Origin of the sequence: Mycobacterium sp. (assembly GCF_008709575.1) — a bacterium.
GTDB lineage: Bacteria > Actinomycetota > Actinomycetes > Mycobacteriales > Mycobacteriaceae > Mycobacterium.
On record NZ_VYIK01000011.1, the window covers coordinates 1 to 56,865 of the forward strand.

Genomic DNA, 56,865 nt, shown 5'->3' on the forward strand with positions numbered 1-56,865 from the left:
AGGTTACGCAGGCCGGTGGCCTTGGCTTGGCGGATGCGGTCTTCCACGCGGGCGTGTTGGCGATGCCGTAGTTCCAGCCCGGCGAGCTGGCCCGGAATCACCCCGTCGGCGGTGTCGGTGAGAAACCCGGTGAGCCGGTGCCCGTCGGAGTCGGTGAACGTTAGTTGCGCGCCTGGGTGCGGGCGTTCCTTACGCAGGATCAACCGGGTGCCGGGTGGCCATTTGGTCAAATCGACCAGCTCGGTGGCCTCGGCCACCCAAGCGCCCTCACGGATGCCGCCGTCGGTTTCGATGGCCGGATACCAGCTGTTGGTGGCAGTGAGCATCTCAGCGGCATCGCGGACCGGCGCGGTGATCGTGGCGCCCAAAGAAAACCCCACCCCTGCTGCGCGGCAGGCCGCCGCGAACCCGTAGGTGGCCCCGGCCGAATCCGAGCGGATCAACACCTTGGGGGCATCGGGGTTATCGGGGCCGGGCCGAAAGGCCACCGGCAGCGACGCCAGCGCCTGCTCGAGCACGCTGATGTGGTCGGCGGTGGTGTTGGACCCCGCGTTGCCGGCCCGCAGCAGCCCTGCCAGCGCCTCCCCGCCGGCGATGTCGGGTCGGTCCAAAAACACCAGCAGCGGGTGAAACCCGAAGGTCTTCTTCCAGGTCGCCGCGGCGTTTTCTTTGTTGTCGGAATGATCGACGCAGATGGTGGCATCCACATCCAGGTGCAGCCAGCCGTCATGGTCGGGGGCGGCGCCGGCGGCCCAGGCCTGCTCACGGGCGTGGGCACGGGCGGCCCGGATCCGCGGTAGGTGAGCGGCATCGATGCGCCCATCGACAAGTCGCCACAGCGTGGTCGTGGAGCCCACCGGCCCGAACGCCTGCTCGCGGTCGCCCCACAGTTGGCCGGCCCCATCCACGCAGTCCGCGCCGTCGGCGACCGCGGCCACCAGATCGGCGAACACATCACCGGGGGCATGAATCCACCGCCCCTTATAGGTGTCGGCCAACGCCGCGGTGACCTGCGCCGACAGCCCGGTCAGATCGGCAACCTCACGCAACATGCCCACACCGGCGTGCGACACCACACCATGACCGTCCGCCGAGACTTTCACCCGAGAGACCCCTGCGCTACCCTTCACCTAGAAAGTGCCTCCGCTTCGGAATGATGGACCCTAGATAAGTCTTATTATCCCTTGCAGGACAGGCACTTTCGCTAATTCAACAGCGTGTCACGCCAAGTTGCGTGCAAAACCGGGGCTAACAACACTTTCGCACGGAGTCGATGCCCCGTCGATGCCCCGTCGATGGCCTGTGCGCTCGCTTGGCCGATCTCACCCGCACCTTGACGGCGGTACGCCGACGTCTGGACCGCCTGCCCTTCGGGGTCGAAGCCAACCGCGAACAGATGGAACCCGATGGTGGTGACGAATCGGGACGCCAGCAGCCGGTCCAGTCGGGCGTCGATGTCGGCGATCGAGGCGGCCTGCGCGGGCGTCGATTGGCTGGGCAACGCCACCCGCACCTCCTGCGCGCCGTGCCGGGCTGGATGGCGTCCAGGGACGCACTGGCGCAGGCGACCGAACGCTTCGAGGAGGTCAAGGATAAGCGACACCGTCGCATCGGATGACGCGTTGCTGGCCGACGTCGAGGAGGCGATGCGCGACGTCGTCGACCTGGGACTGGTTTACGGGTTGAGCCCGAAGAGGGCGAGGAGGGCACCGTCGCGCTGATCGGCACCGGTCTGGTCGACGAGCTGCGGATCAACTGGGTGTGGAAGGCGCCGTGCGATCAAAAGCATCCGGCGGCTATGCGGCTTGGTGGGTGCCAGACGTCGAAGGTGATTCCCGGGGGGCGACACGCCGACGATCGTCGCCGTGTGCGCACAGTGAAACCGGTCCTCGTTGGCCGAGCGCTCAAAACGCCGTCTCGGGAAGGCGCATTATGTCGTCGTCGAGGGTCTCGAGGATGCCGCGCAAGACGGTCAGCCTCGGAAGCATGTTCTTGGCGAAGAATTCGGCGGTGGCGATCTTGCCTCGGTAGAACGACTCGGCGTGTGCCGGCCCGGTAGTCAGCGCGGCGCGCGCGATCTGCGCGTGCACCAGGAGCCGCCAACCGATGAGTAGGTCGCCGACCGCGAGCAGGAAGCGCACCGAGGCGAGTCCGACCTTGTAAATCTCCGTGGGCTGGCGCCCGGCGGCCATCAGGTACCCGGTCAGAGTTGCCGTCATCGACGTGACGTCGTCGAGTGCGGTGCGAAGCAATGCGGCACAGGGGCGTAGAGCGGCATCGCAGGTATCGACGGTGTGACTGATTCGGGACGTGACATGCTCGAGCGCCCCACCGCGGTCGCGGATTATCTTGCGGAAGAAGAAGTCCAGTGCCTGGATTGCCGTGGTGCCCTCGTAGAGCGAATCGATCCTGGCGTCGCGGATGTACTGCTCAATGGGATAATCGGTGAGAAAGCCCGAACCTCCCAGTGTTTGCAGCGATTCAGTCAGGATTTCGTAGGACCGCTCCGAGCTCACGCCCTTGACGACCGGCAACAACAGGTCGTTGACCCGACTCGCCATCTCGGCGTCGGCGCCGGATACTTGTTGTGCGACAGCGTCGTCCTGGTGTGCCGCGGCGTACAGATAGAGCGCCCGCAAGCCCTCAGCGTAGGCTTTCTGCGTGATCAGGCTCCGGCGCACATCCGGGTGGTGGATGATCGTGACGCGCTCCGCGGCCTTGTCGGACATCCGGGTCAGATCGACGCCCTGCACCCGCTGTTTTGCGAACGCCAGCGCGTTGAGATAGCCGGTGGACAACGTGGCCGCGGCTTTGACGCCGACCGTCATGCGCGCGTGCTCGATCACGGTGAACATCTGGGCGATGCCGTCGTGCACGTCGCCGACCAGATAACCGACGGCAGGAATCCCGTGGCCGCCGAAGGTCAACTCGCAGGTCGGAGAAGCCTTCAACCCCATCTTGTGTTCCAGGCCGGTAGCGAAAACCCCATTTCGGGAGCCCAGCTCGAAAGTGTGCGGGTCGAAAAGGTACTTGGGTACGTAAAACAGGCTCAACCCCTTGGTTCCCGGACCGGCGCCCTCGGGGCGGGCCAACACCAAATGGAAGATGTTCTCGGCGGTATCGCCGACGTCGCCGCCGGAGATGAACCTCTTGACGCCTTCGATGTGCCAGCTGCCGTCCGGTTGGGGGATCGCCCTGGTGCGGCCGGCCCCGACGTCGGAGCCGGCGTCGGCCTCGGTCAGCACCATGGTCGCCGACCAACCGCGTTCCAGGCCGATTGCTGCCCAACGCTTCTGCTCCTCGGTGCCTTCGAGGTACAGTGCGTTGGCCATCGCCGGACCGAGATCGTAGAAGAACGCAGCAGCCGGGTTGGCACCCAGCAGGATCTCGTTGATCGCCCAAGTCACCGGTGCCGGCGCAGACACCCCGCCGATCTCTTCGGCTAGCCCGATGCGCCACCATCCGGCGTCTTTGACTGCCTGTACCGATTTGGCCAATTCGGCAGACACCTCAATGGTGTGGCTAATCGGGTCGAACACCGGCGGGTTGCGATCGGCGTCGGCGAACGACTCAGCGAGTGGACCCTCGGCCAGGTGCGCGACCTCGTCGAGCATCGCGCAAACGGTGTCGGTGTCGAGATCGCGATAGCGCCCCGAATCCAGGATCGTGTCGATGTGCAAGACCTCGAACAAATTGAACCGGAGATCGCGGACATTGGCAATGTAGTGCCCCAACGGTTTTCCCTTCTCAGCCAAGCCTTGAACGCAGTGTGTCGGATAGGGAGCTGGATACGCAACCGTAACTTGGCGGTGCCGTGGGTAAATTCGTCAGCAGGCGCGTTGACCGTGTGGGTTCGCCGTGCCGGGTGCGTGGGGGCCAACTGCGGGCTCAGTGTTCGGTGACCGGGGCGCCGCGCCCATAACCTACGGTAACGAAACCGTAGGATACGTGGTCTGTGGTACGGCGAGAGCCGCTGCGCACCAGATTATCTCGTCTAAGAACGGCTCGTACATTACAGTTGTGCCATGTTCTGGTTGTGCAGAACTTGTGGTGTCGAGCATGCCAAACCCTCGAGGATCTGCGCGATCTGCGCTGATGACCGGCAATGGGTGCCCCGCGAGGGTCAGCAGTGGACGACGTTGGACGAGCTGGCGGCCGACGGAATGCGTTCGCAGGTCAGTGACATCGAGGAGGGGCTCGTCGCGATCGGCAGCTCGCCGGTGTTCGGAATCGGACAGCTGGGCAAACTGGTGTGCACCGACGGTGGCAACGTGCTGTGGGATCCCCCCGGCTTCCTCGACGATGCCGCAGTGACCGCGGTGGCCGAGCGCGGGCCGGTCGTCGCGATTGTCGCCAGTCATCCGCACATGTACGGCGCACAAGTCGAGTGGAGTCACCGACTGGGCGGCGTCCCGGTCTATGTCAATGCCGCCGATGCCGACTGGGTGATGCGCCCGGACCCGGTGATTCGGCAGTGGTCGGACACTGTGGAGCTGACTGCGTCGCTTCGTGTCGTCCGGGTCGGTGGTCACTTCCCCGGCAGTGCGGTCGCCTGCTGGGGCGACGGTGCGGACGGGCGTGGAGTGCTGCTGGCCGGTGATACCATCTTTCCTAATCCCGATCGGCGGACGGTCGGCTTTTTGCGCAGTTATCCCAACCGGCTTCCGCTGTCTGCGGCGGTGGTGCTGCGCATGGCCGACACCCTGGCGACGCTGGAGTTCGACCGCATCTATGGCCTGTTTACGAATTCCATCGACAGCGACGGCCGGGCGGTGGTCCAACGCTCGGCCGCCCGCCACGCCGCCTGGGTCCGTGGCGACTACGACCATTTGACGACCATTTGATGACCATTTGACGACCATTTGACGACCATTTGACGACCAGGTGACCTGATCGGCTGCGCGGGTGCGGCTCACGCGATGGTGTCGCGCGCGCCAAGGCGCAGATGCTCGATGTGGTAGACCGCCTCGTCGAGCAGCGCGGCGACGTGATTGTCGTAAAGCCGGTAGACGATGCTGCGCCCGCTGCGATCACCGGCGACCAGACCGAGGTTGCGCAGCAGCCGAAGTTGGTGGGAGACGGCGGGCTGCTCCATCCCGACCGCCGCCGAGAGGTCGGTCACCGAGCACGGCGATTGCCGCAGCCGGGTCAGGATGAGTAGACGGGTGGGCGACGCCAGCGCCTGCAGCGTCTCGGCGACTTTGCCGGCCGCAAGCGGGTCCAGTGTCGCCGGCGGTGTGCGGCCCTGCACTCCGTGTCCCATCGTCTTATTGAACCACGCGCGCCAAGCCTATTGATACATGTAGACCTCGACATGTATACACTCCGTGCCGTGACTTCCGCTCGTGACGCCACCCGGGTTCCGCAGCTTCGTCCCGGCCGTGTCGGCGAGGCGGTGTGGTCGGTGCCATCGGCGCGCTGGGCGACGGCCGCGCTGGCGCTCTTCCTGGCCGGCCTGGCCGCCGCGCTGGCCGGCGCGCCCGCCGCCGTATGGTGGGCGTTGTACCTGGCCTGCGGCCTCACCGGCGGCTGGGGCCCGGCACGGACCGGCATCGCTGCGCTCCGCGAGAAGACCCTCGACGTGGATCTTTTGATGATCGTCGCGGCGATCGGGGCGGCCGCGATCGGGCAGATCGTCGATGGCGCCCTGCTGATCGTCATCTTCGCCACTTCCGGTGCGCTCGAAGATCTGGCCACCAAACGCAGCGCGGACTCGGTCCGGGGGCTGCTGGACCTGACCCCCGATCAGGCCGTGGTCATCGACGCCGCGGGCCGCGAACGAACGGTGCGCGCCACCGAACTGGCCGTCGGTGACCGCGTGGTGGTGCGCCCGGGGGAGCGGATCGCCGCCGACGCCGCAGTGGTGGCCGGATGCTCCGAGGTCGACCAGTCCTCGATCACCGGCGAGCCGCTTCCGGTGCCCAAGACGCGCGGCGACGAGGTCTTCGCCGGCACCCTCAACGGTTCCGGTGCCCTGCAGGTAAAGGTCATCCGCGATTCGACGCAGACCGTGGTGGCCCGCATCGTCGCACTGGTGGCCCAGGCGTCGGCCACCAAGGCCACCACCCAGCTGTTCATCGAGCGGATCGAGCGCCGCTACTCGGTCGGGGTGGTGGCGGCCACACTGGTCCTGTTCGCCGTTCCACTGCTGCTCGGTGCGCCGTTGCAGGCAACGCTGTTGCGCGCGATGACGTTCATGATCGTGGCATCGCCGTGCGCGGTGGTGCTGGCCACCATGCCGCCGTTGCTGGCGACGATCGCCAACGCCGGCCGGCATGGTGTGCTGCTCAAATCCGCGGTCGTCGTCGAACAACTGGCGGACACCAGTGTCGTCGCTCTCGACAAGACCGGGACGCTGACCAGGGGCTTACCCCGGTTGACCGCCGTCACGCCGCACGCCGGTCCGGACCGCCTCGATGACGGCCGGCTTCTGCAACTGGCCGCCGCCGCCGAGCAACTCAGCGAACACCCGCTCGGTCGGGCCATTGTCGCGGCCGCCCACGATCGCGGCATCGCGCTCCCGGCGGCGGTGGGGTTTCGCGCGCTGCCCGGCCGCGGCGTGCGGGCCGTTGTCGAGCAGCGGCTCGTCGAGGTCGGCAGCCCGGACCGCTCGATCGCCGGCCAGGACGCCGACGCCACGGTTGTCACGGTGGCGCTGGACGGCACACCGGTCGGGACGCTGGCGCTGACCGACCAGATCCGCCCCGACGCCACGGACGCTGTTGCCGCCCTGACCGCACTGACCTGTGCGCCGCCGGTACTGCTGACCGGCGACAACGCCGGCGCCGCTGCTCGGGTTGCCGGCGAGACCGGAATCGTCGACGTGCGGGCCGGACTGCTGCCCGAGCAGAAAGTCAACGTGGTGCGCGAGCTGCAGGCCGACGGGCACCGGGTGCTGGTGGTCGGCGACGGGATCAACGACGCGCCGGCGATGGCGGCCGCCGCCACGTCGGTCGCGATGGGGGTGGCCGGCGCCGATCTCACGCTGCAGACCGCCGACGCTGTCACGGTCCGCGATGAGCTGCACAGCATCGCGACGATCATTGCGCTGGCCCGGCGGGCCCGGCGGGTCGTGATCGCCAATCTCCTCATCGCGACGATATTCATCGCCGTGCTGGTGATCTGGGACCTGTTCGGGCAGCTGCCGCTGCCGCTGGGGGTGGCCGGCCACGAAGGATCGACCGTGATCGTGGCGCTCAACGGCCTGCGGCTGCTAGCTCGCCGGGCCTGGCGTCGGGAACAGCAGAGCGGCTCGCGACGTTGGCCACAAGGTGACTACACGTGACCTGACCGCTGAACAATTCAACGACACCATCAACGACAACGAGATCGTGCTCGTCGACTTCTGGGCGTCCTGGTGCGGCCCGTGTCGGGCGTTTGCGCCGACGTTTGCCGCGTCGTCGGAAAAACATCCCGACATCGTCTACGCCAAGGTCGACACCGAAGCCGAGCAGCAGCTGGCTGCGGCCGCCCAGATCCGGTCCATCCCGACGCTGATGGCCTTCAAGAAAGGCAAGCTGGTGTTCAACCAGGCCGGCGCACTACCACCGGCCGCGTTGGAGGAGCTGGTGCAAAAGATCAAAGACTTCGACATCGACGCCGCGATCGCGGCGCAGGAGCGCGATCACAGCTGAGCGCAGGCGGGGCCTGATGGGCCTGGCTCCTCCTCAGATCGCTACGCGGTCTGCATCGTCGCCAGGCGGGGCCTGATGGGCCTGGCTCCTCCTCAGACCGCTACGCGGTCTGCATCGTCGCCAGGCGGGCAGGTTACCGTGCAACGGTGAGCATGGTCCTGCTAGACCGTCCGCGGCCGTCGGTCGCCTTGATCACCCTCAACCGGCCGGAGCGGATGAATTCCATGGCCTTCGACGTCATGGTGCCGCTCAGAGAGGTGCTGCGCCAGGTCAGCTACGACAACTCGGTACGGGTGGTCGTGCTGACCGGGGCGGGCCGCGGATTCTCGTCGGGCGCCGACCAGAAATCGGCGGGCCGGGTGCCGCACGTCGAGGGACTGACTCGGCCGACCTACGCGCTGCGCTCGATGGAGATTCTCGATGACGTCATCCTCGGGCTGCGGCGGTTGCATCAACCGGTGATCGCCGCGGTCAACGGCGCCGCGATCGGCGGAGGACTTTGCCTGGCATTGGCCGCCGACATCCGGGTGGCGTCGACCGAGGCGTATTTCCGGGCCGCCGGCATCAACAACGGCCTGACCGCCAGCGAATTGGGATTGAGCTATTTGCTGCCCCGGGCTATCGGGACCTCTCGGGCGTTTGAGCTCATGCTCACCGGACGCGACGTCGACGCCGAGGAGGCCGAACGGATCGGGCTGGTGTCGCGCCGGGTGCCCGGTGCCCAGCTACTGGAGACGTGTTACGAGATGGCCGAGCGCATCGCCGCGTTCTCCCGGCCGGGAATCGAGTTGACCAAACGCACACTGTGGAGTGGGCTGGAGGCCGCTAGCCTGGAAGGGCATATGCAGGCTGAGGGCTTAGGACAGCTGTTTGTTCGGCTGCTCACCGGCAATTTCGAAGAGGCGGTCGCCGCGCGTGCCGAAAAGCGGCCACCGGTGTTCACCGATGACACGTAACCAGGCTCCGGCGCGCGTTACCCAGGTCGAATTCCGCAGGGAGAGTGACTGTGATCACGGCAACGGACCTCGAGGTCCGCGCTGGCGCGCGCACGCTGCTGTGCGCTGACGGCCCGGCCTTGCGGGTACAGCCCGGCGACCGCATCGGTCTGGTCGGGCGTAACGGCGCCGGCAAGACCACGACGCTGCGCATCCTCGCCGGTGAAGGGGAGCCCTATGCCGGGTCGGTGATCCGCAGCGGCGAAATCGGTTATCTTCCGCAAGATCCCCGAGAGGGCGATCTCGACGTGGTCGCCCGTGACCGGGTGTTATCGGCGCGTGGCCTGGACACCTTGTTGACGGAACTGGAAAAGCAACAGGTGCTGATGGCCGAGATCGCCGACGACACCGACCGCGACCGTGCGATCCGCCGCTACGGCCAGCTCGAGGAGCGGTTCGCCGCGCTTGGCGGCTACGGCGCCGAAAGCGAGGCCGCTCGGATCTGCGCGAGCCTGGGCTTGCCCGAACGGGTGTTGACCCAACCGTTGCGCACACTGTCGGGTGGCCAGCGCCGGCGGGTGGAGCTGGCGCGCATCCTGTTCGCGGCCGCCGACGGTGGGGCCGGTGGGTCGGGATCGACCACCACGCTGCTGCTCGACGAGCCGACCAACCACCTCGATGCCGATTCGCTGGGGTGGCTGCGGGATTTCCTGCGGGCGCACACCGGCGGGCTCGTCCTGATCAGCCACAACGTCGACCTGCTGGCCGACGTCGTCAACCGGGTGTGGTTCCTCGACGCCACGCGTGGCGCGGTCGACGTCTACAACATGGATTGGCAGAAATACCTCGACGCCCGTGCGGTCGACGAGCAGCGCCGCCGTCGGGAGCGGGCGAACGCCGAACGCAAAGCCGCCGCGTTGCGTACCCAGGCTGCCAAGCTCGGCGCTAAAGCCACTAAAGCTGTTGCGGCGCAGAACATGTTGCGGCGTGCTGACCGGTTGATGGCTGAACTCGACGAGGATCGGGTGGTTGAGAAGGTGGCCCGGATCAGGTTTCCGAGTCCGGCCGCTTGCGGACGCACCCCGCTGGTGGCGAACGGGTTGACCAAGACTTACGGGTCGCTGGAAGTGTTCACCGGAGTCGACCTGGCCGTCGACCGCGGGTCACGGGTGGTGGTCCTCGGACTCAACGGTGCGGGCAAGACGACATTGCTGCGGCTGCTGGCGGGCGTGGAACGCCCCGACGCCGGAGTGTTGCAGTCCGGCCAGGGCTTGAAGATCGGCTATTTCGCCCAGGAGCACGACACCCTGGACAGCGCCGCGACGGTCTGGCAGAACATCCGCCACGCGGCGCCGGATTCCGGCGAGCAGGATTTGCGCGGTCTGCTCGGCGCGTTCATGTTCAGCGGTGCCCAGCTCGACCAGGTTGCCGGCACGTTGTCCGGCGGGGAGAAGACCAGATTGGCACTGGCCGGTCTGGTGGCCTCCACCGCGAACGTGCTGCTGCTCGATGAGCCCACCAACAATCTCGATCCCGCGTCGCGGGAGCAGGTGCTCGACGCGCTGCGCAGCTACACCGGCGCGGTGGTGCTGGTGACCCATGACCCCGGGGCGGCCGAGGCGCTCGATCCGCAGCGTGTCGTGGTGCTGCCCGACGGCACCGAAGACTATTGGTCGGAGGAGTATCGGGATCTCATCGAGTTGGCCTGACACCGGCTCTTCGGCCGGCACGATTTCGTCGAATCTGATCCCGTTCCGACGACGACTTCTTACGCTGGGTGCGTTGGGGAATCAGAGTGAACCGGGGAAACGCCCATGAGGAAGTCGACGAAGGCGCGCGAGGAATTGCTGCTCGAGCTGCGCAGGGCCTACGAACGAGGAGAAAGTATTCGTAAGCTGGTGGCTTCCACCGGCAGGTCGTACGGATCGATTCACAGTATGCTGCGCGAATCCGGCGCCGCGATGCGCGGCCGGGGCGGGCCCAACCACCGCACCCGGTCGAAGTAGCTGCCGATTCCGGCGAGTTTTAGCCGAATATCGTTGCGGCACTGCTAGCTCGGTCATACCGAGCCTTCGACCAGATTGAGCACGGCGTCCAGGAGCTGCGGGTCTGCACCGGCGGCCAGTCAGGCCACCAACCCGTCCAGAACCAGGTCCGGGTAGCACTGCAGCACCTGGGCGGGGACATCGCTGCGCACCCGGCCGGCTCGCGTTTGCCGGCGCAGCCGATCCGCCGTGGCCTCGGCCAGTTCTGCGCAGCGTTCTTGCCACCCCCGGCTGAATTCGGGATCGGTGCGCAGCTTGCGTGCGATGTCCAAACGTGTCGACAACCAACCGAATTGTTCGGGCGTCGCGAGCATGTTCCGCATCACCTGGATCAGACCCTCCCGGGATGCCGCCGCGGCCATCCGGGTGGCGTCTTCGCGGGCCAACTCGAAAAACAGCGTCTCCTTGTCGCGGAAATGGTGAAAGATCGCGCCCCGAGACAGCCCGATGGCCTGTTCCAGCCGACGTACCGTGGTCTTGTCATACCCGTACTCGGCCAAGCAGCGGCGGGCGCCGTCGAGGATCTGCCGGCGGCGGGCCGCCAGACGGCCCTGGCTGACCTTGGGCACCTCTACTCCGTCAGTGTGACTGCAACATGTTGCGCAACACGTAGTGCAAGATGCCGCCGTGACGGTAGTAGTCGGCTTCCCCGGGAGTGTCGATGCGCACCACCGCGTCGAACTCCACCGGAGCGCTCCCGGTCTTGGTGGCCTTGACGTGCACCGTCTGTGGCGTCTTGCCGTCGTTGAGCACCGCGATACCGGTGATGTCGAACACCTCGGTGCCGTCGAGACCCAATGTCGCGGCCGACGTGCCCGCCGGGAACTGCAGCGGGATCACTCCCATCCCGATCAAATTGGACCGGTGGATGCGCTCGAACGACTCGGCGATCACCGCGCGCACCCCCAGCAGCCGCGTGCCCTTGGCCGCCCAGTCCCGCGACGAACCCGAGCCGTACTCCTTGCCGCCCAACACCACGAGCGGAATATTGTGCGCTGCATAGTTTTGCGCTGCGTCGTAGATGAACGCCTGCGGCGCCTGCCCGTTTTCGTCGGACTGGGTGAAGTCGCGGGTGTACCCGCCGGAGACGTCATCGAGCAGTAGGTTGCGCAGCCGGATGTTGGCGAAGGTGCCCCGAATCATCACCTCGTGATTGCCGCGCCGCGAACCGAAGGAGTTGTAATCCGACCGGGCCACGCCGTGCTCGTCGAGGTATCGCGCCGCCGGAGTACCCGGCTTGATCGCTCCGGCGGGAGAGATGTGGTCGGTCGTCACCGAATCGCCGAGCAGAGCCAACACCCGGGCACCGGTGATGTCGCCGACCGGCTCGGGATCAACCGACATGCGATCGAAATACGGCGGTTTGCGCACATAGGTCGACTGCGGATCCCACTGGAAAGTACTGCCGCTGGGTGTAGCCAGGTTGCGCCAGCGCTCGTCGCCGGCGAACACATCGGCGTAATTCCTGGTGAACATTTCCTGGTTGATCGCCGAGGCGATGGTGTCGGAGACCTCCTGCTGCGACGGCCAGATGTCGCGCAAGAAGACGTCGTTGCCGTCGTGGTCTTTACCTAACGGCTGCGAGTCGAAATCGAAGTCCATGGTGCCGGCCAGCGCGTAGGCGATCACCAGAGGCGGCGACGCCAGGTAGTTCATCTTGACGTCCGGGTTGATCCGGCCCTCGAAGTTACGGTTGCCCGACAGCACCGCGGCGACCGAAAGGTCGTTGTCGTTGACTGCCCTGGAGATCTCTTCGGGCAGCGGGCCGGAGTTGCCGATGCACGTTGTGCAGCCATAGCCCACCAGGTAGAAGCCCAATTTTTCCAGATACGGCCACAGCCCGGCCTTTTCGTAGTAGTCGCTGACCACTTGGGAACCCGGGGCCATCGTCGTCTTCACCCACGGTTTAGATGTCAAGCCCTTTTCGACGGCGTTACGAGCGAGAAGTGCTGCCCCCAACATCACCTCGGGGTTGGAGGTATTGGTGCACGACGTGACGGCGGCGATCACTACCGCACCGTGGTCGAGCACAAACTCTCCGAGTTCGTCGGATGTGATCCGGACCGGTTTGCTGGGGCGGGTGTTGGAGTGTGGAGGCCCCGCGTGTACCGGGGCGCCGCCGTTGTCGTTAGAAGACAGCGATGCCGGGTCGCTGGCGGGAAAAGTCTCATCGACGGCCTCGTCGACCTTGGAGTACGTCGTCGTCTGCGGGGCGCCGCCGACGTAGTTCGGCAGTACCTCGCGGAAGGCGGACTTGGCTTGGGACAGTGGAATGCGGTCCTGTGGACGTTTGGGCCCGGCGATCGAAGGCACCACGTCGGAGAGGTTCAACTCGAGATATTCAGAAAACCGCGGCTCGTGGGCCGGGTCGTGCCACAGGCCTTGGTCCTTGGCGTAGGCCTCGACCAGCGCCACCTGCTCCGCGCTGCGCCCAGTAAATCGCAGGTAGCGGATAGTCTCTTCGTCGATCGGGAAAATCGCTGCAGTAGAACCAAATTCGGGGCTCATGTTGCCCAGTGTGGCGCGGTTGGCCAGCGGCACTCGGGCCACACCTTCGCCGTAGAACTCGACGAACTTGCCGACCACGCCGTGCTCGCGCAGCATCTCGGTGACCGTGAGTACGACGTCGGTGGCGGTGACCCCGGGTGCGATTTCACCGGTGAGTTTGAACCCGACCACCCGAGGTATGAGCATCGACACCGGCTGGCCGAGCATCGCCGCCTCCGCTTCGATGCCGCCGACGCCCCAACCCAGCACGCCCAGGCCGTTGACCATTGTGGTGTGTGAGTCGGTGCCCACGCAGGTGTCGGGGTATGCGGTGATTTTTCCGGCGCTTTCGCGTGCCATCACCACGCTCGCCAAGTATTCGATGTTGACCTGGTGGACGATACCGGTGCCGGGCGGCACCACCTTGAAGTCGGAGAATGCGTCCTGACCCCAGCGGAGGAACTGGTAGCGTTCGCCGTTGCGCTGGTATTCCAGTTCGACGTTGCGCCGGAATGCGTCGCTGCGGCCGAACAGGTCCGCGATCACGGAGTGGTCGATCACCAGGTCGGCCGGCGCCAGCGGGTTGACTTTGCCGGGGTCGCCGCCGAGGTCGGCGATGGCCTCGCGCATGGTGGCCAAATCGACGATGCACGGCACGCCGGTGAAGTCCTGCATCACCACCCGGGCCGGCGTGTACTGGATTTCGACCCGGGGCTCGGCCGCCGGGTCCCAGTTGGCGAGGGCCCGGATGTGGTCCGCGGTGATATTGCTGCCGTCCTCGTTGCGCAGCAGGTTCTCGGCGAGAATTTTAAGGCTGTAGGGAAGTTTCTCGGCGCCGGGAACTGCGTGCAGCCGATAGATCTGGTAGGTGTTGTCGCCGACCTGCAGCGTGTCGCGGGCTTCGAATGAATTCACCGAATTGCTGGTCACATCAACTCCCGGGATTTGGTTCACCCGTCGACGAGCGATCTCGACGGCGGGCGTCACTGTAGCAGTGCGGTTGTCCTGCATTCTTGAGGTATCCGAGACACCAGTCTCGTCGCGCCCGGCGATGCTGTCACCTGGCCAAGGCGCAGTCCGCGGGCCCGGCCCGCCCGCTGACGCGGTAGCGTCTTGCGGCGTGACCACCTGGAATGCGCCGCTGTACATTCCCGGCGAAATCTGCAGCACCGTCGGGGCCGACCCGTCCACCCCGCCCGATCAGTGCCTGGCGATGGTCCGGGCACAGGTCGACGCCGATTCGGTCAGCGCGCCACCGGCTGTGGCGTCGCAGCTGCGTCAGGTGGTCAACCAGGCCCGCGAGCGCGGCATCGACCTCAAGATCGTGGTGCTCGACCGCAACCCGCCCAACGACCCGCCGCTGCGCGACGTCGCGACAGTGATAGGTTCCGATCATCCCGACGCGACCGTGCTGGTGCTCAGCCCCTCGTTCGTCGGTTCCTACAGCAGCCATTTCCCCCGGTCCACCCTAGAGATCGGCGAAGACAACGCCAAGACCGGCAACCCGGTGGTCTCGGCGCAGAATTTCCTACACCAGCTGAGCACGCCGCAGTTCCCCTGGACCGCGCTCACCATCGTGCTGCTGATCGGGGTCGTGATAGCCGCAGTCGGCACCCGGATCTTGCAGCAGCGCGCCAAGCGCGCAGCAACGGCGGGTAAAACGGCGGGTAACGAGTCCGAAGCCTCGGTGCACCAGGCCGAATAGGCCCGAATAGGCCCGATTAGGCGGGGCGGCGCGTCAGCTAGCGCGGCCGTTGTGCGCTTTTCAGCGCTGCTGGCAAATGCGCCAAGTCACTGTTGAGTCACAATTCCTGCAATTACAGGCCTGTAGTTTGTGACTAAAGTTTCAGTAGAGTCGGATGTGGCTTACGGTGCTATTGATGCATATGTTTTAGAGCACGCCCTGGTGACAACTGGGGCCGATGCCGTCCGCGTTGAGCCAGAGGAGACCAATGAGACGCACCCGCCGCGGCTCACTTTCCCGGTTGGCGGCTGGTCTTGCGCTCGCCGCCAGGCCGGCCCGCCCGCTGGGGCCGGCTGCGATGGCGGTGGTCCTGCTGCTGGGCACGCCGGGACTGGCCGGTGCCGATCCCGCTGGCGGCACCGAGGAAATGGCCGGGTTGATCGCCGACGTGGCCCGGGCCGATCAACGGCTGCACGACCTCGGCGCCGAGATCGAGACCGAACAGGAAAGCGTCAACAAGGCCCTCGTCGACGTCGAGACCGCCCGCGACAACGTCGTGGCCGCCCAACACGAGGTCGAGGCCAGCCAACAGGCGGTCAGGCAAGCCAACGCCGCGATCGCCGCCGCCCAGCAGCGGTTCAACACCTTTGCGGCGGCCACTTACGTCAACGGTCCGTCGGAGGGCTACCTGATCGCGCGCGGTCCCGACGACATCATCGCGACCGCGACCGCGGGCCGGGCACTGGCCGTGAGTGCCCAGCGGGTACTGGACAACCTGCTGCGGGCCCGAACCGAGCAGGTGAACAGAGAGTCTGCGGCACGGCTGGCCAAGCAGCGCGCCGACAAGGCCGCCGCCGATGCGCAGTCCAGCCAGGACGCGGCGGTGGCCGCCCTCACCAACGCTGAGCACAAGTTCGCCGAACAACAGCAGGAAGTCAGCCGGTTGGCCGCCCAGCGCGACGCGGCCCGGGCCAGACTCGACGCCGCCCGCGCGTGGTCGACGCGGACGGGCGGGCACTCCGCCGGCCCGCGGGCGGCGTCGCCGCCGGGTGACCGGTGGGATCCCGCCGCGGCGGGGACGACCTCGCCCAAGCCGGACCCCAAGGGGTGGGACGGCGAGTGGGATCCCACCTTGCCGATGGTGCCCAGCGCCAACGTGCCCGGGGACCCGATCGCGATCATCAACACCGTCCTGGGGATCTCAGCGACCTCATCGCAGGTCACTGCCGCCATGGGGCACAAGTTCCTCCAGTCGGTAGGGCTCATCAAGCCCGATACCCCGGACCCCGGCATCACCAATGGCCGCATCCCGCGGGTGTATGGCCGCCAGGCCTCCGAATACGTGATCCGCCGCGGGCTGTCGCAGGTAGGGGTGCCCTACTCCTGGGGCGGGGGTAACGCCGCCGGCCCGAGCAAAGGCATCGGCTCCGGTTCGGGAACGGTCGGTTTCGACTGCTCAGGCCTGATTCTGTACTCGTTCGCCGGGGTGGGCATCAAGCTGCCGCACTACTCGGGTTCGCAATACAACCTCGGCCGCAAGATCCCGTCGGCGCAGATGCGCCGCGGGGACGTGATCTTCTACGGCCCGGGCGGCAGCCAGCACGTCACGCTCTACCTCGGCAACGGTCAGATGCTCGAAGCCCCCGACGTCGGCCAGCGGGTGAAAGTGTCGCCGGTTCGTACCAGCGGCATGACCCCCTACGTAGTCCGCTACATCGAATACTGACCGGGAAAGGATCCATGCGCCACCAGCGTTATCGCTTCTTCCGAGTCGCCTGGCCGTTACTGGTGGTGACCGGATGGCTGATCGGGCCGGCCCCGGCGGCCACCGCCGACGGCGGCGAGTGGGACCCGACACTGCCCGCCGTGGTCAGCGCGGGGGCTCCGGGCGACCCGGTCGCCATCGCCAACGCATCGCTGCAGGCCACCGCTCAGGCCACCCAAACCACGCTGGAGCTGGGCAAGAAATTCCTCGGCGGGTTGGGCCTCAACATCGGCGGCAACGACACCACCACGACGCCGAACCGGATCCCGCGGGTGTATGGCCGCCAGGCGGTCGAGTACGTGATCCGCCGCGGCATGTCGCAGATCGGGGTCCCCTATTCCTGGGGCGGCGGGACGCCCAACGGCCCAAGCCGCGGCGTGGGTTCGGGTGCGGACACCGTCGGCTACGACTGCTCGGGCTTCACCCGGTACGCCTTTGCGGGGGTCGGCGTGCTGATCCCGAAGTATTCCGGCGACCAGTACAACACCGGGCGGCACGTGCTGCCCGCGCAGGCCAAGCGCGGTGACCTGATCTTTTACGGCCCCGGGGGCAGCCAGCATGTGGCGATCTATCTCGGAAACGGCCAAATGCTCGAGGCGTCGGGCAGTGCGGGCAAGGTGACCGTCAGCCCGGTCCGAACTGCCGGGATGTCGCCATATCTGGCCCGGATCATCGAGTACTGACCTCCCGGGGCGCCCATTCGACGGAAGCGGAGCGGCCTGGAATAGTTGAACAAGGGCACGCCGCTGCCCCGCGACGTTCGTCGTGCGAGCAGTCGTGTCTGAGGACTGGAGGTTGTGTCGATGACATCAGCAGGTGGCGTCAGCGGGTACCCGGGTACCGGCGAACCGCGCCCGATGCCGGCGCACGCGGCGCCGTCGGGCAGTGGTAACGGGCTGGCTGCCGAGGTGCACACCTTGGAGCGGGCGATCTTCGAGGTCAAACGGATCATCGTCGGTCAGGACCAACTCGTTGAGCGCATGCTTGTCGGTCTGCTGTCCAAGGGCCACGTGCTGCTCGAAGGTGTGCCCGGAGTCGCCAAGACCCTGGCAGTGGAGACCTTCGCGCGGGTGGTCGGCGGGACGTTCGCCCGGATCCAGTTCACTCCCGACCTGGTGCCCACCGACATCATCGGCACCCGCATCTATCGGCAGGGCAAGGAAGAGTTCGACACCGAGCTCGGCCCGGTGGTGGTCAACTTCCTGCTGGCCGACGAGATCAACCGCGCCCCGGCCAAAGTGCAGTCGGCGCTGCTGGAGGTCATGCAGGAACGGCACGTGTCGATCGGCGGCAAGACGTTCCCGTTGCCCAGTCCGTTCCTGGTGATGGCGACGCAGAACCCGATCGAACACGAGGGCGTATACCCGCTGCCCGAGGCACAGCGGGACCGCTTCCTGTTCAAGATCAACGTCGGCTACCCCTCCCCGGAGGAGGAGCGGGAGATCATCTACCGGATGGGGGTCAAACCACCGGAGCCCAAGCAGATCCTGAGCACCGGCGATCTGCTGCGCCTGCAGGAGATCGCCGCCAACAACTTCGTCCATCACGCACTGGTCGACTACGTGGTCCGCGTCGTCACCGCCACGCGCACTCCCGAGCAGCTGGGCATGAACGACGTCAGGAGTTGGATCTCGTTCGGGGCATCACCGCGTGCCTCGCTGGGCATCATCGCCGCGGCCCGCTCGCTGGCGCTGGTACGCGGCCGTGACTACGTGATCCCGCAGGACGTCGTCGAGGTCATTCCCGACGTGCTGCGACACCGGTTGGTGTTGACCTACGACGCGCTCGCCGACGAAATCTCGCCGGAGATCGTCATCAACCGGGTCCTGCAGACCGTCGCACTGCCGCAAGTCAACGCTGTGCCCACCCAAGGGCATTCAGTGCCCCCGGTGATGCAGGCCGCGACGGCGGCCAGCGGTCGGTGACCCAGACCAACGGCGCCGGGGCCAAGCCCGCGGCTCTTCATCCGCCGTCGATGCAGCGTGGGCAGATCGAAGACCCGAAGCTGTCGGCGGCGCTGCGCACCCTGGAGTTGACCGTCAAGCGCAAGCTCGACGGCGTGCTGCACGGTGATTACCAGGGTTTGATCCCCGGGCCGGGTTCCGAGCCGGGGGAGTCGCGGCTCTATCAGCCCGGTGACGACGTGCGGCGGATGGACTGGGCGGTCACCGCGCGCACCACGCACCCGCATGTCCGGCAGATGATCGCCGACCGGGAACTGGAGACATGGATGGTGATCGACATGTCGGCCAGCCTGGATTTCGGCACCGCGGTCTGCGAGAAACGCGACCTGGCGGTGGCCGCCGCCGCGGCCATCACCTTCCTCAACAGCGGGGGCGGCAACCGGCTTGGCGCGCTGATCGCCACCGGGGCCCAGATGACCCGGGTGCCCGCCCGCTCCGGACGCCTGCATGAGCAAAAGCTGTTGCGCACCATCGCCACCACGCCGAAGGCGCCGGTCGGCGTGCGCGGCGACCTGGCGGTGGCCATCGACGCGTTGCGCCGCCCGCAACGCCGCCGCGGGATGGCCGTGATCATCAGCGACTTCCTCGGCCCGATCAACTGGGTGCGTCCGCTGCGCGCGATCGCGGCTCGCCACGAAGTGCTGGGCATCGAGGTGCTCGATCCTCGCGATGTCGAGTTGCCCGACGTCGGCGACGTCATTCTGCAAGATCCCGAGTCGGGGGTGACCCGCGAGTTCACCATCGATTCGCGGCTGCGTGACGACTTCGCCAAGGCCGCGGCCGCACATCGCGCCGAGGTGGCGCGCACCATCCGCGGATGCGGCGCGCCGCTGCTGTCCCTGCGCACCGATCGCGACTGGATCGCCGACATCGTCCGTTTCGTCGAGTCGCGCCGACGGGGCGCATTGGCGGGCAGCCAGTGAGCGGCGTTGCGGCGGCTTTCCACCCCACCACAGGTCCGTTATGACGGTGCCGGTGCTCGGGCCGATGACCCTGACCGGGTTCGCGCATCCGTGGTTTTTTCTGTTCCTGTTGGTGGTTCTCGGACTGGCCGCGCTCTACATCATCGCGCAGGTGGCCCGGCAGCGCCGGATGCTGCGATTCGCCAACATGGAACTGTTGGACAGCGTCGCGCCCAAGCGGCCCACCCGCTGGCGGCACCTGCCGGCGATCCTGCTGGTCGCGTCCATGGTGCTGTTGACCCTCGCGATGGCCGGCCCGACTCGCGATGTGCGGATTCCGCGCAACCGCGCGGTGGTGATGCTGGTGATCGACGTGTCGCAGTCGATGCGGGCCACCGACGTCCAACCCAACCGGATGGTCGCCGCCGAAGAGGCCGCCAAGGATTTCGCCAACGAGCTGACCCCGGGGATCAACCTGGGACTGATCACCTACGCCGGCACCGCAACGGTTCTGGTGCAACCGACCACCAACCGGGCGGCGACCATCGCCGCCCTCTCCAGGCTGCAGTTCGCCGACCGCACCGCCACCGGTGAGGCGATCTTCACGGCGCTGCAGGCTATCGCCACCGTCGGCGCGGTGATCGGCGGTGGCGACACTCCGCCGCCGGCTCGCATCGTGCTATTTTCCGACGGCAAGGAGACCGTGCCGACCAACCCCGACAATCCCAAGGGAGCGTTCACCGCGGCGCGGACCGCCAAGGACCAGGGTGTGCCGATCTCGACGATTTCGTTCGGCACGCCCTACGGTTTCGTGGACATCAACGGTCAGCGCCAGCCGGTGCCCGTCGACAACACCACGATGAAAAAGGTCGCCGAGCTGTCCGGCGGCAACAACTACACCGCGTCCAATCTGGCGCAGCTCAAGGAGGTGTATGCCAATCTGCAGCAGCAAATCGGCTACGAAACCATTCGCGGTGACGCCAGCGTCGGCTGGCTGCGGCTGGGTTCGCTGGTGCTGGCGCTGGCCGCACTGGCCGCATTGCTGATCAACCGCCGACTGCCGACCTGAAGTCGGCGCTTTCGTCGAGCGTTACGCGCAGGTGACGCCGGCCACGACACCGTGGCCCGCGCCGGCGCGGCCCGGGTGCTGTCGGCGTTGTGCTGCTGATTCGCTAAGTTGACTGGGTGACTGACGCAGCCACCGCGCACACCGCCCAACCGCCCACCGCCGCCCGGCCGCCGTTCGTTTCCCGATCGGTACTGGTAACGGGAGGGAACCGGGGGATCGGGCTGGCGGTGGCACGCCGGCTGGCTGCCGACGGGCACCAGGTGGCGGTGACCCACCGGTCGTCGGGTCCGCCCGAGGACTTGTTCGGTGTCGAGTGCGACGTCACCGACTATGCGTCCGTCGACGCCGCTTTCACCGCCGTCGAGGACCATCAGGGACCGGTCGAGGTGCTGGTGGCCAACGCCGGCATCACCTCCGACATGTTGATCATGCGGATGAGCGAGGAGCAGTTCTACAAGGTCATCGACGCCAACCTCACCGGTGTGTTCCGGGTCGCCAAGCGCGCGTCACGCAACATGGTCAAAAAACGTTTCGGGCGCTACATTTTCATGGGTTCGGTGGTCGGCCTGACCGGCCTGCCGGGACAGGCGAACTACTCGGCGTCGAAGGCCGGGCTGGTCGGCATGGCGCGCTCGCTGACCCGGGAACTGGGGTCGAGGTCGATCACCGCCAACGTGGTGGCCCCCGGTTTCATCGACACCGAGATGACCCGCGCGATGGAACCCCGATACCAGGAGATGGCGCAGCAGGCGATTCCGCTGGGCCGCATCGGCCGGCCCGAAGAAGTCGCCGGTGTGGTCAGCTTCCTGGCTTCCGAGGACGCCAGCTACATCTCGGGCGCGGTGATTCCGGTCGACGGCGGCGCCGGCATGGGTCACTGAGACGGCGCAACCCCACGTGAGGACGGTTATGGCAGGACTTCTCGAAGGCAAAAGGATTCTGGTCACCGGGATCATCACCGACGCGTCGATCGCGTTCCACATCGCCCGGGTGGCCCAGGAACAGGGCGCCCGACTGGTGTGCACCGGTTTCGACCGGCTACGCCTGATCGAGCGCATCCTCGACCGGCTTCCGCAGAAGCCTCCGTTGCTGGAACTCGACGTGCAAAACGAGAAACACCTGGCGACTCTGTCCGATCGGGTGATCGAGGTGATCGGTGAAGGCAATCAGCTTGACGGCGTGGTGCATTCGATCGGTTTCATGCCGCCCAGCGGAATGGGCATCAACCCGTTCTTCGATGCGCCTTATGAGGATGTCGCCAAAGGCATTCATATCTCTGCGTATTCGTACGCCTCGCTGGCCAAAGCACTGTTGCCGATCATGAGCCCGGGCAGCGCCATTGTCGGCATGGACTTCGACCCGAGCCGGGCGATGCCGGCCTACAACTGGATGACGGTGGCCAAGAGTGCGCTGGAGTCGGTGAACCGGTTTGTCGCGCGTGAGGCCGGGAAATACAAAGTGCGATCGAATTTGGTTGCAGCCGGGCCGATCCGCACCTTGGCGATGAGTGCTATCGTCGGCGGTGCGCTCGGCGAGGAGGCCAGCGGCCAGATGCAGCTGCTCGAGCAGGGCTGGGACCAGCGGGCGCCGATCGGCTGGAACATGAAGGATGCCACTCCGGTCGCCAAGACGGTGTGCGCGGTGCTGTCCGAATGGCTGCCCGCCACCACGGGGGACATCATCTACGCCGACGGCGGTGCGCACACTCAGTTGCTCTAGGGGGTGCGGTACCCGTGATCTTCGACGCCGTCCTGCTGCTGTCCTTCGGCGGACCCGAGGGCCCCGAGCAGGTGCGGCCGTTCCTGGAAAACGTCACCCGCGGTCGTGACGTACCGCCGGAGCGTCTCGACGAGGTCGCCGGACACTACCTGCACTTCGGTGGGGTGTCGCCGATCAACGGCATCAACCGCGCGTTGACGCAGTCGTTGCGGGCCGAACTCGACTTGCCGGTGTACTTCGGCAACCGCAACTGGTCACCCTACGTCGAAGATACCGTCACCACCATGCGGGACCAGGGGATTCGTCGGGCCGCGGTATTCGTCACCTCGGCGTGGAGCGGCTATTCGGGCTGTGCTCAATACGTCGAGGACATCGCCCGGGCACGCCGGGCGGCCGGGGAGTGCGCACCGGAGCTGGTCAAGCTGCGGCCGTACTTCGACCATCCGCTGTTCGTCGAGATGTTCGCCGCCGCCGTCGCCGCCGCTGCCGAGACAGTGCCCGACGACGCGAGACTGGTTTTCACGGCGCATTCGATTCCGGTGGCCGCCGACCAGGCCCTCGGCCCGAACCTCTACAGCCGCCAAGTCGCTTATGCCGCAAAGCTTGTCGCAACGGCCGCTGGCTACGCCGACTACGACCTGGCATGGCAGTCACGGTCAGGCCCGCCGCATGTGCGGTGGCTGGAACCCGACGTCGGCGACCACCTCGCCACCTTGGCTGTTGCCGGCGTCAAGGGCGTCGTCGTCTGCCCGATCGGCTTCGTAGCCGACCACATCGAGGTGGTGTGGGATCTCGACCACGAACTGGCATCGCAGGCTGCTGCGGCCGGCGTCGCGTATGCGCGGGCCGCGACGCCCAACGCCGACCGGCGATTTGCCCTGCTGGCCAAAGACCTGATCGAGGAACTGCGCGAGGGCCGCGAGCCCACCCGGGTGACCGGCCCCGATGCGGTGCCGGGCTGCGGGGCGAGCCTGAACGGTGCGCCGTGCCGGCCACCGCACTGCGTAGCGGAGGTGGTCAGCCCAGCCACGCCGACCGCAGGATCGCGCTGACCGCAGCGATGCGCGCCGAGCGCACCACCTGCGCCAGCGGGCGCAAGGTGTCGACGGCGATGTGCGTTGAGCCGGTGCCGACCGTGATGATCGCGTCGACGCGGGCGGCTGTTTCCAATACCCGCACCGCACGCGACGGCGCATGTTCGGGAACGCGGTGGCGCCGAGTCATTTCCAGAAGCTGTTCGACACGCCCGCGCGGATCGTCGACGTCGACGCCGGTGGTCCCCGGCCCGATAGCGGTGAGCGCATCAGCCGCTGACCGCACGGCTAAGCGGAGCTGGTATTCGGTTTCGGCCAGTTCGTGCTGGTCGAGGGCGGGCAACGCGGGCAACGAGTACACGGTCCACGACAGTGCGCACACGGCGGGCATGCCCGCGGCGTCCTCGGTGTCGCCGTGTCTGAACTCCGGAACCAAACCGACAGCCGTCGCCGCGTCGTCGGGGCCCGATACGATCACCGCCTCGCCGGCGGCCAGCGCGTCCCGCTCGAACTGGGTTCCGGCTATAAGGCCACGGACATCTCCCGGCACCGGCAACACCAGGTTGACAGCGGCTGCGGCCAGCGCGGGCTGGATTCCCCGGCCGGCCGCGCTGCGCAGCGTCTGCAACAACCACACCGCGCCGACGTCGTGCACATCCGGCCACGGCAGCCCCGCGTGACCTGCTGCGACGGCATCATAAGCGGTGACCGATTGCGTTGGCGCCCAAAGTGATAACGCATCAAGAACGTCGTCGGGCGCAGCTTTGCCGGCAAGCCAGGCGCCGGCCCACACCGACAGCGTCGCGCTGGGACACCACATGGTCCGCAGTCTAGTTGTCCTTCGTGATCGGGGCCGGGTGCGCGATATCCTGTCGGCATGTCCGCCGGTCTGATCTGGCTGATCGCCGCAGTGGTGCTGGCCGGTGCGGAGGCGTTGACCGGCACCCTGTTCTTGTTGATGCTGGGCGGCGGGGCGTTGGCCGCAGCGGTGAGCAGCTGGCTGGTGGGCGGACCGGCCTGGGTCGGCGGCGGGGTTTTTCTCGCGATGTCGGTGCTGCTGCTGACGGTGGTCCGGCCCGGGCTGCGACGGCGGTTGCCCCCCGCCGCGGGAATGCTGACCGGCGTCGACGCTCTGGAAGGCCAGAGCGCACTCGTTCTCGACCGGGTCGCCAGCGACCAGGGGCAGGTCAAGCTCGGCGGGCAGGTATGGACCGCGCGGCCGCTCAACGACACCGACGTCTATCAACCCGGCGAGCGGGTGACCGTCATGCACATCGACGGAGCTACCGCGGTGGTCTGGAGAAGCACCTGACAAAAGGAGTTGCTGTGGTTGCCGGTGTGGTGTTGTCAGCCGTCCTGGTGCTGTTCGCGATTGTCGTGGTGGCCAAGTCGGTGGCGCTGATTCCGCAGGCGGAGGCGGCGGTGATCGAGCGGCTGGGCCGCTACAGCCGCACGGTCAGCGGGCAGTTGACCCTGCTGGTGCCGTTCATCGACCGGATCCGGGCCCGGGTGGACCTGCGCGAGCGGGTGGTGTCCTTCCCGCCGCAGCCGGTGATCACCGAGGACAATCTGACGCTGGCCATCGACACCGTGGTCTACTTCCAGGTGACCCGACCCCAGGCTGCCGTCTACGAGATCAACAACTACCTCGTGGGTGTCGAGCAGCTGACCACCACCACGTTGCGCAACGTGGTCGGCGGCATGACCCTCGAGCAGACGTTGACCTCGCGGGACCAGATCAACAACCAACTGCGCGGTGTACTCGACGAGGCGACCGGCCGCTGGGGGCTGCGGGTGGCACGGGTTGAACTGCGCAGTATCGACCCACCGCCGTCGATCCAGGCGTCGATGGAAAAACAGATGAAGGCCGACCGCGAGAAGCGGGCGATGATCTTGACCGCCGAAGGGCAGCGGGCGTCTGCGATCACGCAGGCCGAGGGCGAAAAACAGGCCCAGATTCTGGCGGCGGAAGGCGCCAAGCAGGCCGCGATCCTGGCTGCCGAGGCCGACCGGCAGTCGCGGATGTTGCGCGCTCAGGGCGAGCGGGCCGCGGCGTATCTGCAGGCGCAAGGTCAGGCCAAGGCGATCGAGAAGACGTTTGCCGCGATCAAGGCCGCCCGGCCCACCCCCGAACTGTTGGCCTATCAGTATCTGTTGACGCTGCCGCAGATCGCGCAGGGGCCGGCCAGCAAGGTCTGGGTGGTGCCCAGCGAGTTCGGTTCGGCGTTGCAGGGCTTTGCCAAACTGCTGGGCGCGCCTGGCGACGACGGGGTGTTTCGCTATCAGCCGTCGCCGGCGGACGACGACCTGCCCAGGCCCGAGGACGACAGCGACGAGATCGCCGACTGGTTTTCCACCGAGACCGATCCGGCCATCGTTGCGGCAGTCACAACGGCAATCGCCAAGGCCGCGGCCGAGGCCGCCAGGCCGGTTGAAGGTGTGATCGCGACGCCGCCGGAGTCACATCAACAGGGGTGACGACGGGGTCTTTGCTGCTCGCAAAAACCTCTGCGGCGCTGGCTGCGGTCCGGGCCGGCGACGCGATGGCGTGCAGGAGGACGAGGTCCGCAAAGTGGGTCGCGTCGGGAGATCAGTGCCGCGAGTGTGTCAGCGGCCATGCTTTCTCAACTCGTCGCCGGGGCCGATAACGGTGCAGGCAATCCCCGGCGCCCCTTGGATTCGTCGATCGAGGGTTACCAACGGTACGGACAAGATCTCTGCCAGAGCCACGTATGCCGCATCGTAGCTCGATAAATCGGCGCGTAGCTCCCAGACACGGGTCGCCAGCATGTCGTACGGCCACAGCTCGACCGGCAGGTCGAGGAGGTCCGCATGGGCTTGTGCCGCTTGGTCGGAGCCGATCGCGTTGTCGAGTGCTGATCGTCTGATGATGTTGGCGCACTCGAAGGGCATCAGTGCCGGCGCGAAAAGCTCTGCGCCGACCAATCGCTGAGCGGCCCATTGACCGTTGACCCCGGAATCCAACAGGACCGCGATCACCGCAGATGCGTCGCAGACCACCCGGTCTCTCACCGGCGGTCGGCGTCTTTCGCAGCGAGGATCGCTCGGACGTCCAGCCGGGCGCCGGTGGTGTTCACTCGTGCGCGGGCACGAGCGATGACGTCTTGAGCGGTCGGCTTCTCCGCTGTTGCGACGAGGACACCGCGTAGATATTCCTGCAGCGACTGTCCGGCTCGTGCGGCTCTTGCGGCAAGCTCGTCACGAACGTCGTCCGGGATGTCCCGGATCGTTATCGCTACCATGATTGCATTTTAGCAGCATTGCAGGCACATCACAGCTACGGGTCCTCCTCGTCGCCGAGCAGTTCTTCGGGGTGGTGAATGTGATTGACACGGGGCGACCCGGTGCCGTCGGACCAGGCCAGACGACCGTCCTTGGTGACGGTGGTGGTGTATTCGCCCCGGGTTGCCGCGGCATGGTCGGGCGCGCAGCCGAAGAACAGCTTGTCGGCGTCGGTCGTGCCACCGCGGGCCCAATCGACTGCGTGATGCACTTCAGAGCGATAGCCGGATTCCAGGCAGTCGGGCCGGGTGCAGCCCCGATCGCGGGCATAGCAGACGATGCGTTGGTCGATGGTGGCGATGCGTTTGCTGCGGCCAAGATATAGCGGCCGAGCAGAATGGTCTTCGAACACCGCCAGGTAGTGAATCGAGTCGGCGGCCATCCGGATCAGATCGCGCATGGGCAAACGGCTGCCGCCGCCGGTGTGCGCGGGTGCAGGCATCCCGACACCGGGATCGCACATGGCACGGGCGGCTTGATCGAGCTCGCCTAAAGTCGTCGTGACGATCACGGTGACGGGTACGCCGCGGTGAGTGCCGAGCTGTCCCGAGCTGATCCCATGACGAAGCGCAAGTTTGAGCGCATCATGGCAGCGCTGTGCCGACGATCTGGTGTCGCGCTCGTCGACCGCGCGGCCCGCGGGCGTCTCGGGTAGGCGGTGCCCCGGACGCACGGCCGCGGTCACGGCTTCAAGATATGCACGGGCTTCGGGATCCAGAAATCCGCTGATTGGGCTCATGCCGTCGGCGCGTTGCCGACCCAGCACCAGGCTGCGCCGCCTGGCGCGGTCTTCGTCGGAGAAATTGCCGTCGGGATTGAGGCAGTCGGCGATCTTGTAGCCGATGGCGGTCACGAATTTCGCGTCCTGCTTGCCGGCGTAGCCGACCAGTCTGCGCTCGGCATCGTCGCGGTCGGTGGCGCTGACAGCGGCGGGAAGCTGATCGAGGGCCTTGATCACCGCGGCGATGTGCTCCTCGTCGACGTCACCGGCCTCGACGGCCGCCCCGAGTTCGGGCAGTTCCGGCGGTAACGCCGGCCCGGTGAGGGTGCGGCGCGGCCGAATCCGGGCCGCGATACGAAACCGACGCCGGATTTCACCGCGAGTGATCCGCAGCCGGGCCCACAGCAGATCACGCACTTTGACCTCGGCAGGCAGTGCGGGGTCGTCGGGTCCGTCGACCGGATCGGCGATCTCGCCGAACATCCGGTACGACAGACCGCGGTTGGTGCGCAGCTGGGCTTCCAGCCGATCGGCCACCTCGATGCGAAAAGCGTTGCCCACCAGATCAGTGCAGGTCGCGCGAAGCCTGGCATGCGCGCTGTCGATAAGGTCCAAATCGGCGCGGATACGGGCGCGCGCGACGTCAGCCGGCAGGAGCTGATCGCGAACGGACATAACGACCATGGTATCGAACATATGTTCGATATGCAAGCCTTCGACAAGCATCACGAAAAGTGCCCGCGAAACACCCTCGGTGCATCACGTAAGAATGCCCGCGAAACGGTGACCCTCGACAGGCATGGGAAGTGGGCTGTCAATGTCGTCTGGTGCCGAGATCACCGCGAGGTTCGCCAGGGCGTACCTGAAGGCCTCCAAGAAGGGCAGGGGCCAGATTCTGGATCCGGTCAGGTCACCGGCTGGTCGCGAGACAATGCGCGGCGCCGCTTGAGGTCCGCGGCCCGCACGCCACGGTGAACTCGTCGACGGCCAGGACCGCTACAGCCCCGGTGTGCGTGCTGAGCTGGTGGCGATGAGCGGCGCCACGATCGACCGCTACCTGCGTACCGCCAAGGCAGGTGAGCAGATCAAGGGCGAATCGACCACCAAGCCCTCTCGGCTGCTGCGGTCGTCGATCACGATCCGCAAGGCCACCGACGAGGTCGAGGCCGCGCCGGGATTCTTCGAAGGTGACACCGTCGCGCACTGCGGGCCAACGCTGAAAAGGCGAGTTCGCCCGCACGGTCAACTTCACCGACATGCGTATCGGCTGGGTGTTCACCCGCAGTGTGCCCAACAACGCCCATACCCGCATCCTGGGCGCACTGAAGGCAGGGATACATGAAATACCTTACGAGGTAATAGGTTTGGACTTCGACAACGGCAGCGAGTTTTTGAACAAGGCCGTCATCGCCGACGCACCGTGCTCAACCGACTATGGCGCCGGGTCAACGACCGGCGCAACTACCTGACTCCCACCATCAAACCCATCGGCTACGGCAAGGGTCGCGACGGGCAGCGCCGCCGGCTCTACGACACGCCCACGACCCCGCCGGACCGCCTGGTTGAAGCCGGGGTCCCCTCGCCGGCCCAGGAAACAGAGCTGTGCGCCTACCTCGACAGCCTCAACCGACCGCGATCGCCCGCCGGATCGCCGACCTGCAGACCAGCCTGCTCACACTCGCCAAGGACAAGACCCAACAGCTCTACCTCGCCACCACCCCTACCGCCCTACCCGACGCCAGAGCCGGCATCCGGGTCAAAAACAAGACCGCCAGCTGACCCCCGATCTCGCGGGCATCGTGACGTGATGCATTACGGCCTTGGATCCTGGTACCGGGAAGCCGCTCGTACACTCGGTGCGGGAACTGGGCCGGTGTGCCCGCACCGGTGAGGAGGGCAGTCAGTGCCGATCTCTACGGCGGCCACCGAGTTGCCGGGCATCGACTGTCCGATTGTGTCGGCCCCGATGGACGCAGTCGCAGGCGGCCGGTTGGCCGCAGCCGGGTGGCCGGGATTTGATCGGTGGCGGTCCTTCGCGACGACCGTTGGCCGGGGCGAAACCCGATGACCTTGTTGTGCAATGCCGGCACTGACGGCTGGAATGGCGCCGAACGCGATCTGCCTGCCGGCACGGAGATCGTCAAGCAGTACCACCGAGCAGTCGAAGAAAACGACTACAGCATTGCGAATGTCATCGTGGGTCGGGCCGTCGGCCCGATCCACGATGCGACGTCGGCCGCTGATATTGTTGTCGCCACCGTAGACGAGTTGGTTGTTCTGCTTGGCAGCGAAAGGCCACGGCGTCGATGACCCGCTCATGGTGGGGTTGGGGAAACGTTGAGGACGCTGTCACTCCCGACGAGCGCAAGGCGCTGATCAAACGGGTCCAGACGTTGCTGCCAAACGCCGATCTCGCTCTGCACCAACCACCGTCGCTGCAAACTCTCGACGTACGGCCGCCGCGGGTCAGTCCACCGGCGGCGCTGGCTTACTTGGCCTCGATCGACCTGGCAGACCGGGTGCGCCACAGTCATGGACAGGCCTATCGCGACGTGGTGCGGTGCCTGATGGGCAGGGTGGACCACGTCGTGGACGCCGTGCTGCGGCCGACCGCAGAACACGAAGTCGTCGACGTGCTGGACTGGTGCTCCGGCGAGCGGATCGCGGTGATCCCGTTCGGCGGCGGCAGTTCGGTTGTGGGCGGCGTCGAACCTCGTTTCGACGGCGAGTATGCCGGTGTCGTCGCGCTGGACCTCACCGCCATGAACCGCGTGCTCGACATCGACCGGGTCAGCCGCGCCGCCCGGATTCAGGCCGGCGTGCTCGGCCCCGCACTCGAGGATCAATTGCGTGGTGACGGTTACACATTGCGGCACTTCCCGCAATCGTTCGAGTTCTCCACCCTCGGGGGATGGCTGGCCACCCGTTCGGGCGGCCATTTCGCCACCCTCTACACCCACATCGACGATCTCACCGAATCGTTGCGCGTGGTGACGCCCCGCGGTATCAGCGAGTCCCGGCGCTTACCGGGGTCGGGGGCCGGTCCGTCGCCGGACCGCATGTTCTTGGGCTCGGAGGGAACGCTCGGGGTGATCACCGAGGCGTGGATGCGGCTTCAGGAGCGGCCGCGGTGGCGGGCCGGCGCATCGGTGATTTTCGACGACTACGCCGAGGCCGTGGACGCGACGCGGATGGTGGCGCAGGCGGGCCTATTTCCCAGTAACTGCCGACTGCTCGACCCGATGGAAGCGATGCTCAACGCCGAAACGACGACGGCGGGCGGGGTATTGGTGCTGGCCTTCGAGTCCGCCGACCACCCGGTCGACGGATGGTTGGCGCGGGCGGTCGAGATCGTTTCCGATTACGGCGGCACACTGCCCGAGGGCGTGCAATCAAGCGATTCCACCGACGTCAACCCGGTCAGCGGTGCAGCCGATGCGTGGCGTTCGTCGTTCCTGCGCATGCCCTACCGCCGCGATGCGCTGGCGCAGCATTCGATGATCACCGAGACGTTCGAAACATCTTGCACCTGGGATACTTTCGAAACCTTGCATGCCGCGGTCACCGAGGCTGCCGTCGAGGCGATGGCTGCCGTCGGGGTTGCCGGCGTGCTGACCTGCCGATTTACCCACGTCTATCCGGATGGTCCGGCACCCTATTTCGGGGTATATGCGGCCGGTCACTGGGGCAAGACGCTGGGGCAGTGGGATGACATCAAAGCGGCGGTGTCACAGGCCGTGACGGACCACGGCGCCACCATCACCCACCATCACGCGATCGGCCGCGATCACCGGCCCTGGTATGACCGTCAGCGGCCGGAACCATTCGCCGGCGTTCTGCGAGCAGCCAAACGCGTTCTCGACCCCGCCGGGATACTCAATCCGGGCGTCCTCATCGACCCGGCGGCCTGACCTGGCCATCGACTGAAACCGGCTCAGATCGGAAACAGCGTGCTGAGGAACAGAATTGCCATGCCGGCAGCCATCGCCGGCTGACTCAGGTAGCCCAGCGACTTGTACCAGGCGGCTCCGCGCGGCCGCTGCGTGAAGGACCGGTAGATCCAGAAAACGGCTGCGATCGCGAAGAAGACGGTCCCGAACCAGTCTACGGCGCTGAACCATCCGGGGGATCCGCTACTTGACGGCATGTCCATGCCAGCCATAGCCATGCCCGGCATCGGTACACTCGGCTGTGCGAGGTCCCGGGGGCCCGATCCGCCGGTGAGCAGATCACCGTCCATCAGGGCATACATCCAGGCCGTTGCCAGCATCATCAGGGCGTTGTATCCATCCTGTAAGCGCGATGCGGCCGTGCGGGCCACCCCGACGGCCATCGTCGCGAACACGGCCGTCGCCAACAGGAAAAACAGCATCGGTCCCGTCGCCGGCAACTGCGCGCCCTGCGGCCAGACCATGACCACCATTGCCACCGACATGACGAAATGCAGCCCGTGGCTGACGACCAGTGTCCAGGGCCCACGGTTGCTGAGGATCGCGTGACCACACTCGGCGGCGGACAGCATGAACAGTCCGGTGACCACCCAGCGCAGCAACAGCTCCGAGATCATTTGCAGTACTGTGCCTTTCAGCTTGAGTCAGGGTCATGTCGCCCGGGGTCGGCGCTGACCCGATGCGAGCGCGGGGATCAGGCGAATCGGCGTAGCCGCAGCGAGTTGGTCACCACGCTGACCGAGGACAGTCCCATCGCCGCACCCGCCACGACCGGGTTCAGTAAGCCCAGCGCGGCCAACGGGATGGCAGCGGTGTTGTAGCCGAAGGCCCAGCCGAGATTCTGGTGGATCGTGCGCAGGGTTTGCCGAGAAAGCCCGATCGCGCGCACGACGCCGTCGAGCCGATCGGACATCAAGGTGATGTCGGAGGCTTCGATGGCCACGTCGGTGCCGGTGCCGATCGCGATGCCCAAATCGGCTTGCACCAGGGCAGGGGCGTCGTTGACGCCGTCGCCGACCATCGCGACCACCCGACCCTGGTCTTGGAGCCGGCGCACTTCGGTGACTTTGTCTTGTGGCAGCACCTCGGCCAGCACCGTGTCGATGCCGACCTGCTGGGCGATCGCGGCTGCGGTGCGGCTGTTGTCGCCGGTGATCATGGCGACCTGCAGTCCCATCGCGTGCAGCTGGCGAACCACGTCGGCGGCGTCGTCTTTGACCGTGTCAGCCACCGCGAGCACCCCCGCAACGTGCCCGTCGAGGCCGACGAACACCGCCGTGCGGCCCCGCTCCTCGAGCTCGCCGGCCGCTGCGGCGAGGTCGTCGGGCAGCTGCAGGTCGTGCTCCTGGACAAGCGTGCGCCGCCCGACCAGCACGTGGCTGCCGTCGACCTCGCCGCGCACCCCTTGCCCGGCGATATTGGCGAACCCGGTGGCGGCCGCAATCTCCAATCCCCGCTCGCGTGCACCGGCGACGATCGCCGCGCCGATCGGGTGTTCGGAGCCCGACTCGACCGCCGCGGCGATCCGCAGCACCTGCTCGGGCTGCTCCTGCGTGCCGACCACCACGTCGGTGAGCTGCATCCGGGCACGGGTGAGGGTGCCGGTCTTGTCGAACACCACCGTGTCGATCTTCCTGGATGCTTCGAGCACTTCACCGCCCTTGACCAGGATCCCCAGGTCCGCACCCCGGCCAGTGCCGACCATGATCGCCGTGGGGGTAGCCAGGCCCAGCGCACACGGGCACGCGGTGATCAGCGCCGCCACCGCCGCGGTCATCCCCGCGACCGGATTTGCGGCGATCAGCGTCCACCCGGCAAATGTCAGGGCGGCAACACCGATGACGGCCGGCACAAACACTGCCGAGACCCGGTCGGCCAACCGCTGCACCGGTGCCTTGCCGCCCTGGGCCTGCTCGACCAGGCGCACGATGTGCGCCAGCGCGGTGTCGGCCCCGACGGCGGTGGCGCGCACGGTCAGCAACCCATCGGTGTTGACGGTGGCTCCGGCAACACGGTCGCCGACCGTTTTCTCCACCGGGACGGACTCGCCGGTCAGCATCGACTCGTCGACGGCAGCGCGCCCGTCGACGACCTCCCCGTCGACCGGGATCTTCTCTCCCGGCCGTACCCGCATCAGGTCCCCGACGTGGACTTGAGCGATCGGCACGAGAAGTTCTTGACCGTCGACGAGCAGGCAGGCTTCCTTGGCGCCCATCTCCAGCAGCTTGCCGATCGCCTCGCGGGCCTTGCCCTGGGCGCTGGCCTCCAAATAGCGGCCCAATACCACGAACGCGATGATCAGCGCCGAGGTGTCGAAGAACAGCGGCCCACCGGCGAACAATTGATAAGTCGAGTAGCTAAACGCGGTCAGCGTGCCCAGCGTGATCAGCGTGTCCATGCCAGCGGACCCCGCCCGCGCCTGCTGTACCGCCCCTTTCAGGAATGGCCAGCCGGCGACGAATTGCACCGGCGCCGTCGCGGCGAAGGCCAACCACCCGGCCCACGGGGGAGCGAGGAACATCGTCGCCATCGACACCAGTCCCAACGGAAAGGCCACCCACACCCGCCGCAACCACCTCCGACGCTCGCGCCGGCTCTGCTCGTCCGGCGACACGCCGTTGGCGCTGACCGGCGCGGAGCCGCAGCTGCCGCAACTCTCGGCATCCGGCGTCCGGTCTTGTGCGCGCCCGCGTAGGCCGGCAATCCTGCGCACCATGCCGACCCGGGGAACAGTGGCCGAGTGCGGGGCACGCTCAGGCACCAATTCGGCCGGGATGTGCTCGGCGTCGGCGATCGCCGACAGCACGGCAGCGGTGTCGCAGCGCTCGGGCGAATACCAGACAACCACCGATCCGGTCCGCGGATAGGCTTGCACGGACTGTACGCCGGTCACTCGGAAAACCGTTTCCTCGATCGCCACAGCCCGGACGGTGTCGACATGAAACCCGTTGACCGCTACTCTCATCCGCCCCGCCGCGTCGGAGAGCACTTTCAGCGCCAGGCCGGTGTCGGGGCGAGTTTTAGTGGCAAGCATCAGCGGCCTCAGTGACTTTCGTCCGGGGCCACATCCGCCGCCGGCGGCGGTGGAACTTGTTCACCCATACTGGCTGCCGCCTCGGCCAGCACGTCGGCCGTCGCCAATCGGACTTTCTCGGCGGTTTCTTTGGACATGCTCTCCATTGCGCGCACAGCCCGCAGGCCCAAAGCAGTAGCGCTCACCGCAATCTTCCGCCACGGAGCCTTCGCCAAAACCTCAAAGGCCGCAACACCCACCACCCCGTTGACCACCGAGGACACCGCCGTGCCCCACAGTCCGGTCCCCGACGATAGCGCTTGTCGCGGTAGCTGCCCGTGACGCGGGCCTAGCGCAGCGGGCCTGGGGCTACCACACCGTGTCATCACGAATTCTCCCTTCCATAGTCGTTGGCTTTCTATAGTCGTTGGCTCGTTGTTGGCTCGTCGTTGGCGCATCACGCGCGGTCCTCCGCCGGCATCTCGTCAGCGGTCGGTTCCCCCACTGCGGCCCCGTTGAGGTGCAAATCCGGTCCGGTCAACGCGGGCGTGAACTTGACCGCATCAATCAGCTCGGCTATTGCCGCCGGTCCACGGCCGTCCAGCACCGCCGCCGAAAAGCACGTCTCCAGATGGTTGTGCAACATCACCCGGTTCGCTCGCTCCAGCGAAGACTGCACTGCGGAGATCTGCTTCATCACCTCCACGCAGTAGGCGTCGGACTCCACCATTCGGATGATCCCGTCGAGATGACCCCGAACCGTCTTGAGCCGATTCAGCGCCGCCCGCTTCTTGGCCGTCAATTCGTTGCTCATCGCTACCTCCCAACGGACACCACGGTAGTATAGCCCACCCCACCCGGGGTGGGCTATCGAAGACGGGCTGCTGCCTGAACCGGTCGGTCTTCATCGTGTGGTGAGGGCGACGACATCGCACGACGACATCGCACTCCGCAGCGCGGTGAGTGCAGCCTGGATGCCCTGGACGCAGACCCGGGTGTTCGGCGCCTGTCAATGGCGGTCGAGCGACCAGGGTATTAGCGACTCGTGCCCGAGGTCGGACACCTTTGGGTGCAGACGAGGCGCTCAGATGCCATGCAGTTCCGACAGCATCAAGCGAGCGATCATGAAATAGATGATCAGCCCGGTGCCGTCGACGATCGTGGCGATCATCGGGCCTGAAACGACGGCCGGGTCGACCCGCAACATTTTCAGCAGGGGCGGAAGCAGCGCCGCGATCAGCGACGACCACAGCACTATTGCCGCCACCGTCACCGCAACGGTCGCAGTCACTTCAGGACCCACGCTCAACGTCCAGGCGCGGATTATCGCTGCCCCCGCCATGGTCAGGGCCAGGAGCGAACCGGTCGACATCTCCTTGGCCAACACGAGGGGGACGTCGCGAAACCGGATCTGGCCGGTGGCCATGGCGCGGATGAGGGTGGTGGTGATCTGGGTGCCGGTATTGCCGCCGGTGCCGATCAGCAGCGGAATGAAGAACGCCAAGGCGACCACCGCCTCGAGCTCGGTCTCGAACGCCCGCAGCACGGTTCCGGTGTAGGCTTCGGCGGCGAACAGGACGAGAAGCCAGACGACGCGCTTGCGCCACAGCAGCCACGGGGATGCTCTCAGGTAGGGCACTTCCAGCGGAGCGGAGCCGCCCTGCCGTTCGGCGTCTTCGGTCGCCTCGTCCTGGGCAATATCGTGGGCCTCGTCCTCGGCGATGATGCCGAGGAGCTTTTTGTCGTGATCGACGACGGGAACCGCCAGTAAATTATGGTCGAGGAGTATCTGGGCGGCCAGCTCGGCATCGGTCAGCGCTGAGACCACGATCAGGTTCTCGTCCATCAACTCCGCAACCTGCTGTTGTGGATCGGCCAGCACGAGACGACGGAACGGGACCAAACCGAGCAGATGAGAGTCCGCGTCGGTAACAAAGATGTATGCGGTGGTTCGTGAATCGCTCAGCGACGCCGCAGCGTTCGCGCGGGCTGCGGCGATCACCTCCGACACCGTCATGTCCGGGCGCACGGTCAACATCTCGGGCACCATGTGTGCCGCGGCCGAGTCCTCGGGCCAGCTCAGCAACCCGCGAAGAACCGTCGCTCGGTCCGGCGGCAGCAACGTCAGCAACGCCTCGCGTTTCGGTCCGTCCATTTCGCGCAGAATGCTGGTGGCTTGATCGGAGTCGAGCGCGTCGAGCATGAGAGCCGCCCGCGATGGGTCCATCGCCTCAAGTACCTGCGCTGCCAGATTGTCGTCAACCGACTCGATCAGCTCGGCGCCGTTATCAGGGTCGAGCAATTCACCGAGTTTGCCGAATTCGGTTGTGGACAACGCGGCGAGTTCACGGGCCCGATCCCACACATCGGTGACGGCATCGATCCACCGCTCGACGGCTTTCGGATCCCCGCTCGCGACGACTTCCCGCAGCGGCAAGCGTCGAGGCAACACCGCCAGGAGCGGAAAATAGTCAGTACTGGGCACGTCCTCGGGGTATCCGCCACGCACAAACGACACGACTTTGGCGAGAACGGGCGGAAGATCGCTGCGGACCATGGTCATACCTTCCAATCAGCTAGCCGTGCCGGTAAATGACCGGTCGCTGCCCACGGCGCTGTCTCGATGTGCATAGGCACGACTGAGTTTGGCGCCGAGAGCATGTGCGCAGCGTTGCCTCGAGTGGCCAAAGGTATCGGTGGTGAAATCCAACGTGCGGAGCGACCGATCTGTATCGCACAGTAAAAGGGGAGCACACCGCGAAGTTATACGCAACTGTCGCGCTCACCCGATCGCCAAGGATGTCGCCCTAATGGCGTAACGTCACGAATTCGCTTAATGAACGGCGGATGAATTATTCGACATGCTGCGATAGCACACTGGCGCGAATTATGCCACCGGCTGACACTGTTGGTATGACGAACTCTTCTCCTGCCCAACCCGATCATCGTCATTTTCTCCGATCAGTGGTGCGCTGGTTGCAGGTTGGCTATCCGAACGGTGTCCCCGGACCCGACCGGGTTCCGTTGCTGGCTCTGCTGCGCAGCACACCGCTGAGCGAAGAGCAGATCCGGGAGGTGGTGCGCCGCATCAGCGCAGCGGCAGGATCCCCGGCAACAGTTGACCATTCGATCGACCGTGACGAGATCGCCGAGTTCATTGCCGGCGTGACCCATCACGATGCCGGGCCGGAGAACATCCGTCGGGTGGCCGGCGCGCTGGCCGCAGCCGGCTGGCCACTGGCCGGCATCGACGTCAGCGAGGTAGTGCCCGGTGATCAACTGGCCGAGGCAGCCGAAGACATCGCGTCCCAAGCTCCGGGTGCCTCGGGAGCTTGACGGGCCGACGAGGCGGCGATGCACGGCGCGCGCCGCCCTGACGACCGCCACGGTGTTCGCTGGTGTCGCCTACTCGGTCATCTCGGGCACGGCATGGACCTGCGTAGCCCCGAGCAGATACCAGCCCGTTTTCGCCGCGATGAAGTCGCGTGCGATGAACAGCACCCCGAGCAGGACTGCCGTCAGCACCAGGCCGTAGATGATCCAACTGAGCGCGACTAACGCCGGGCGCTTCGTCGCCGCGGCGACATGACCGTCGGCGACACCGGCGCCGGTAGCCTGCAAGCGCACTCCCGCCGCGAACAACGCCGGCAAACCAGCACCTACCAGCAGACTGAAGAGCAGGATCTTCACAATGGCGGAGTAGTTGAACCAGGCGCTCACGATGTCTTCTCCGCGGTCGTCTCGACGGTCGTCTCGACGGTCTTCTCCGCGGTCGTCTCTGAGCCGACCGCAGCCGGCTTCGGTGCCCCGTTTCCAGCGCCGGGTGAGGATTCGAGCCCGGCAGTCAGGCTCCCTTCCCAATCGGCGTTGACGTTCGTGTGATCGATGCGCACCTTACGCGACTGCAAGTAGATGGCCAGCGCCACAGCCGACAGCACGGCGAATCCGATGATCGCACCGGGGTATCCGCCGATGCCGTGGACCAGCCAATACGTGAACGCCCCGACGACGCCGGCAGAGGGAAGTGTGACCAACCAGGCGACCACCATCCGTCCGGCGACGCCCCAACGCACCTCGGCGCCGGGTTTTCCCACGCCGCTGCCGAGCACCGATCCCGTCGCAACCTGTGTGGTGGACAACGCATACCCGAAATGGGCGGACAGCAAAATGACCGCGGCCGACGACGTCTCGGCGGCCATCCCCTGCGGGGCCTTGATCTCCACCAAGCCCTTGCCCATGGTGCGGATGATCCGCCAGCCGCCCAGATATGTGCCCAGCGCTATGGCCATCGCGCAGCTCACGATGACCCACATCGGTGGCATATGCGCTTTGCTGCTGACGGAGCCGTAGGACATCAGTGCCAGGAAGATCACGCCCATTGTCTTCTGGGCGTCGTTGGTGCCGTGTGCCAGCGACACCAACGCCGCGGACCCGATCTGGCCGCGGCGGAAGCCTTTTTCCGTGCGCTTCTCCGGGATGCCCCGGGTGACGCGATAGATCAGCCAGGTGCCGGTTGCCGCGACCACGATCGCTACCACAGCCGCCGCGAAGGCGGGCGTGATCACCTTGGACACCACGCCCTGCCAGATCACCCCGTGGCCGCCGACCGCGGCGATCGTCGCGCCGATGATGCCGCCGATCAGCGCGTGCGAGGAACTCGAAGGAATGCCGAGCAGCCAGGTCAGCAGGTTCCAGACGATACTGCCGACCAAGCCGGCAAAAACGAGCTCCAGTGTCACCAGATGCGCGTCGACGAGGCCTTTGGCGATCGTCGCCGCGACCGCTGTGGACAAGAAAGCGCCCACCAGGTTCAGCACCGCCGACAGCGTCACCGCGACCTTCGGCGCGAGCGCACCGCTGGCGATCGAGGTGGCCATGGCATTGCCGGTGTCGTGGAACCCGTTGGTGAAGTCAAACGCCAACGCTGTAATTACGACGATGATCAGCAGAAAAAGCTGAAAGTTCACAAACGGGAGTGTAGCGCGTCGACATCCGTAATACACCGGAAAGTGCCGGGGAAAGCTCCGGTCGAAATATGACCCCTCGGTTAATCAAATTTTCACCTGCCCTTAAAAATGTCATCAAATTGCGTTCATAATAATGAGATGCTCGCCAGTACATTTTTGCGACGGCAAAGTGGTGTGCTGCGGCGTTGTGCAGGGTGATCTGCTGGGTAGCCGACGCAGCGACATCCGCGCCGTCGTTAGTGAGCGCCGCGTGGTTGAGGAAACGTCCCGTCGAGAGCTGCCTCGTCGCGGGCGGCCGTCCGGAGTCTTTGTCCACGCCGGTGATCCGATACGGTGCGATACATTACGGCGAAACGCCGGTGTTCGTTGGCGGCGGTCCGGCCCGGCAACGAAACTTCTTGTCCGTCGGCAGTCGCGGGGCGTTGGTGGATCTGTGGAGGGGAAAAATCCTCAGCCGTGTGACGGTGACTGTGCGATCCTGAACCCGGTGGCAACGGAAGGGCGGGCGGGCAGTGTGGGCATTCACGAGACGAACGGCGGTGCTGCTGCTGGCAGGTGCCGGAATCATCCCAGTTACGTTGGGGTTACCGCCGGCCGCCGCCGACCCCTCCGAACAAGAGCTTGATCGACTTGCGAACCGGTACGCCTCGACGACATGCGCGCAGCTGGCCCAGATTCCCGGCCAACAGGGCGTCTACGCGGCAATTGCGGACGTTATGGACCGGAGTGCGATTGCGCGGTCGGCGGCCGAACGGGTGGTCTTGCTCGCGTCACAAGCCTCTTGCCCTCAGTACCAATCCACCGTCAAAGAATTTGTCTCGCCCGCCGCGCTGGAGCCGGCAGATTAATCGAGGCCACTCTCGAGCCACCCTCAAGCCGTCGAGTCGACGGCGACCTGCCTGGTTGTCCGCGTGTGCTCAGCGGAGAAGCACCGGCTCGGCATCCTCGCGCCGCACGACCGGTGCGTGGCGATGCCGCCGATGGTGACGGATCTCGGCGGAGAGCAGCCCCAGTCCGGCGAGGCTCGTGCACAGCGACACCAAAAAAAGCACCGGGCTGACGCGACCGGTGAGCGCGTCGCCGAAGATCACGACCGCCGCCGTGCCGGGAACCAAACCAACCAGGGTGGCCAGCGTGTAGGGCAGCACCGGCACCGCCGACGCGCCGGCGGCGTAGTTGAGTATCGAAAACGGCACGGCGGGGATCAACCGTAATGACATGATCGCCGGCCAACCCCGGGTGCGCAGCCGGGCGTCGAGCCTTTCGACTGCCCGGTGACGAACCAGATGGCCGAGTCGCCAGCCGGTCAAGCGCACCGCAACCAACGCGATCACCGCGCTGGCCGTACTGGCAAGCACCGCCAGCACCACCCCCTGGGCTACCCCGAACAGCAGTCCGGCGGCCAGCGTGAACGCCGTGCGAGGAAACGGCAGCACGGTCACGACCATGTGTGCTCCCAGAAACGCCAGCGGCAGCCACGGTCCCGCCGAGGTCGCCCAGTCCCGCAGCTGGACCGCCGTGGGCAGTTCGACCATCAGCACCAGCGCGACCAGCCCGAAGAGCGCGACGATGGTCGCCACGATGCGCCGTCGAGATACCTGACCGGCCGTCGTGACGGCAGCGACGATCAGGCTGCGCAGCGTGTCAGCGACTAAGCTGGGGGTGGGAACCGGCACGGAGATCAAGCCTACGGGTCGTCGATGAACACAGCGTTTCACGCGCCGGGCGTTTCCCGAACAGTGATCCAGTGCCGGGGCGCGGGTCGTCGTCAAGCCGCGATCAATTAGCCTGGTCATCGCTAGGCATGCCCGGCTGGGAAGGCGGGCCGGGACGCCCGAGGGCGAGCCGGGGCAATCAGATCCAGCCGCCGTAGACAACGCCATGACAACAGGAGCCGCCGGTGTCTTGCGAGGTGTCCGCCGGGCCTGCCGACCTCGAGCAGGGCCGCGCCCGCTGGCGGGCGGCGGTGGCCGGAGTGCTGGCCAAAACCTTACAGGCGCGCGGCCAGGACGCCAGCGGATTCGGGCCTGAGCCCGAGCGTCTGCTCGATACCCCGACCTACGAGGGGTTCGCCATCCGGGCGCTCTATACGGCGTTGGATGAGCTGCCGGAGCGGCCGCTGCCCGGCCGGTGGCCTTTTGTCCGCGGCGCCGACGCGCTGCGCGACGTCAGTGCCGGCTGGAAGGTCGCCGAGGTCTTCCCCGATAACGGCGCCGACGACAACGCCGCGGTGCTGACCGCGCTTGCCGACGGTGTGAGCGCTCTGGTCCTGCGTATCGGCCCGTCTGGGGTGGCACCCGCGCAACTCGAGCAGCTGTTGGCCGGGGTCTATGTGGACTTGGTGCCGGTGATACTGGACGCCGGCGCTGATTACGCCGCGGCCGCCGAGGCACTGTTTTCCCTGCTGGCCGCGGTGGACAAGCCGACGACGCTGTCGGTGGACCTGGGCGCCGACCCGTTGACCGCGCCGCTGTGCGGTCGGCGGCACCCGTCGCTCGACGAGGTGGTCGAAGTGGCGACCAGGGCAGCGCAGACCCCGGGTGTGCGGGCGATCAGCGTCGACGGCATCACGTTCCACAATCTGGGAGCCAACGCGGCCTGGGAGCTGGCCGGCAGCATCGCCGCCGCGGTCGACTATGTGCGGGTACTTGCCGGATCCGGATTACCGATTGCAAAAGCCTTGCAGCAGATTAGTTTCCAGCTGGCTGCCGACGACGACCAGTTCATGACGATCGCCAAGATGCGAGCCGCGCGTCGACTGTGGGCGCGGGTTGGCGAGGTCGTCGGCGAACCGTGTGGCGGCGCGGCCGTTCTGCACGCCCAGACTTCGCTGCCGATGATGACGCAGCGTGATCCGTGGGTGAACATGCTGCGCACCACGCTGGCGGCGTTCGGTGCCGGCGTCGGCGGCGCCGACACCGTCCGGGTGCTGCCGTTCGACGTGGCGATCCCCGGCGGCTTGCCCGGCACCGCGGCCGGTTTCTCCCGCCGCATCGCGCGTAACACGCAGTTGTTGCTGCTGGAAGAGTCGCACGTGGGACGGGTGCTGGATCCGGCGGGCGGGTCATGGTACGTCGAGGATCTCACCGAGCAGCTGGCGGCGCGGGCCTGGCAGCATTTCCAGGCCATCGAAAAATGGTCGGCGCAGCGGGGAGCGACCGGTGGATTCGTCGATGCCCACGACTACCTGCGTGATCAGATCGCTGCGATCGCCGCACGCCGCGCCGACGACATCGCGCATCGCCGGACACCCATCACCGGCGTCAACGAATACCCCAACCTGGCCGAAGCGCCTCTTCCACGGGCCGACACCCCACCGCAGGTACGCCGCTACGCCGCAGCATTCGAGGCGTTGCGGGACCGCTCGGACACTTACCTGCAGCGCACCGGATCGCGACCCCGGGCGCTGTTGCTGCCGTTGGGCCCGCTGGTCGAACACAACATCCGGGCGACCTTTGCAACCAATCTGTTGGCCTGCGGCGGCATCGAGACCATCAACCCGGGGCCCCTCGACGCCACAAGCGTTCCCCGAGCGGTTTCGGATGCCGGCTCGCCGACGACGGCGGTGATCTGTGGCACCGACGAGCGCTACGCAACCGAGGCCGTGGGCGTCGTCAAGGCGGCGCGTAGTGCCGGAATAGAATGCGTCTACCTGACCGGACCGGAAACGGCGATCGGCGACACCGTGCACCGGCCTGACGCATACCTGACGGCCGAAATCAATGCGGTCGAATTCCTGTCGAACCTGTTGACCCGATTGGGAGCCTAGCGACGATGACCGCTCACGATGTCGCCGGCAAGCCGGCTGAGCAAACTCCTTATGTCATCGGCAGTTTCGCCGATGTACCACTGTGCGGCGAGCATTCCTTCGAGGCTCCGACCGAACCAGACGTCCGGCAGCACATCGCCGCTGCCGCCGCTGCGCACGGATACACCCCGGATCAGCTGGACTGGGACACCCCCGAAGGCATCGTGGTCAAACCGCTCTACATCGCCGCCGACCGTGCCGCCGCGGAAGCCGATGGCTACCCGCTACACAGCTTCCCGGGTGAACCGCCGTACATTCGCGGCCCGTACCCGACAATGTATGTCAACCAGCCGTGGACCATCCGCCAATACGCCGGCTTCTCCACCGCGGCCGAATCGAACGCCTTCTACAGGCGTAACTTGGCCGCCGGCCAGAAGGGTCTTTCGGTGGCCTTCGACCTGGCCACTCACCGCGGCTACGACTCTGACCACCCACGGGTGCAAGGTGATGTCGGAATGGCTGGTGTTGCAATAGATTCCATTCTGGACATGCGGGAACTCTTTGACGGCATCGACTTGTCAGCGGTCAGTGTGTCGATGACCATGAACGGCGCGGTGCTGCCGATCCTGGCGCTGTATGTGGTAGCCGCCGAGGAGCAGGGCGTGCCGCCGCAAAAGCTTGCCGGAACGATCCAGAATGACATTCTCAAAGAGTTTATGGTGCGCAACACCTACATCTATCCGCCGAAGCCGTCGATGCGGATCATCTCCGACATCTTCGCCTATACCAGCGCGAAAATGCCCAAGTTCAACTCGATTTCGATATCCGGGTACCACATCCAGGAAGCCGGCGCAACCGCCGATTTGGAGCTGGCTTACACACTTGCCGACGGCGTCGCCTACATCCAGGCCGGCCTCGACGCCGGCTTGGACATCGACCAGTTCGCGCCTCGGCTCTCGTTTTTCTGGGGCATCGGGATGAACTTTTTCACCGAAGTAGCCAAACTGCGCGCCGGTCGGCTGCTGTGGAGCGAGTTGGTCGCCCAGTTCGGGCCCAAGGACGTCAGATCATTGTCCCTGCGCACCCATTCGCAGACTTCGGGATGGTCGCTGACCGCGCAGGACCCCTTCAACAACGTCGCGCGGACTTGCATCGAAGCGATGGCCGCCACCCAGGGACACACTCAGTCACTGCACACCAACGCCCTCGACGAGGCGTTGGCTTTGCCCACCGACTTTTCGGCCCGCATTGCTCGCAACACCCAACTGCTTCTGCAACAGGAGTCCGGTACCACCCGCCCGATCGACCCCTGGGGCGGCTCCTATTACGTGGAGTGGTTAACCCATCAACTGGCGCAACGTGCCCGCACTCATCTCCGCGAAGTGGAAGAGCACGGCGGTATGGCGCAAGCGATCAGCGACGGTATTCCCAAGCTGCGCATCGAAGAGGCCGCCGCACGCACCCAGGCCCGCATCGACTCCGGACGCCAGCCGGTGATCGGGGTCAACAAGTACCGGGTCGAGGAGGACCAAGAGATCGAGGTGCTCAAAGTCGACAACAGCCGGGTGCGCGCCGAGCAGCTGGCTAAACTTCGTGAGCTGCGGGCCGGTCGGGATCAACGTGCGGTCGACGCCGCACTGGCCGAGCTGACTCGGGCTGCCGCAACCCGGGGCCGAGCCGGTGCAGACGGGCTTGGTAACAATCTGCTGGCGCTTTCCATCAACGCGGCTCGGGCCAGGGCCACCGTCGGGGAGATCTCCGCTGCGCTGGAAAAGGTCTACGGGCGCCACCGTGCCGAGATTCGAACTATCGCCGGCGTTTACCGTGATGAAGTCCAAGGCGCAGGAGGAGGTGGCAGTATCCGCTCTTTTTCCAAGGCTGCGGAACTCGTCGAGAAGTTCGCCGAGGCCGACGGTCGGCGGCCGCGCATCCTGGTGGCCAAGATGGGCCAGGACGGCCACGATCGGGGCCAAAAGGTGATCGCGACGGCGTTCGCCGACATCGGATTCGACGTCGACGTCGGATCGCTGTTCGCCACGCCCGAAGAGGTCGCCCGCCAGGCCGCCGACAACGACGTCCATGTGATCGGGGTATCGTCGCTGGCCGCCGGTCACTTGACGTTGGTGCCGGCGCTGCGCGACGCTCTGGCCGAGGTAGGCCGACCCGACATCATGATCGTGGTCGGCGGGGTCATCCCGCCGGGTGACTTCGCTGCGCTCTACGACGCCGGCGCTGCCGCCATCTTCCCGCCCGGAACCGTCATCGCCGAGGCCGCAATCGGCTTGTTGCACAAGCTTGCCGAGCGGTTGGGATACACGCTTTAGCGCAATGGCACCCGATCACGACGACACCGTCGAAAAATTGGCCGACGCTGTCCGCAACGGCGACCGCACAGCGCTGGCACGGGCCATCACCGTGGTGGAGTCCACCCGCGCGGACCGTCAAGAGCACGGGCAGCAGCTGCTGCTCGAGCTGATGCCGGAAGCCGGGAAGGCCTATCACGTCGGCCTGACCGGGGTTCCCGGTGTCGGGAAGTCGACCGCGATCGAGGCCCTCGGGATGTACCTGATCGAGCGGGGACACCGGGTCGCGGTACTGGCCGTCGACCCGTCGTCGACGCGGTCTGGCGGATCGATCCTCGGCGACAAAACCCGCATGCCGCGCTTGGCGGTGCATCCGGACGCCTATGTGCGTCCCTCCCCGACATCGGGCACGCTGGGCGGAGTCGCCAAAGCTACCAGGGAAACCATGGTCCTGCTGGAAGCAGCCGGGTTCGGCGTGATCCTCGTCGAGACCGTCGGCGTCGGCCAATCCGAGGTGGCAGTCGCCAACATGGTCGACACCTTTGTCTACCTGACGCTGGCGCGCACCGGGGATCAGTTGCAGGGCATCAAAAAAGGTGTGTTGGAGCTGGCCGACATAGTCGTGGTGAACAAGGCCGATGGCGACCACCTGGCCGAGGCGCGCGCAGCTGCGCGCGAACTCGGCGCGGTGATCCGGATGATCCATCCGCGCGAGACGCTATGGCGTCCGCCGGTTCTGACGATGAGCGCTCTGCAGGGGACCGGGGTTGAGCAGTTATGGCAAACGGTCGAGAAGCACCGGCGGGTGCTGACCGAGGCCGGACAATTCGAGGCGCGCCGGCGGGCCCAACAGGTCGACTGGACCTGGCAGATGGTCCGTGACACGGCGCTGGACCGGGTGCTGTCCAATCCTGCGGTGCGCCGGATCCGCGCCGAGCTGGAACGGCAGGTCGTGGCCGGCGAGATAACTCCGACCATGGCCGCCCAGCAAATACTGAGGGTTGCAGCAGGCTAACGGAAGGATAACTCCGGCATTGTTTGCGGAACAGCTCGGTAAATTCGATGGTATGCGGCTGGAAGTCGTAGGTGATCGCCGATCGGTGCTTCCGCACGGTGTGCACGGCGCGGCGGACCCTCGCTTTGCCTGTGCCGTGCGCAGCTTCGCCGGCATGTTCCCGGGTCGCCGATTCGGAGGCGGGGCACTGGCCGCCTATCTCGACGGGGAACCGGTCGTGGACGTCTGGACCGGATGGTCCGACCGGCGCGGACGGGTGCCATGGACAGCCGATACCGCCCCGATGGTGTTCTCCGCTACCAAAGGGATGTCCTCCACCGTTATCCACCGGCTCGTCGACCGGGGACTGATCGACTACGACACACCGGTGGCCGAGTACTGGCCGGAGTTCGGCGTCAATGGTAAGTCCGACATCACGGTCCGCCAGTTGATGCGGCATCAGGCCGGCTTGTCGGCGTTGCGCGGGGCCGGCGCGGAAAACTTGCTGGACCACCGGTTGATGGAAGATCGGCTGGCCGCGGCGCCGCCGGGATATTCACGCGGCAAACCCGCCTACCACGCGCTGACCTACGGCTGGCTCATGTCGGGGCTGGCCCGGGCAGTCACCGGCAGGGGGATGCGGGAACTGTTCCGCATGGAGTTGGCCGAGCCGCTGAACACCGACGGTCTACATCTGGGCCGGCCCCCGGTCGACGCGCCGACGCAGCCCGCCCAGATCGTCATGCCACAGAGCGGCATCCCTAACGTCCTGTTTGACGCGGTCGCACCCAGGGTGGCCGCGCTCAGGATGTCGGCCGGATTCGGGGCCCTGTATGCCCCGGGCATAAAAGCACTGCTACAAGGCGACATGCCGATACTCGACGGTGAGCTCCCGGCAGTCAACGGAGTCGTGACGGCACGTGCGTTGGCCAAGATGTATGCGGCGATCGCCAACGATGGCGAGATCGACGGGACTTCCTACTTGTCCCGGGAATTGGTGGCCGGTCTAAGCGGACCGCGCAGCCTTCAGTGGGACCGAAACATGCTGGCGCCATTGTCGTTTCATCTCGGCTACCACCGTGCGCCATTCGGTGTGATGCCGGGATTCGGGCACATCGGCCTGGGCGGATCACTGGGTTGGGCCGATCCCGCGACCGGATTGGCGTTTGCATTCGTGCACAACCGGCTGTTATCTCCGCTGGTGCTGGTGGATCATGCCGGATTCGTCGCGGTGGCCGCCCTGTTGCGGCGAGGCGCCGTCGAGGCCCGCAGACACGGATTCGAGCGAATAGACGAATTCGGGGCTCCATTCCGCGAGCCGGGAGCGGCGGCGGGCTGATGGCGGTTATCCTCCGGGACCGAAGTGAATCACGGGATAGGGAGATGGATCGGTAATGCCGCGTTCGTTCGACGTATCTGTCGAATCATCGACCAGTGTCGAACAGTTCCATGCGGCACTCAGCGGCCAAGACTACTGGCTGGCCCGGCTTGCGGCCTCCGGCGAAAGTTCCACGTTCGACTCGTTGATCGTCGACCCCGATCGTACGGTGCGGATGGTGGTCGTCCAGGATGTCGTCCGTGACCTGTTGCCCGGTATGCTCGCCAAATTTTATCGCCGCGACCTCACAGTCCGGCACACCGAGACGTGGAGGTCGATCGGCGGGCAGCAGCTGCGCGGCGAGATCAGCGTCGTGGTGTCCGGGGGGCCGGGATCCGGTTCCGGTGTGGCATTGATCACCCCGACCCAAACCGGGTCTCGGTTGACAGTCCGGGGAACCGTCGAGTTCAAAGTCCCGCTTGTGGGCGGCGTTATCGAGAGTTTCCTCGCGCACGAGTTCGCTCAAGGAATCCCAGAACTTCAGCGTTTCACCACGACATGGATCGGCCAACATTCTTGAAGAGTCTTGTGGCTGGTCGATGACGCGAAGACGACACCCCGGCCGGTACGGCCAAGGTTGCCCGGGAGATGCAGACCCGTCGGCTCAGTACTGAGAACAGGTGTTGGCCACCTGCGTAATCAGTCCAAAGTACTGCTGAGCTTGTGGGATGCTCTGCAACCTTTGGGCCATCTGCAGGCGCTGATCCGGCCCGGAAGCGAGAAAGGACCGCAGATACGACTGCGCCACCGGCGATCCGTTCAGCTGCGTGGCAACCGCCGGATCTTCCGCGTTCAGCGCCGATACGATCTGTGAATAACTGCAGGTTGTGTTGATGGCCGGGCTCAGATCGGGGTCCGCCGACGCCATCCCTGCACCGGCGGTCGAGTACAATGCGAGGCCGGTCACTGCGACCACCAGCCGGGTCAACGAGAGCGTCACTCGGAGTACCTCCCAACTCATGCACCGCCAACGGCTTAGCAGTGGCCGTCGTTAGCCAGGCTAGCAGGTTTTGCGGGCCGGCTGACTTTTCTCCCGTTGACCAGGCAACTTCATGGTCGGCCGAGCGTCGTGTCCAGTCGTTCTGCGGGCAGGTCAATGGTGATCGGCAGGGCCCGGCCACTCCGGAATGAGCTGCGGATCAGCGACACGTCGTGAGGTGTCGCCCGGCGGTCCTCGTTGCTGTCGGCGGCGAACCGTGGCGGCCGTACTGCGGGCCCCGGCGAGTAAGAGACGACTGAATTTCCTTGTTCGGTGTGCTGAGAGGACCAGCTTTCTCCGGGGCGCCACGAGGGCACGCGCAGGCAATTCAGTGCGGATGCAGGTACCATCGTGCGGGTGATCGGATCTTCTCTTCCGGAGGTGCTGCGCGAGCGAGCGAGTCTGCAGCCCAATGACATCGTGTTCACGTTTGTCGACTACGAGCAGGACTGGGACGGGGTAGCGATAAGCCTGACGTGGTCGCAGCTGTACCGGCGCAGTACCAACCTCGCGCACGAACTTCGGCGCCATGCCACGACTGGTGACCGTGCGGTGATTTTGGCACCGCAGGGACTGGACTACATCACCGCGTTTTTCGGCGCCTTGCAGGCCGGAATCGTTGCGGTGCCGCTTTCTGCTCCGCAGGGCGGTGTCACTGACGAGCGCGCTGATTCGGTGCTGCGCGACGCGTCTCCCGCTGTTGTTCTCACCACCTCGGCCGTCGCGGGCAACGTCGCCGAGCACATCAAGCCGCAACCCGGTGAACGCGCTCCGCTGCTGGTCGAAGTCGACAGGCTGGACCTGGACTCCCGCACGGCAAGCGGTGCGCGAAGCTACAGTCTTCCCGAGGTCGCGTACCTGCAGTACACCTCGGGTTCCACCCGTCAACCGGCCGGTGTCATGCTCTCGTACGCCAATGTTTTCGCCAATATGCGGCAGACTATCTCCGCCTACTTCCGGGACTACGGAAATGTCGCCCCGCCGGACACGACCGTGGTGTCATGGTTGCCCTTCTACCACGACATGGGCCTGGTGGTGGGCATCATCTTTCCGGTGTTCGCCGGACTTCGCGCCGTGATCACCAGCCCGGTGTCGTTCCTGCAGCGCCCGGCGCGCTGGATGCAGTTGCTGGCGACCAACAGCCGTTCGTTCAGCGCGGCGCCCAATTTCGCGTTCGAGTTAGCAGCCCGAAAGACGTCCGACGACGACATGGCCGGACTTGATCTGGGGGACGTCGTCAGCATCTTGAACGGCAGCGAGCGGGTACAACCGGCGACTCTCGCACGCTTCGCGAATCGGTTCGCTCCCTTCAACCTCCACGACACCGTGCTGCGGCCCTCTTATGGAATGTCCGAGGCGATGGTGTACATCGCCACGCGAACGGCGGGACAACCACCGGAAATAGTCCACTTCGAATCGGAGAAGCTGCTCGCCGGCCATGCCAAGCGATGCATGAACACCAACGGCACGCCGCTGGTCAGTTACGGTATGCCGCAGTCACCGACGGTGCGGATCGTCGATCCGGATACCCACATCGAACGTCCGGCCGGAACCGCCGGCGAGATATGGGTGCACGGCGACAACGTCGGTGCAGGCTATTGGGGGAGGCCGCAGGAGACCGACTACACGTTCAATGGCAGGATCATTGCCCCGTCGCCCGGTACGCCGGAAGGGCCATGGCTGCGGACCGGAGATTTGGGCTTCTTCTTCGAAGGCGAGCTGTTCATTATCGGGCGCATCAAGGATCTGCTGATCGTGTATGGGCGTAACCACTCGCCCGACGACATCGAGGCGACGGTTCAGGAGATTACCCACGGTCGCTGCGCGGCTGTGGCGGTCCCGGACGGCGGCACAGAGCAGTTGGTTGTCATCATCGAACTCCGGGATCGGGCAGACTCCCAGGACTCGACCGACAGGTTCGCCGTCGTCAAGCGTGAAGTCACCTCGGCAATATCGAATGCACATGGCCTCAGTGTCGCTGACCTGGTCCTGGTGGCAGCGGGCTCGATCCCCACTACCACAAGCGGCAAGGTCAGACGTAGCACGTGCCTCGAGCAGTACCGGCAGGGTCAGTTCGTCCGCTTGGACGCCTAGGAAGTAGTACCAGGTCGGTGGTTGTGTCGCAATCGTGCGCGACCTTCCTGACTACTTCGGCACAGATGTGCCTGCCGCGTCGCTGGTGACCTCGCCGAGCGCCGCGGCTGGTGTTGGGATCGGCACCGCTACGCGCCCTGCGTGGCCCCCCGCGCGTTCTCGGAGCGCCGTGGATTCGTTGAGATCGACACCATCGGCCCCATGCCGGGATGGGAATCTGGAGGTCCCGCAGCGATCCGCGTAGCTGCTCTCACCCCCGCCAGATGATCGCTCGACAGCCGCCTGTTCGAGCCGGCCGCCGAGAAGGCTCGAACAGCACTGCCGGCTGCGCCGGACCGAGTTGGCCTTGGGGATGACGGCAAAAGCACACGCACGCTCTGAAAGACTGTCCGCGAGCCTGGATTCCGAGCCATCGCCTGGATCAACCACTTCCGAAGCGCTGGCCGAATCGACGCCGGAACCGGGCTCATCGGCCTTGACACCTTTCGCAACCCTGTTACATTGAGCGGCACCCGCGAGGCCCGGCTGCCTGACGACAGTCGGCGAGTCTCGACCGGCTCGGCAATTCTGCGCCTTGTGGAGTTAAGCCCACCTGAAGGGGGAAAGCCCGATGCGTGGTTGGTTCAGCACCTTTGGTGTCGCCATGATGGGTGCGGGCCTGGCGGTGAGCTCGTCGTTCGTGCCTCCATCGGTCAGCGTGCCGGCCCACGTGGTTCTGCTCGCCGGCGATACCGCCGACTCGCCGCTCGGGGACGGCCCGGCGTTGGTGATCGGCCCCAGCGGCTTCCCGATACCGGGCCAACGCTATGTGGACGCCGCCGACACGCTGTATCTGCAGCCGCGCGACTTCACCGGCACTGCGCAGGGGTTATTCACCCCCGAAGGGGACTACCCGAGTACCGGCGTCAGAAGCCTGGAGTTCAACCAGGCGGTGGCCCAGGGGGAGCAAATTCTGGATTCGGCGATTGAAAACCACATCGCCGGAGGGCATGTCGATGCCGCCAACCCTGTCGTGGTTTTCGGCTGGTCGGAGAGCGCCACCATCGCCTCGTTGACCATGTCGCAACTGGCTGCGCAGGGTGTGCCCAGTGACGATGTGCATTTCGTACTGGTCGGTGACCCCAACAACCCCAGCGGCGGCCAGTTGCAACTCTTCGACGTCCCGCCCGGCACGAATCCCACCATCCCTTTCTTCGGCACGTTCAGCGGCGCCACCCCGGATGACTTGTTCCCTACCGACATCTACACGAAAGAATATGACGGCTTCGCCGACGTGCCGCGCTACCCGCTCAACCTGCTGTCGGACCTCAACGCCCTCTTCGGCACCATCATCGTGCACAGCACGTACCCGGTTCTCACGCCCGCCGAGCTGATACCCACCACAGACGGCGGTCGGGCGATTCTCTTGCCGGGCTCGGAGGCCCTGACCGGGGAGGGGCTGACCAACTATTACATGATCCCCACCGAGAGTCTGCCCCTGTTGGATCCGCTGCGGCTGATCCCGGTGGTCGGGCAACCGCTCTACGACTTGCTGGAACCCGACACGAGAATCCTGGTCAACCTGGGCTACGGCAGCATCTCCGACGGCTGGGCCGCGGGCCCGGCCAATGTGCCCACCACGTTCGGCCTGTTTCCCACCGGTCTCAACCCGGCCGAGGTGCTCACCGCCCTCGGCGACGGCCTGCTGCAGGGAGTCACCGACGCCGCCAAAGATCTGCAGAACCCCGATACGTACCGACCAACGCCCATCATCGACAACCCGGTGCTGTCAGAGCTGGTCAAAGCGGCATTCACGATGGGCATCGTCGACACCCCGCACCCGACGCTGGGCCAACTGCTGCAAGCGGAATTCGGCGGGCCGGCATCTCAGGACATCACGACCGGCTCGCACACCACGCTGCTGTCGCTTGCCGGCGAGCTCAGCGGCGCGTTGTCGTCCGTCTATTCGGGTCTGCTCCCGCTTGCCGACACCGTCAACGTGCTGTTCACCGCGATGCCCGCATATGACGTGAGCCTCTTCATCGACCAGCTCGAGGCTGGCAACCTCCTTGGCGCCGTCGGTGATCCGATCGCTGCCGACGTGGGATGGATATTCACCATCGCCTCGTCCTTGTTGCCGTGAAATTGCCGGCGTGTTCAGGTCCGCGTCGCCAGGCACGCCGCCCGCCGCGCCGAGCACCGGATCACGCCTTAGCGCCTCCCCGGAGCGCCGCGGCCAGCGCGGCCCGCCAACCCAGCAACAACAGGGCGGTGACCGACGAAGCGACCACCACGAAGCTGGCAGAGACCCCGGACGACGACAGCTTCCGCAACACCATCCCCGTCGCGACCGTGCACACCCAGACGACCATGCCGGTCGGGGCCAGCGCCGTCGGCCGCCGCCAACCTCGCGACAAAACCCACCCCAGCAAGGTGCCGGTCAAAAACGGCCAGGCCGTGGCCGCAACGCCGGCGACGTCGAGTCCTTCGTGGTGGCTGCGCCGTCCGACCGTGCAGAACACCAGCACGCAGGCGACGTCGGCGCCGAGCCAGCCCAGACCCCGCGGCAGTCGCATGCCGCGACAATACCGGGCTTGACACCGGCTTGACCTGGCCATCGCACGGCCCTGGTATGAATAATGCGATCCACACGATTGCGCGGGAGTGCACTTGACCGACACCGCTGAGTGCAGATGAGCAGCACAATCGCACTGGTGACCGGCGCCGGATCGGGTATCGGCAAAGCGATCGCGCTCGGGTTTGCCGCCCAGGGTGACCACGTGATCGCCGCCGACATCGACGAGGCGGCCGCAGCGGCCACCGCCCGGGAGTACCCGCAGTGCATCACGGCGCTGCCGGTCGACGTCGCCGACCGGTCCCGGGTTGACGCGCTGCGTGACCGGGCGCACGCCGACATCGGCGTCCCCACTGTGCTGGTCAATGCCGCCGGCTGGGATCGGACTGACCAATTTCTCAACGCGACAACCGAATTCGCCGAAAAGGTGGTGGCGATCAACTACCTCGGGCCGGTGCACATCTGCAGCGCGTTCCTGCCGGCGATGATCGAGGCCGGGGGTGGCGGGCGGGTCATCAACGTGGCCAGCGACGCGGGCCGTGTCGGCAGCGCGGGCGAAACCATCTACGCCGGCGCCAAGGGCGGCGTCATCGCGCTGACCAAATCGCTCGCCCGGGAGATGGCCCGCTACCTGATTACCGTCAACTGTGTGTGTCCCGGCCCCACCGATACTCCGCTGTTCGCGGCGCAGCCGGAGAAGCTCAGGCAGGCTCTGGTCAAAGCGATCCCGTTCCGCCGGCTGGCCCGGCCCGAGGAAGTGGCCGCGCCGGTGTTGTTCTTCGCCTCCGATGCCGCGTCGTTCATCACCGGTCAGGTGATCAGTGTCAGCGGCGGTCTGACGATGGCCGGCTGAGTAAGCTCGTCCGATGAGCAGTAAGCCGCCTTTCGACCCCAACGACCCGCTCGGCCTGGACGCGTCGCTGACCGACGACGAGATCGCGCTGCGTGACACGGTCCGAGCGTTCTGCGCCGAACAGATCACCCCATATGCCGCCCAGTGGTTCGAGATAGGCGACCTGCCGGTCCGCGAGCTCGCCAAGCAACTCGGCGAGCTCGGACTGCTGGGCATGCACCTGCAGGGCTACGGCTGCGGCGGGGCATCGGCCGTGCATTACGGGCTGGCTTGCCTGGAACTGGAAGCCGCCGACTCCGGAATCCGGTCGCTGGTATCGGTGCAAGGGTCGCTGGCGATGTTTGCCATCTGGAACAACGGGTCCGAAGAGCAGAAGCGACAGTGGTTGCCGGGCATGGCCGCAGGCGAACTGCTCGGATGTTTCGGACTCACCGAACCCGACGTCGGGTCCAATCCGGCGGCGATGAAAACCCGGGCCCGACGGGACGGCCCCGACTGGGTGCTCAACGGCCGCAAGATGTGGATCACCAACGGTTCGGTTGCCGATGTCGCGATCGTGTGGGCGGCTACCGACGACGGGATCCGCGGATTCATCGTTCCTACCGACGTGGCGGGATTCACCGCGAACACGATTCACCACAAACTTTCGCTGCGCGCGTCGATCACCAGCGAGTTGGTGCTCGACGACGTACGGCTGCCGCACGATGCGGTGCTGCCCGATTCGATCGGCTTGCGCAGCCCGCTGGCGTGCTTATCCGAGGCGCGCTACGGCATCATCTGGGGATCGATGGGCGCCGCACGATCGGCGTGGCAGTCCGCGCTGGAATACGCGACGACGAGGACCCAATTCGACCGCCCGATCGCGGGATTTCAGCTGACTCAGGCCAAGCTCGTCGACATGGCGGTCGAACTGAACAAAGGTCAGCTCCTCGCACTGCATCTGGGCCGGCTCAAGGATCGCGTCGGACTTCGTCCCGAGCAGGTCAGCTTCGGCAAGCTCAACAACACCCGGGAAGCGCTCGAGATCTGCCGGACTGCCCGGACGATTCTGGGCGGCAATGGAATATCACTGGAGTATCCGGTGATCCGGCACATGGTCAACCTGGAATCGGTGCTGACCTACGAGGGAACCCCCGAGATGCACCAGCTAGTCCTGGGGCAAGCTCTCACCGGTCTGGACGCTTTCCGCTGAGAGGATTATGTCGATTGAGCCCGCGCCTGGAATACACGTCTGAGCACCATCAGTTCCGTTCGCTGGTGCGTGATTTCGTACAATCGACCGTTGTGCCTTCCCACGAACACTGGGAGAAGGCGGGGCGTTTGGACCGTTCCCTGTTCACCGAGGCCGGCAAGCTTGGACTGCTGGGGTTTTCGGTGCCCGAAGAATTCGGCGGTCCGGGCGTTGACGACTTTCGCTACAACGCGATCGTCGTCGAAGAACTCCAGCGGGTCGGAGCGGCGGCCGAGGCTGTGGCTTTCTCGTTGCAAAACGACATCGTGCTGCCCTATCTCACCGACCTGACGACACCCGAACAACAACGGCGCTGGCTTCCCGGTGTGGTGACGGGCGAGACGATAATCGGCATTGCGATGACCGAGCCAGGCGCCGGCAGCGACCTGGCCGGGATCCGCACCACCGCGGTGCGCGACGGTGACCACTACCTGGTCAACGGCGCTAAAACGTTTATCTCCAACGGGCAGATCGGCGACTTGTTCGTGATCGCCGCACGCACTGCACCCGATCGGCACAAGGGTTTGTCACTCCTGGTCGTCGAGTCGAGCACGCCGGGTTTTCACCGCGGCCGCAACCTGGACAAGATCGGTTTGCACGCGCAGGACACCAGTGAGCTGAGCTTCACCGACATGCGGGTTCCCGCCGATTCCCTGCTCGAAGCCGAAGGCCGGGGCTTCTACCAGCTGATGGCCCACCTTCCCCAGGAGCGGCTGTCGCTGGCGGTGGGCGCGGTGGCCGCCGCGGAGGGCGTGCTGGCCGAGACTATCGACTACGTCCGGCAGCGCAACGCCTTCGGCGCGCCCATTTCCGGCCTGCAGAATACCCAGTTCATGCTTGCCGAGCTGGCCACCGAACTCGACGTGGCTCGCACTTATCTCGACGACTGCATAGCCGAGCACTTGACCGGCGGGCTCAGTGCCGGGCGGGCCGCCCGCCTGAAATGGTGGACCACCGAGTTGCAGGTGCGGGTGGCCGACCGCTGTCTGCAATTGCACGGTGGCTACGGGTACATGCGCGAGTACCCGGTATCACGGGCATTCGTCGACGCTCGCATCCAGACCATCTACGGCGGCACCACCGAGATCATGAAGACGATCATCGCCAAAGACCTGGGCCTGTGACGGCGACCACGTGTGCTCAGGCCAAGGTCAGGAAAAGTCTTTCCAGCTCGGGCTCGGTGAGCGGAGGCGTGCCGGTCGCGCTGCCGGAGCCCATGATGCAGTCCCGCAAACCGGACGCGACGATTTTGAATCCGGCCCGGTCGAGCGCTCTCGACACCGCTGCCAGCTGGGTGACGACATCCTTGCAGTCGCGACCCTGCTCGATCATTGCTATCACACCGGCGAGCTGGCCCTGGGCGCGCCGCAACCGGTTCAGTACGGCCGCCATGCCGGCCTGATCATCCGCCATGTGGTCCTCCAATCCGACTTTTTCCCATCTTACCCCCCGGGGTATGAGAGAACCGCCAATCGACACTCAGGACGGGCCGGCCGACCCGGGAATAGATATACGGGTAGGGGTATTTTTCCTGGTATC

Annotated in this window: 54 protein-coding genes and 2 pseudogenes; 34 read left to right on the top strand and 22 right to left on the bottom strand. The window is 66.0% G+C overall.

Annotated features, from left to right (window positions below; all coding sequences use genetic code 11):
- Both F6Q13_RS03870 and F6Q13_RS03875 read right to left on the bottom strand, forming a co-directional pair.
- A partial coding sequence (locus tag F6Q13_RS03870; RefSeq protein WP_293052516.1) for an IS1380 family transposase occupies positions 1–1,130 on the bottom strand: 1,130 nt, incomplete at its 3' end.
- 74 nt (positions 1,131–1,204) lie between these two features.
- The gene (locus tag F6Q13_RS03875; protein ID WP_293052686.1) at positions 1,205–1,603 is read right to left on the bottom strand and encodes a hypothetical protein; all 399 of its coding nucleotides are present in this window, start codon (positions 1,601–1,603) and stop codon (positions 1,205–1,207) included.
- Here F6Q13_RS03875 and F6Q13_RS03880 point away from each other — a divergent pair.
- Positions 1,593–1,765: pseudogene (locus F6Q13_RS03880) on the top strand (metal-sulfur cluster biosynthetic enzyme); the annotation flags it as partial. The gene F6Q13_RS03875 and the pseudogene F6Q13_RS03880 sit on opposite strands and share 11 nt — an antisense overlap.
- 139 nt (positions 1,766–1,904) lie before the next feature.
- Here the strand turns inward: F6Q13_RS03880 and F6Q13_RS03885 are convergent.
- Positions 1,905–3,734: an acyl-CoA dehydrogenase gene (locus tag F6Q13_RS03885; protein WP_293052519.1), complete on the bottom strand. Its 1,830-nt coding sequence runs from the start codon at positions 3,732–3,734 to the stop codon at positions 1,905–1,907.
- 291 nt (positions 3,735–4,025) lie between these two features.
- On the opposite strand from F6Q13_RS03885, the gene F6Q13_RS03890 reads away from it, so the two are divergent.
- A complete protein-coding gene (locus F6Q13_RS03890) occupies positions 4,026–4,844 on the top strand; it encodes an MBL fold metallo-hydrolase (protein WP_293052522.1) in 819 nt (272 codons plus the stop codon).
- Positions 4,845–4,912: 68 nt separating this feature from the next.
- On the opposite strand, the gene F6Q13_RS03895 is transcribed toward F6Q13_RS03890, so the two are convergent.
- Positions 4,913–5,263, bottom strand: coding sequence for a metalloregulator ArsR/SmtB family transcription factor (locus tag F6Q13_RS03895; RefSeq protein ID WP_293052525.1), 351 nt, complete (start codon positions 5,261–5,263; stop codon positions 4,913–4,915).
- Between the two features lie 132 nt (positions 5,264–5,395).
- Between F6Q13_RS03895 and F6Q13_RS03900 the strand changes: the two genes are divergently transcribed.
- The 5 genes from F6Q13_RS03900 (at position 5,396) to F6Q13_RS03920 (ending at position 10,575) form a co-directional block, all read left to right on the top strand.
- A complete protein-coding gene (locus F6Q13_RS03900; protein ID WP_293052669.1) occupies positions 5,396–7,285 on the top strand; it encodes a heavy metal translocating P-type ATPase in 1,890 nt (629 codons plus the stop codon).
- The gene (trxA, locus tag F6Q13_RS03905; RefSeq protein ID WP_293052528.1) at positions 7,272–7,634 is read left to right on the top strand and encodes a thioredoxin; all 363 of its coding nucleotides are present in this window, start codon (positions 7,272–7,274) and stop codon (positions 7,632–7,634) included. The genes F6Q13_RS03900 and trxA overlap by 14 nt, the downstream gene beginning before the upstream one ends.
- A 113-nt stretch (positions 7,635–7,747) precedes the next feature.
- Positions 7,748–8,590 carry an enoyl-CoA hydratase gene (locus tag F6Q13_RS03910; protein ID WP_293052672.1) on the top strand — a complete coding sequence of 281 codons (843 nt, stop codon included), beginning with the start codon at positions 7,748–7,750 and terminating at the stop codon, positions 8,588–8,590.
- A gap of 50 nt (positions 8,591–8,640) precedes the next feature.
- Positions 8,641–10,278, top strand: a complete 1,638-nt coding sequence (locus tag F6Q13_RS03915) for an ABC-F family ATP-binding cassette domain-containing protein (protein ID WP_293052531.1) — start codon at positions 8,641–8,643, stop codon at positions 10,276–10,278.
- 105 nt (positions 10,279–10,383) lie between these two features.
- Positions 10,384–10,575: a helix-turn-helix domain-containing protein gene (locus tag F6Q13_RS03920; protein ID WP_293052534.1), complete on the top strand. Its 192-nt coding sequence runs from the start codon at positions 10,384–10,386 to the stop codon at positions 10,573–10,575.
- A gap of 53 nt (positions 10,576–10,628) precedes the next feature.
- Here F6Q13_RS03920 and F6Q13_RS03925 read toward each other — a convergent pair.
- Together F6Q13_RS03925 and F6Q13_RS03930 are read right to left on the bottom strand one after the other, a co-directional pair.
- Positions 10,629–11,183, bottom strand: a pseudogene (locus F6Q13_RS03925) (TetR/AcrR family transcriptional regulator).
- A 10-nt stretch (positions 11,184–11,193) separates the two neighbouring features.
- On the bottom strand, positions 11,194–14,031 hold the full coding sequence (locus tag F6Q13_RS03930) for an aconitate hydratase (RefSeq protein WP_293052537.1): 2,838 nt from the start codon (positions 14,029–14,031) through the stop codon (positions 11,194–11,196).
- Between the two features lie 229 nt (positions 14,032–14,260).
- On the opposite strand from F6Q13_RS03930, the gene F6Q13_RS03935 reads away from it, so the two are divergent.
- From F6Q13_RS03935 to F6Q13_RS03975, 9 genes are all read left to right on the top strand, one after another.
- The gene (locus F6Q13_RS03935) at positions 14,261–14,806 is read left to right on the top strand and encodes a DUF6676 family protein (protein ID WP_367141036.1); all 546 of its coding nucleotides are present in this window, start codon (positions 14,261–14,263) and stop codon (positions 14,804–14,806) included.
- Positions 14,807–15,053: 247 nt separating this feature from the next.
- Entirely contained in the window at positions 15,054–16,511 is a 1,458-nt protein-coding gene (gene ripA, locus F6Q13_RS03940; RefSeq protein WP_293052540.1) for an NlpC/P60 family peptidoglycan endopeptidase RipA, read from the top strand.
- Positions 16,512–16,525: 14 nt separating this feature from the next.
- Positions 16,526–17,233, top strand: a complete 708-nt coding sequence (gene ripB / locus F6Q13_RS03945) for an NlpC/P60 family peptidoglycan endopeptidase RipB (protein WP_293052543.1) — start codon at positions 16,526–16,528, stop codon at positions 17,231–17,233.
- A gap of 174 nt (positions 17,234–17,407) precedes the next feature.
- Entirely contained in the window at positions 17,408–18,475 is a 1,068-nt protein-coding gene (locus F6Q13_RS03950; RefSeq protein WP_293052676.1) for a MoxR family ATPase, read from the top strand.
- A 50-nt stretch (positions 18,476–18,525) separates the two neighbouring features.
- A complete protein-coding gene (locus F6Q13_RS03955) occupies positions 18,526–19,437 on the top strand; it encodes a DUF58 domain-containing protein (protein ID WP_293052679.1) in 912 nt (303 codons plus the stop codon).
- 40 nt (positions 19,438–19,477) lie between these two features.
- Positions 19,478–20,485, top strand: a complete 1,008-nt coding sequence (locus F6Q13_RS03960) for a VWA domain-containing protein (RefSeq protein ID WP_293052546.1) — start codon at positions 19,478–19,480, stop codon at positions 20,483–20,485.
- A gap of 191 nt (positions 20,486–20,676) precedes the next feature.
- Positions 20,677–21,366: a 3-oxoacyl-ACP reductase FabG1 gene (gene fabG1 / locus F6Q13_RS03965; RefSeq protein WP_293052682.1), complete on the top strand. Its 690-nt coding sequence runs from the start codon at positions 20,677–20,679 to the stop codon at positions 21,364–21,366.
- A gap of 28 nt (positions 21,367–21,394) precedes the next feature.
- Positions 21,395–22,204 carry an NADH-dependent enoyl-ACP reductase InhA gene (inhA, locus tag F6Q13_RS03970; protein WP_293052550.1) on the top strand — a complete coding sequence of 270 codons (810 nt, stop codon included), beginning with the start codon at positions 21,395–21,397 and terminating at the stop codon, positions 22,202–22,204.
- A 14-nt stretch (positions 22,205–22,218) separates the two neighbouring features.
- Complete coding sequence (locus F6Q13_RS03975; RefSeq protein ID WP_293052552.1) at positions 22,219–23,256, top strand: ferrochelatase; 1,038 nt, start codon at positions 22,219–22,221, stop codon at positions 23,254–23,256.
- On the opposite strand, the gene F6Q13_RS03980 is transcribed toward F6Q13_RS03975, so the two are convergent.
- Positions 23,222–24,058 (bottom strand): hypothetical protein, encoded by an 837-nt coding sequence (locus F6Q13_RS03980; RefSeq protein WP_293052555.1) that lies wholly within the window; start codon positions 24,056–24,058, stop codon positions 23,222–23,224. The two genes, F6Q13_RS03975 and F6Q13_RS03980, sit on opposite strands and share 35 nt — an antisense overlap.
- 57 nt (positions 24,059–24,115) lie before the next feature.
- On the opposite strand from F6Q13_RS03980, the gene F6Q13_RS03985 reads away from it, so the two are divergent.
- Together F6Q13_RS03985 and F6Q13_RS03990 are read left to right on the top strand one after the other, a co-directional pair.
- Positions 24,116–24,550 carry an NfeD family protein gene (locus F6Q13_RS03985; protein ID WP_293052557.1) on the top strand — a complete coding sequence of 145 codons (435 nt, stop codon included), beginning with the start codon at positions 24,116–24,118 and terminating at the stop codon, positions 24,548–24,550.
- Between the two features lie 14 nt (positions 24,551–24,564).
- Entirely contained in the window at positions 24,565–25,716 is a 1,152-nt protein-coding gene (locus F6Q13_RS03990; protein WP_293052560.1) for an SPFH domain-containing protein, read from the top strand.
- A 129-nt stretch (positions 25,717–25,845) separates the two neighbouring features.
- Here F6Q13_RS03990 and F6Q13_RS03995 read toward each other — a convergent pair whose 3' ends face one another.
- From F6Q13_RS03995 to F6Q13_RS04005, 3 genes are read right to left on the bottom strand one after another with little or no spacing between them, the layout of a single operon-like run.
- Complete coding sequence (locus F6Q13_RS03995) at positions 25,846–26,271, bottom strand: type II toxin-antitoxin system VapC family toxin (RefSeq protein ID WP_367141021.1); 426 nt, start codon at positions 26,269–26,271, stop codon at positions 25,846–25,848.
- Complete coding sequence (locus F6Q13_RS04000; protein WP_293052565.1) at positions 26,268–26,501, bottom strand: hypothetical protein; 234 nt, start codon at positions 26,499–26,501, stop codon at positions 26,268–26,270. Before F6Q13_RS04000 ends, F6Q13_RS03995 begins: the two co-directional genes overlap by 4 nt.
- Before the next feature lie 35 nt (positions 26,502–26,536).
- A complete protein-coding gene (locus F6Q13_RS04005) occupies positions 26,537–27,937 on the bottom strand; it encodes a DUF222 domain-containing protein (protein WP_293052568.1) in 1,401 nt (466 codons plus the stop codon).
- A gap of 334 nt (positions 27,938–28,271) precedes the next feature.
- Between F6Q13_RS04005 and F6Q13_RS04010 the strand changes: the two genes are divergently transcribed.
- The 4 genes from F6Q13_RS04010 to F6Q13_RS04025 all read left to right on the top strand — a co-directional run bounded on the left by F6Q13_RS04010 (position 28,272) and on the right by F6Q13_RS04025 (position 31,173).
- Positions 28,272–28,604 carry a hypothetical protein gene (locus F6Q13_RS04010; RefSeq protein WP_293052571.1) on the top strand — a complete coding sequence of 111 codons (333 nt, stop codon included), beginning with the start codon at positions 28,272–28,274 and terminating at the stop codon, positions 28,602–28,604.
- A 260-nt stretch (positions 28,605–28,864) separates the two neighbouring features.
- A complete protein-coding gene (locus F6Q13_RS04015) occupies positions 28,865–29,041 on the top strand; it encodes a hypothetical protein (protein WP_293052574.1) in 177 nt (58 codons plus the stop codon).
- Positions 29,042–29,284: 243 nt separating this feature from the next.
- The gene (locus tag F6Q13_RS04020; RefSeq protein ID WP_293052577.1) at positions 29,285–29,572 is read left to right on the top strand and encodes a hypothetical protein; all 288 of its coding nucleotides are present in this window, start codon (positions 29,285–29,287) and stop codon (positions 29,570–29,572) included.
- A complete protein-coding gene (locus tag F6Q13_RS04025) occupies positions 29,569–31,173 on the top strand; it encodes an FAD-binding oxidoreductase (protein WP_293052579.1) in 1,605 nt (534 codons plus the stop codon). The genes F6Q13_RS04020 and F6Q13_RS04025 overlap by 4 nt, the downstream gene beginning before the upstream one ends.
- A 23-nt stretch (positions 31,174–31,196) precedes the next feature.
- Here F6Q13_RS04025 and F6Q13_RS04030 read toward each other — a convergent pair whose 3' ends face one another.
- The 5 genes from F6Q13_RS04030 to mgtE form a co-directional block, all read right to left on the bottom strand.
- A complete protein-coding gene (locus tag F6Q13_RS04030) occupies positions 31,197–31,829 on the bottom strand; it encodes a DUF5134 domain-containing protein (protein WP_293052582.1) in 633 nt (210 codons plus the stop codon).
- 77 nt (positions 31,830–31,906) lie between these two features.
- Positions 31,907–34,177 carry a copper-translocating P-type ATPase gene (locus F6Q13_RS04035; RefSeq protein ID WP_293052684.1) on the bottom strand — a complete coding sequence of 757 codons (2,271 nt, stop codon included), beginning with the start codon at positions 34,175–34,177 and terminating at the stop codon, positions 31,907–31,909.
- Between the two features lie 77 nt (positions 34,178–34,254).
- On the bottom strand, positions 34,255–34,683 hold the full coding sequence (locus tag F6Q13_RS20260; RefSeq protein WP_367141025.1) for a DUF1490 family protein: 429 nt from the start codon (positions 34,681–34,683) through the stop codon (positions 34,255–34,257).
- Positions 34,683–35,039 (bottom strand): copper-sensing transcriptional repressor CsoR, encoded by a 357-nt coding sequence (csoR, locus tag F6Q13_RS04045; protein WP_293052585.1) that lies wholly within the window; start codon positions 35,037–35,039, stop codon positions 34,683–34,685. The genes F6Q13_RS20260 and csoR overlap by 1 nt, the downstream gene beginning before the upstream one ends.
- A gap of 270 nt (positions 35,040–35,309) precedes the next feature.
- Positions 35,310–36,782, bottom strand: a complete 1,473-nt coding sequence (gene mgtE, locus F6Q13_RS04050) for a magnesium transporter (RefSeq protein ID WP_293052588.1) — start codon at positions 36,780–36,782, stop codon at positions 35,310–35,312.
- 356 nt (positions 36,783–37,138) lie between these two features.
- On the opposite strand from mgtE, the gene F6Q13_RS04055 reads away from it, so the two are divergent.
- On the top strand, positions 37,139–37,561 hold the full coding sequence (locus F6Q13_RS04055; RefSeq protein ID WP_293052591.1) for a DUF3349 domain-containing protein: 423 nt from the start codon (positions 37,139–37,141) through the stop codon (positions 37,559–37,561).
- A gap of 69 nt (positions 37,562–37,630) precedes the next feature.
- On the opposite strand, the gene F6Q13_RS04060 is transcribed toward F6Q13_RS04055, so the two are convergent.
- The 3 genes from F6Q13_RS04060 to F6Q13_RS04070 are packed head-to-tail and all read right to left on the bottom strand — an operon-like array spanning position 37,631 to position 39,508.
- Entirely contained in the window at positions 37,631–37,945 is a 315-nt protein-coding gene (locus F6Q13_RS04060; protein ID WP_293052594.1) for a hypothetical protein, read from the bottom strand.
- Positions 37,942–39,192, bottom strand: coding sequence for an inorganic phosphate transporter (locus F6Q13_RS04065; RefSeq protein WP_293052597.1), 1,251 nt, complete (start codon positions 39,190–39,192; stop codon positions 37,942–37,944). Before F6Q13_RS04065 ends, F6Q13_RS04060 begins: the two co-directional genes overlap by 4 nt.
- Entirely contained in the window at positions 39,137–39,508 is a 372-nt protein-coding gene (locus F6Q13_RS04070) for a hypothetical protein (protein WP_293052600.1), read from the bottom strand. The genes F6Q13_RS04065 and F6Q13_RS04070 overlap by 56 nt, the downstream gene beginning before the upstream one ends.
- 223 nt (positions 39,509–39,731) lie before the next feature.
- Here F6Q13_RS04070 and F6Q13_RS04075 point away from each other — a divergent pair, with 223 nt between their 5' ends.
- Complete coding sequence (locus F6Q13_RS04075) at positions 39,732–40,040, top strand: hypothetical protein (RefSeq protein WP_293052603.1); 309 nt, start codon at positions 39,732–39,734, stop codon at positions 40,038–40,040.
- 69 nt (positions 40,041–40,109) lie between these two features.
- Here F6Q13_RS04075 and F6Q13_RS04080 read toward each other — a convergent pair whose 3' ends face one another.
- Positions 40,110–40,868, bottom strand: a complete 759-nt coding sequence (locus F6Q13_RS04080; RefSeq protein WP_293052606.1) for a TVP38/TMEM64 family protein — start codon at positions 40,866–40,868, stop codon at positions 40,110–40,112.
- Positions 40,869–41,092: 224 nt separating this feature from the next.
- On the opposite strand from F6Q13_RS04080, the gene mutA reads away from it, so the two are divergent.
- From mutA to F6Q13_RS04105, 5 genes are read left to right on the top strand one after another with little or no spacing between them, the layout of a single operon-like run.
- A complete protein-coding gene (mutA, locus tag F6Q13_RS04085) occupies positions 41,093–42,961 on the top strand; it encodes a methylmalonyl-CoA mutase small subunit (RefSeq protein ID WP_293052609.1) in 1,869 nt (622 codons plus the stop codon).
- Between the two features lie 5 nt (positions 42,962–42,966).
- Positions 42,967–45,264 carry a methylmalonyl-CoA mutase gene (gene scpA / locus F6Q13_RS04090; RefSeq protein WP_293052612.1) on the top strand — a complete coding sequence of 766 codons (2,298 nt, stop codon included), beginning with the start codon at positions 42,967–42,969 and terminating at the stop codon, positions 45,262–45,264.
- 4 nt (positions 45,265–45,268) lie between these two features.
- Entirely contained in the window at positions 45,269–46,258 is a 990-nt protein-coding gene (meaB, locus tag F6Q13_RS04095; RefSeq protein WP_293052615.1) for a methylmalonyl Co-A mutase-associated GTPase MeaB, read from the top strand.
- Positions 46,259–46,310: 52 nt separating this feature from the next.
- Positions 46,311–47,576: a serine hydrolase domain-containing protein gene (locus F6Q13_RS04100; RefSeq protein ID WP_293052618.1), complete on the top strand. Its 1,266-nt coding sequence runs from the start codon at positions 46,311–46,313 to the stop codon at positions 47,574–47,576.
- Positions 47,577–47,631: 55 nt separating this feature from the next.
- Complete coding sequence (locus tag F6Q13_RS04105) at positions 47,632–48,135, top strand: DUF2505 domain-containing protein (RefSeq protein WP_293052621.1); 504 nt, start codon at positions 47,632–47,634, stop codon at positions 48,133–48,135.
- An 84-nt stretch (positions 48,136–48,219) separates the two neighbouring features.
- Here F6Q13_RS04105 and F6Q13_RS04110 read toward each other — a convergent pair whose 3' ends face one another.
- Positions 48,220–48,555 carry a hemophore-related protein gene (locus F6Q13_RS04110; RefSeq protein ID WP_293052624.1) on the bottom strand — a complete coding sequence of 112 codons (336 nt, stop codon included), beginning with the start codon at positions 48,553–48,555 and terminating at the stop codon, positions 48,220–48,222.
- 396 nt (positions 48,556–48,951) lie between these two features.
- Here F6Q13_RS04110 and F6Q13_RS04115 point away from each other — a divergent pair, with 396 nt between their 5' ends.
- Together F6Q13_RS04115 and F6Q13_RS04120 are read left to right on the top strand one after the other, a co-directional pair.
- Positions 48,952–50,688 (top strand): AMP-binding protein, encoded by a 1,737-nt coding sequence (locus F6Q13_RS04115; RefSeq protein WP_293052627.1) that lies wholly within the window; start codon positions 48,952–48,954, stop codon positions 50,686–50,688.
- Between the two features lie 610 nt (positions 50,689–51,298).
- Positions 51,299–52,810, top strand: a complete 1,512-nt coding sequence (locus F6Q13_RS04120; RefSeq protein WP_293052630.1) for a PE-PPE domain-containing protein — start codon at positions 51,299–51,301, stop codon at positions 52,808–52,810.
- 61 nt (positions 52,811–52,871) lie between these two features.
- Here F6Q13_RS04120 and F6Q13_RS04125 read toward each other — a convergent pair whose 3' ends face one another.
- Positions 52,872–53,243 carry a DUF3054 domain-containing protein gene (locus tag F6Q13_RS04125; protein ID WP_293052633.1) on the bottom strand — a complete coding sequence of 124 codons (372 nt, stop codon included), beginning with the start codon at positions 53,241–53,243 and terminating at the stop codon, positions 52,872–52,874.
- 117 nt (positions 53,244–53,360) lie between these two features.
- Between F6Q13_RS04125 and F6Q13_RS04130 the strand changes: the two genes are divergently transcribed.
- From F6Q13_RS04130 to F6Q13_RS04140, 3 genes are read left to right on the top strand one after another with little or no spacing between them, the layout of a single operon-like run.
- Positions 53,361–54,095 (top strand): SDR family oxidoreductase, encoded by a 735-nt coding sequence (locus F6Q13_RS04130; protein ID WP_293052636.1) that lies wholly within the window; start codon positions 53,361–53,363, stop codon positions 54,093–54,095.
- Between the two features lie 13 nt (positions 54,096–54,108).
- Positions 54,109–55,287, top strand: coding sequence for an acyl-CoA dehydrogenase family protein (locus F6Q13_RS04135; RefSeq protein WP_293052639.1), 1,179 nt, complete (start codon positions 54,109–54,111; stop codon positions 55,285–55,287).
- A gap of 14 nt (positions 55,288–55,301) precedes the next feature.
- The gene (locus F6Q13_RS04140; protein WP_293052642.1) at positions 55,302–56,450 is read left to right on the top strand and encodes an acyl-CoA dehydrogenase family protein; all 1,149 of its coding nucleotides are present in this window, start codon (positions 55,302–55,304) and stop codon (positions 56,448–56,450) included.
- A 16-nt stretch (positions 56,451–56,466) separates the two neighbouring features.
- Here the strand turns inward: F6Q13_RS04140 and F6Q13_RS04145 are convergent, their stop codons facing one another.
- The gene (locus F6Q13_RS04145; RefSeq protein WP_293052645.1) at positions 56,467–56,739 is read right to left on the bottom strand and encodes a metal-sensitive transcriptional regulator; all 273 of its coding nucleotides are present in this window, start codon (positions 56,737–56,739) and stop codon (positions 56,467–56,469) included.
- Positions 56,740–56,865 lie beyond the last annotated feature (126 nt).

Excerpts from the sequence above, each read along its gene's own strand:
- F6Q13_RS03920 (WP_293052534.1), top strand. The coding sequence starts at position 10,384 with ATGAGGAAGTCGACGAAGGCGCGCGAGGAATTGCTGCTCGAGCTGCGC.
- F6Q13_RS04105 (WP_293052621.1), top strand. The coding sequence starts at position 47,632 with ATGCCGCGTTCGTTCGACGTATCTGTCGAATCATCGACCAGTGTCGAA.
- F6Q13_RS03980 (WP_293052555.1), bottom strand. The coding sequence starts at position 24,058 with ATGTGGTGTCCCAGCGCGACGCTGTCGGTGTGGGCCGGCGCCTGGCTT.
- F6Q13_RS03960 (WP_293052546.1), top strand. The coding sequence starts at position 19,478 with ATGACGGTGCCGGTGCTCGGGCCGATGACCCTGACCGGGTTCGCGCAT.
- F6Q13_RS04035 (WP_293052684.1), bottom strand. The coding sequence starts at position 34,177 with ATGAGAGTAGCGGTCAACGGGTTTCATGTCGACACCGTCCGGGCTGTG.
- inhA (WP_293052550.1), top strand. The coding sequence starts at position 21,395 with ATGGCAGGACTTCTCGAAGGCAAAAGGATTCTGGTCACCGGGATCATC.
- ripB (WP_293052543.1), top strand. The coding sequence starts at position 16,526 with ATGCGCCACCAGCGTTATCGCTTCTTCCGAGTCGCCTGGCCGTTACTG.
- scpA (WP_293052612.1), top strand. The coding sequence starts at position 42,967 with ATGACCGCTCACGATGTCGCCGGCAAGCCGGCTGAGCAAACTCCTTAT.
- F6Q13_RS04145 (WP_293052645.1), bottom strand. The coding sequence starts at position 56,739 with ATGGCGGATGATCAGGCCGGCATGGCGGCCGTACTGAACCGGTTGCGG.
- F6Q13_RS04030 (WP_293052582.1), bottom strand. The coding sequence starts at position 31,829 with ATGATCTCGGAGCTGTTGCTGCGCTGGGTGGTCACCGGACTGTTCATG.
- F6Q13_RS04120 (WP_293052630.1), top strand. The coding sequence starts at position 51,299 with ATGCGTGGTTGGTTCAGCACCTTTGGTGTCGCCATGATGGGTGCGGGC.
- F6Q13_RS04130 (WP_293052636.1), top strand. The coding sequence starts at position 53,361 with ATGAGCAGCACAATCGCACTGGTGACCGGCGCCGGATCGGGTATCGGC.
- F6Q13_RS04100 (WP_293052618.1), top strand. The coding sequence starts at position 46,311 with ATGCGGCTGGAAGTCGTAGGTGATCGCCGATCGGTGCTTCCGCACGGT.
- ripA (WP_293052540.1), top strand. The coding sequence starts at position 15,054 with ATGAGACGCACCCGCCGCGGCTCACTTTCCCGGTTGGCGGCTGGTCTT.
- F6Q13_RS03890 (WP_293052522.1), top strand. The coding sequence starts at position 4,026 with ATGTTCTGGTTGTGCAGAACTTGTGGTGTCGAGCATGCCAAACCCTCG.
- F6Q13_RS04025 (WP_293052579.1), top strand. The coding sequence starts at position 29,569 with ATGACCCGCTCATGGTGGGGTTGGGGAAACGTTGAGGACGCTGTCACT.
- F6Q13_RS20260 (WP_367141025.1), bottom strand. The coding sequence starts at position 34,683 with ATGCGCCAACGACGAGCCAACAACGAGCCAACGACTATAGAAAGCCAA.
- F6Q13_RS04135 (WP_293052639.1), top strand. The coding sequence starts at position 54,109 with ATGAGCAGTAAGCCGCCTTTCGACCCCAACGACCCGCTCGGCCTGGAC.
- F6Q13_RS04125 (WP_293052633.1), bottom strand. The coding sequence starts at position 53,243 with ATGCGACTGCCGCGGGGTCTGGGCTGGCTCGGCGCCGACGTCGCCTGC.
- F6Q13_RS03895 (WP_293052525.1), bottom strand. The coding sequence starts at position 5,263 with ATGGGACACGGAGTGCAGGGCCGCACACCGCCGGCGACACTGGACCCG.
- F6Q13_RS03985 (WP_293052557.1), top strand. The coding sequence starts at position 24,116 with ATGTCCGCCGGTCTGATCTGGCTGATCGCCGCAGTGGTGCTGGCCGGT.
- F6Q13_RS04055 (WP_293052591.1), top strand. The coding sequence starts at position 37,139 with ATGACGAACTCTTCTCCTGCCCAACCCGATCATCGTCATTTTCTCCGA.
- F6Q13_RS03955 (WP_293052679.1), top strand. The coding sequence starts at position 18,526 with ATGCAGCGTGGGCAGATCGAAGACCCGAAGCTGTCGGCGGCGCTGCGC.
- meaB (WP_293052615.1), top strand. The coding sequence starts at position 45,269 with ATGGCACCCGATCACGACGACACCGTCGAAAAATTGGCCGACGCTGTC.
- mgtE (WP_293052588.1), bottom strand. The coding sequence starts at position 36,782 with ATGGTCCGCAGCGATCTTCCGCCCGTTCTCGCCAAAGTCGTGTCGTTT.
- csoR (WP_293052585.1), bottom strand. The coding sequence starts at position 35,039 with ATGAGCAACGAATTGACGGCCAAGAAGCGGGCGGCGCTGAATCGGCTC.
- F6Q13_RS03950 (WP_293052676.1), top strand. The coding sequence starts at position 17,408 with ATGCCGGCGCACGCGGCGCCGTCGGGCAGTGGTAACGGGCTGGCTGCC.
- F6Q13_RS04000 (WP_293052565.1), bottom strand. The coding sequence starts at position 26,501 with ATGGTAGCGATAACGATCCGGGACATCCCGGACGACGTTCGTGACGAG.
- F6Q13_RS04005 (WP_293052568.1), bottom strand. The coding sequence starts at position 27,937 with ATGTCCGTTCGCGATCAGCTCCTGCCGGCTGACGTCGCGCGCGCCCGT.